At 42.7% G+C, this 55,400-nt stretch carries 67 protein-coding genes, 1 other RNA gene and 1 riboswitch (2 of these 69 only partly in view); of the genes, 50 read left to right on the plus strand and 18 right to left on the minus strand.

The features are described from left to right. The 4 genes from asnS to ACQXR1_RS06945 form a co-directional block, all read left to right on the plus strand. On the plus strand, positions 1-1,158 hold the 3' portion of the coding sequence (gene asnS / locus ACQXR1_RS06930; RefSeq protein ID WP_040083776.1) for an asparagine--tRNA ligase. Its footprint begins 135 nt before the window's first position; 1,158 of the gene's 1,293 nt are visible here — the last part of the coding sequence; its start codon lies off the left edge, out of view; the stop codon is at positions 1,156-1,158. Between the two features lie 92 nt (positions 1,159-1,250). Then, positions 1,251-1,949 (plus strand): DNA replication protein DnaD, encoded by a 699-nt coding sequence (dnaD, locus tag ACQXR1_RS06935; RefSeq protein WP_014664378.1) that lies wholly within the window; start codon positions 1,251-1,253, stop codon positions 1,947-1,949. A gap of 18 nt (positions 1,950-1,967) precedes the next feature. After that, entirely contained in the window at positions 1,968-2,627 is a 660-nt protein-coding gene (gene nth / locus ACQXR1_RS06940) for an endonuclease III (protein ID WP_014664377.1), read from the plus strand. Next, entirely contained in the window at positions 2,624-3,118 is a 495-nt protein-coding gene (locus tag ACQXR1_RS06945; RefSeq protein ID WP_071580481.1) for a YpoC family protein, read from the plus strand. The genes nth and ACQXR1_RS06945 overlap by 4 nt, the downstream gene beginning before the upstream one ends. 73 nt (positions 3,119-3,191) lie before the next feature. Here ACQXR1_RS06945 and ACQXR1_RS06950 read toward each other — a convergent pair whose 3' ends face one another. Both ACQXR1_RS06950 and recU read right to left on the minus strand, forming a co-directional pair. Then, positions 3,192-5,936, minus strand: a complete 2,745-nt coding sequence (locus tag ACQXR1_RS06950) for a PBP1A family penicillin-binding protein (protein ID WP_430771893.1) — start codon at positions 5,934-5,936, stop codon at positions 3,192-3,194. A 21-nt stretch (positions 5,937-5,957) separates the two neighbouring features. Continuing rightward, positions 5,958-6,578 (minus strand): Holliday junction resolvase RecU, encoded by a 621-nt coding sequence (gene recU, locus ACQXR1_RS06955; protein ID WP_014664374.1) that lies wholly within the window; start codon positions 6,576-6,578, stop codon positions 5,958-5,960. A 40-nt stretch (positions 6,579-6,618) separates the two neighbouring features. On the opposite strand from recU, the gene ACQXR1_RS06960 reads away from it, so the two are divergent. Then, a complete protein-coding gene (locus tag ACQXR1_RS06960) occupies positions 6,619-7,581 on the plus strand; it encodes a DUF2515 domain-containing protein (RefSeq protein WP_103032252.1) in 963 nt (320 codons plus the stop codon). Between the two features lie 24 nt (positions 7,582-7,605). Here the strand turns inward: ACQXR1_RS06960 and sspM are convergent, their stop codons facing one another. Beyond that, a complete protein-coding gene (gene sspM, locus ACQXR1_RS06965) occupies positions 7,606-7,710 on the minus strand; it encodes an acid-soluble spore protein SspM (protein ID WP_003225606.1) in 105 nt (34 codons plus the stop codon). A gap of 197 nt (positions 7,711-7,907) precedes the next feature. Here sspM and ACQXR1_RS06970 point away from each other — a divergent pair, with 197 nt between their 5' ends. Further along, entirely contained in the window at positions 7,908-8,153 is a 246-nt protein-coding gene (locus ACQXR1_RS06970) for a DUF5446 family protein (protein WP_014664372.1), read from the plus strand. Between the two features lie 45 nt (positions 8,154-8,198). After that, the gene (locus ACQXR1_RS06975) at positions 8,199-8,570 is read left to right on the plus strand and encodes a YppE family protein (protein WP_014664371.1); all 372 of its coding nucleotides are present in this window, start codon (positions 8,199-8,201) and stop codon (positions 8,568-8,570) included. Between the two features lie 39 nt (positions 8,571-8,609). Here the strand turns inward: ACQXR1_RS06975 and ACQXR1_RS06980 are convergent, their stop codons facing one another. Further along, on the minus strand, positions 8,610-8,798 hold the full coding sequence (locus ACQXR1_RS06980) for a YppF family protein (protein WP_003230690.1): 189 nt from the start codon (positions 8,796-8,798) through the stop codon (positions 8,610-8,612). Positions 8,799-8,984: 186 nt separating this feature from the next. On the opposite strand from ACQXR1_RS06980, the gene ACQXR1_RS06985 reads away from it, so the two are divergent. Next, positions 8,985-9,359, plus strand: coding sequence for a YppG family protein (locus tag ACQXR1_RS06985; RefSeq protein WP_430771894.1), 375 nt, complete (start codon positions 8,985-8,987; stop codon positions 9,357-9,359). A gap of 20 nt (positions 9,360-9,379) precedes the next feature. Here the strand turns inward: ACQXR1_RS06985 and ACQXR1_RS06990 are convergent, their stop codons facing one another. Next, positions 9,380-9,799: an Hsp20/alpha crystallin family protein gene (locus tag ACQXR1_RS06990; RefSeq protein WP_148343696.1), complete on the minus strand. Its 420-nt coding sequence runs from the start codon at positions 9,797-9,799 to the stop codon at positions 9,380-9,382. A gap of 138 nt (positions 9,800-9,937) precedes the next feature. On the opposite strand from ACQXR1_RS06990, the gene ACQXR1_RS06995 reads away from it, so the two are divergent. From ACQXR1_RS06995 to ACQXR1_RS07035, 9 genes are all read left to right on the plus strand, one after another. Beyond that, entirely contained in the window at positions 9,938-10,444 is a 507-nt protein-coding gene (locus ACQXR1_RS06995) for a PTS sugar transporter subunit IIA (protein ID WP_071578116.1), read from the plus strand. A 102-nt stretch (positions 10,445-10,546) separates the two neighbouring features. After that, positions 10,547-12,796 (plus strand): ATP-dependent helicase MrfA, encoded by a 2,250-nt coding sequence (gene mrfA / locus ACQXR1_RS07000; protein ID WP_430771895.1) that lies wholly within the window; start codon positions 10,547-10,549, stop codon positions 12,794-12,796. A 15-nt stretch (positions 12,797-12,811) separates the two neighbouring features. Further along, entirely contained in the window at positions 12,812-14,053 is a 1,242-nt protein-coding gene (gene mrfB, locus ACQXR1_RS07005) for a metal-dependent exonucleaseMrfB (RefSeq protein WP_430771896.1), read from the plus strand. A gap of 100 nt (positions 14,054-14,153) precedes the next feature. After that, positions 14,154-14,282 (plus strand): hypothetical protein, encoded by a 129-nt coding sequence (locus ACQXR1_RS07010; protein ID WP_003230707.1) that lies wholly within the window; start codon positions 14,154-14,156, stop codon positions 14,280-14,282. A gap of 82 nt (positions 14,283-14,364) precedes the next feature. Next, complete coding sequence (cotD, locus tag ACQXR1_RS07015) at positions 14,365-14,589, plus strand: spore coat protein CotD (RefSeq protein WP_040082809.1); 225 nt, start codon at positions 14,365-14,367, stop codon at positions 14,587-14,589. Positions 14,590-14,678: 89 nt separating this feature from the next. Continuing rightward, on the plus strand, positions 14,679-15,221 hold the full coding sequence (locus ACQXR1_RS07020) for a DUF1273 domain-containing protein (RefSeq protein ID WP_430771897.1): 543 nt from the start codon (positions 14,679-14,681) through the stop codon (positions 15,219-15,221). A 77-nt stretch (positions 15,222-15,298) separates the two neighbouring features. After that, positions 15,299-15,595: a cell division regulator GpsB gene (gene gpsB / locus ACQXR1_RS07025; protein ID WP_003225629.1), complete on the plus strand. Its 297-nt coding sequence runs from the start codon at positions 15,299-15,301 to the stop codon at positions 15,593-15,595. A gap of 65 nt (positions 15,596-15,660) precedes the next feature. Beyond that, an RNA gene (rnpB, locus tag ACQXR1_RS07030) (RNase P RNA component class B) lies at positions 15,661-16,043 on the plus strand. 100 nt (positions 16,044-16,143) lie between these two features. Then, positions 16,144-17,301: a THUMP domain-containing class I SAM-dependent RNA methyltransferase gene (locus ACQXR1_RS07035; protein WP_014664363.1), complete on the plus strand. Its 1,158-nt coding sequence runs from the start codon at positions 16,144-16,146 to the stop codon at positions 17,299-17,301. A gap of 52 nt (positions 17,302-17,353) precedes the next feature. Here the strand turns inward: ACQXR1_RS07035 and ACQXR1_RS07040 are convergent, their stop codons facing one another. Further along, complete coding sequence (locus ACQXR1_RS07040; protein ID WP_010327933.1) at positions 17,354-17,506, minus strand: YpzG family protein; 153 nt, start codon at positions 17,504-17,506, stop codon at positions 17,354-17,356. Positions 17,507-17,670: 164 nt separating this feature from the next. On the opposite strand from ACQXR1_RS07040, the gene ACQXR1_RS07045 reads away from it, so the two are divergent. Both ACQXR1_RS07045 and ACQXR1_RS07050 read left to right on the plus strand, forming a co-directional pair. Beyond that, positions 17,671-17,862, plus strand: coding sequence for a hypothetical protein (locus ACQXR1_RS07045; RefSeq protein ID WP_014664362.1), 192 nt, complete (start codon positions 17,671-17,673; stop codon positions 17,860-17,862). 102 nt (positions 17,863-17,964) lie between these two features. Continuing rightward, the gene (locus ACQXR1_RS07050; protein ID WP_304592573.1) at positions 17,965-19,890 is read left to right on the plus strand and encodes an ATP-dependent DNA helicase; all 1,926 of its coding nucleotides are present in this window, start codon (positions 17,965-17,967) and stop codon (positions 19,888-19,890) included. Positions 19,891-19,931: 41 nt separating this feature from the next. Here ACQXR1_RS07050 and kduD read toward each other — a convergent pair whose 3' ends face one another. Next, positions 19,932-20,696 (minus strand): 2-dehydro-3-deoxy-D-gluconate 5-dehydrogenase KduD, encoded by a 765-nt coding sequence (gene kduD, locus ACQXR1_RS07055; RefSeq protein ID WP_430771898.1) that lies wholly within the window; start codon positions 20,694-20,696, stop codon positions 19,932-19,934. Position 20,697: 1 nt separating this feature from the next. After that, complete coding sequence (gene kduI, locus ACQXR1_RS07060) at positions 20,698-21,525, minus strand: 5-dehydro-4-deoxy-D-glucuronate isomerase (protein WP_304592574.1); 828 nt, start codon at positions 21,523-21,525, stop codon at positions 20,698-20,700. Positions 21,526-21,746: 221 nt separating this feature from the next. Between kduI and kdgR the strand changes: the two genes are divergently transcribed. From kdgR to exnP, 14 genes are all read left to right on the plus strand, one after another. Beyond that, positions 21,747-22,766: a pectin utilization transcriptional regulator KdgR gene (gene kdgR, locus ACQXR1_RS07065; protein ID WP_430771899.1), complete on the plus strand. Its 1,020-nt coding sequence runs from the start codon at positions 21,747-21,749 to the stop codon at positions 22,764-22,766. 37 nt (positions 22,767-22,803) lie between these two features. Next, complete coding sequence (gene kdgK / locus ACQXR1_RS07070) at positions 22,804-23,778, plus strand: 2-dehydro-3-deoxygluconokinase (RefSeq protein ID WP_430771900.1); 975 nt, start codon at positions 22,804-22,806, stop codon at positions 23,776-23,778. Position 23,779: 1 nt separating this feature from the next. Continuing rightward, positions 23,780-24,370: a bifunctional 4-hydroxy-2-oxoglutarate aldolase/2-dehydro-3-deoxy-phosphogluconate aldolase gene (eda, locus tag ACQXR1_RS07075; RefSeq protein ID WP_243572310.1), complete on the plus strand. Its 591-nt coding sequence runs from the start codon at positions 23,780-23,782 to the stop codon at positions 24,368-24,370. A 44-nt stretch (positions 24,371-24,414) separates the two neighbouring features. Continuing rightward, entirely contained in the window at positions 24,415-25,407 is a 993-nt protein-coding gene (gene kdgT, locus ACQXR1_RS07080; protein ID WP_040082818.1) for a 2-keto-3-deoxygluconate transporter, read from the plus strand. A 110-nt stretch (positions 25,408-25,517) separates the two neighbouring features. Continuing rightward, positions 25,518-27,023 (plus strand): carboxypeptidase, encoded by a 1,506-nt coding sequence (ypwA, locus tag ACQXR1_RS07085; protein WP_430771901.1) that lies wholly within the window; start codon positions 25,518-25,520, stop codon positions 27,021-27,023. A 141-nt stretch (positions 27,024-27,164) separates the two neighbouring features. Further along, positions 27,165-27,264: riboswitch (purine riboswitch) on the plus strand. Between the two features lie 90 nt (positions 27,265-27,354). Further along, on the plus strand, positions 27,355-27,939 hold the full coding sequence (xpt, locus tag ACQXR1_RS07090; protein WP_095431541.1) for a xanthine phosphoribosyltransferase: 585 nt from the start codon (positions 27,355-27,357) through the stop codon (positions 27,937-27,939). After that, positions 27,936-29,252 carry a xanthine permease PbuX gene (gene pbuX / locus ACQXR1_RS07095; RefSeq protein ID WP_430771902.1) on the plus strand — a complete coding sequence of 439 codons (1,317 nt, stop codon included), beginning with the start codon at positions 27,936-27,938 and terminating at the stop codon, positions 29,250-29,252. The genes xpt and pbuX overlap by 4 nt, the downstream gene beginning before the upstream one ends. A 72-nt stretch (positions 29,253-29,324) precedes the next feature. Beyond that, a complete protein-coding gene (bpsA, locus tag ACQXR1_RS07100) occupies positions 29,325-30,422 on the plus strand; it encodes a type III polyketide synthase BpsA (RefSeq protein ID WP_252400773.1) in 1,098 nt (365 codons plus the stop codon). Positions 30,423-30,425: 3 nt separating this feature from the next. After that, a complete protein-coding gene (gene bpsB / locus ACQXR1_RS07105; protein WP_069839255.1) occupies positions 30,426-30,932 on the plus strand; it encodes an alkylpyrone methyltransferase in 507 nt (168 codons plus the stop codon). 70 nt (positions 30,933-31,002) lie between these two features. Further along, entirely contained in the window at positions 31,003-31,092 is a 90-nt protein-coding gene (gene fbpC, locus ACQXR1_RS07110; protein WP_100069434.1) for a Fur-regulated basic protein FbpC, read from the plus strand. A gap of 175 nt (positions 31,093-31,267) precedes the next feature. Beyond that, the gene (locus tag ACQXR1_RS07115; RefSeq protein WP_430771903.1) at positions 31,268-34,849 is read left to right on the plus strand and encodes a dynamin family protein; all 3,582 of its coding nucleotides are present in this window, start codon (positions 31,268-31,270) and stop codon (positions 34,847-34,849) included. Positions 34,850-34,913: 64 nt separating this feature from the next. Next, a complete protein-coding gene (locus ACQXR1_RS07120; RefSeq protein WP_430771904.1) occupies positions 34,914-35,171 on the plus strand; it encodes a YpbS family protein in 258 nt (85 codons plus the stop codon). Positions 35,172-35,245: 74 nt separating this feature from the next. After that, positions 35,246-35,392 (plus strand): hypothetical protein, encoded by a 147-nt coding sequence (locus ACQXR1_RS07125; protein ID WP_003230761.1) that lies wholly within the window; start codon positions 35,246-35,248, stop codon positions 35,390-35,392. 97 nt (positions 35,393-35,489) lie between these two features. Next, complete coding sequence (gene exnP, locus ACQXR1_RS07130) at positions 35,490-36,380, plus strand: 5'-3' exonuclease ExnP (protein WP_430771905.1); 891 nt, start codon at positions 35,490-35,492, stop codon at positions 36,378-36,380. A gap of 7 nt (positions 36,381-36,387) precedes the next feature. Here the strand turns inward: exnP and sspL are convergent, their stop codons facing one another. Genes sspL through ACQXR1_RS07145 form a run of 3 tightly spaced genes read right to left on the minus strand, consistent with a single transcriptional unit; the run spans position 36,388 to position 37,645 of the window. Continuing rightward, entirely contained in the window at positions 36,388-36,516 is a 129-nt protein-coding gene (gene sspL / locus ACQXR1_RS07135; RefSeq protein WP_003218255.1) for a small, acid-soluble spore protein L, read from the minus strand. A gap of 41 nt (positions 36,517-36,557) precedes the next feature. Then, the gene (locus ACQXR1_RS07140) at positions 36,558-36,956 is read right to left on the minus strand and encodes a reverse transcriptase-like protein (RefSeq protein WP_040082829.1); all 399 of its coding nucleotides are present in this window, start codon (positions 36,954-36,956) and stop codon (positions 36,558-36,560) included. Next, on the minus strand, positions 36,956-37,645 hold the full coding sequence (locus ACQXR1_RS07145) for a queuosine precursor transporter (protein ID WP_069149757.1): 690 nt from the start codon (positions 37,643-37,645) through the stop codon (positions 36,956-36,958). The genes ACQXR1_RS07140 and ACQXR1_RS07145 overlap by 1 nt, the downstream gene beginning before the upstream one ends. An 82-nt stretch (positions 37,646-37,727) precedes the next feature. On the opposite strand from ACQXR1_RS07145, the gene ACQXR1_RS07150 reads away from it, so the two are divergent. Together ACQXR1_RS07150 and ACQXR1_RS07155 are read left to right on the plus strand one after the other, a co-directional pair. After that, positions 37,728-38,408: a ribonuclease H family protein gene (locus tag ACQXR1_RS07150; protein WP_040082831.1), complete on the plus strand. Its 681-nt coding sequence runs from the start codon at positions 37,728-37,730 to the stop codon at positions 38,406-38,408. Then, complete coding sequence (locus tag ACQXR1_RS07155) at positions 38,401-38,583, plus strand: zinc-finger domain-containing protein (RefSeq protein ID WP_004397944.1); 183 nt, start codon at positions 38,401-38,403, stop codon at positions 38,581-38,583. The genes ACQXR1_RS07150 and ACQXR1_RS07155 overlap by 8 nt, the downstream gene beginning before the upstream one ends. A gap of 27 nt (positions 38,584-38,610) precedes the next feature. On the opposite strand, the gene ACQXR1_RS07160 is transcribed toward ACQXR1_RS07155, so the two are convergent. Continuing rightward, on the minus strand, positions 38,611-38,880 hold the full coding sequence (locus tag ACQXR1_RS07160) for a DUF2564 family protein (protein WP_069149756.1): 270 nt from the start codon (positions 38,878-38,880) through the stop codon (positions 38,611-38,613). Positions 38,881-39,035: 155 nt separating this feature from the next. On the opposite strand from ACQXR1_RS07160, the gene degR reads away from it, so the two are divergent. Then, positions 39,036-39,218 carry a transcriptional regulator DegR gene (gene degR, locus ACQXR1_RS07165; RefSeq protein ID WP_014664342.1) on the plus strand — a complete coding sequence of 61 codons (183 nt, stop codon included), beginning with the start codon at positions 39,036-39,038 and terminating at the stop codon, positions 39,216-39,218. Between the two features lie 51 nt (positions 39,219-39,269). On the opposite strand, the gene cspD is transcribed toward degR, so the two are convergent. The 4 genes from cspD to metA form a co-directional block, all read right to left on the minus strand. Further along, a complete protein-coding gene (gene cspD, locus ACQXR1_RS07170) occupies positions 39,270-39,470 on the minus strand; it encodes a cold-shock protein CspD (protein ID WP_003153604.1) in 201 nt (66 codons plus the stop codon). Between the two features lie 15 nt (positions 39,471-39,485). Then, positions 39,486-39,632: a hypothetical protein gene (locus ACQXR1_RS07175; protein WP_151257433.1), complete on the minus strand. Its 147-nt coding sequence runs from the start codon at positions 39,630-39,632 to the stop codon at positions 39,486-39,488. An 80-nt stretch (positions 39,633-39,712) separates the two neighbouring features. Beyond that, positions 39,713-40,861, minus strand: a complete 1,149-nt coding sequence (locus ACQXR1_RS07180; protein WP_430771906.1) for a diglucosyl diacylglycerol synthase — start codon at positions 40,859-40,861, stop codon at positions 39,713-39,715. A 230-nt stretch (positions 40,862-41,091) separates the two neighbouring features. Beyond that, the gene (gene metA, locus ACQXR1_RS07185; protein ID WP_014664339.1) at positions 41,092-41,997 is read right to left on the minus strand and encodes a homoserine O-acetyltransferase MetA; all 906 of its coding nucleotides are present in this window, start codon (positions 41,995-41,997) and stop codon (positions 41,092-41,094) included. Between the two features lie 328 nt (positions 41,998-42,325). On the opposite strand from metA, the gene ACQXR1_RS07190 reads away from it, so the two are divergent. The 10 genes from ACQXR1_RS07190 (at position 42,326) to ACQXR1_RS07235 (ending at position 50,656) form a co-directional block, all read left to right on the plus strand. Beyond that, positions 42,326-42,808, plus strand: coding sequence for a glutathione peroxidase (locus tag ACQXR1_RS07190; protein WP_040082835.1), 483 nt, complete (start codon positions 42,326-42,328; stop codon positions 42,806-42,808). Positions 42,809-42,821: 13 nt separating this feature from the next. Further along, positions 42,822-43,439, plus strand: a complete 618-nt coding sequence (hdhQ, locus tag ACQXR1_RS07195) for an Mn(2+)-dependent (deoxy)ribonucleoside pyrophosphohydrolase (RefSeq protein ID WP_014664337.1) — start codon at positions 42,822-42,824, stop codon at positions 43,437-43,439. A gap of 59 nt (positions 43,440-43,498) precedes the next feature. Continuing rightward, a complete protein-coding gene (locus ACQXR1_RS07200) occupies positions 43,499-44,632 on the plus strand; it encodes a conserved virulence factor C family protein (RefSeq protein ID WP_069149754.1) in 1,134 nt (377 codons plus the stop codon). A gap of 288 nt (positions 44,633-44,920) precedes the next feature. Continuing rightward, complete coding sequence (ilvD, locus tag ACQXR1_RS07205) at positions 44,921-46,597, plus strand: dihydroxy-acid dehydratase (RefSeq protein WP_040082837.1); 1,677 nt, start codon at positions 44,921-44,923, stop codon at positions 46,595-46,597. Positions 46,598-46,704: 107 nt separating this feature from the next. Next, positions 46,705-47,139, plus strand: coding sequence for a bacilliredoxin BrxA (gene brxA, locus ACQXR1_RS07210; RefSeq protein WP_003230794.1), 435 nt, complete (start codon positions 46,705-46,707; stop codon positions 47,137-47,139). Between the two features lie 41 nt (positions 47,140-47,180). Then, a complete protein-coding gene (locus ACQXR1_RS07215; RefSeq protein WP_430771907.1) occupies positions 47,181-47,963 on the plus strand; it encodes a class I SAM-dependent methyltransferase in 783 nt (260 codons plus the stop codon). 260 nt (positions 47,964-48,223) lie between these two features. Further along, a complete protein-coding gene (locus ACQXR1_RS07220; protein ID WP_009967559.1) occupies positions 48,224-48,835 on the plus strand; it encodes a YpjP family protein in 612 nt (203 codons plus the stop codon). 17 nt (positions 48,836-48,852) lie between these two features. Then, positions 48,853-49,386 (plus strand): phosphatidylglycerophosphatase A family protein, encoded by a 534-nt coding sequence (locus ACQXR1_RS07225; protein ID WP_040082840.1) that lies wholly within the window; start codon positions 48,853-48,855, stop codon positions 49,384-49,386. A gap of 142 nt (positions 49,387-49,528) precedes the next feature. Further along, positions 49,529-50,035, plus strand: a complete 507-nt coding sequence (gene dfrA / locus ACQXR1_RS07230; protein ID WP_069149752.1) for a dihydrofolate reductase DfrA — start codon at positions 49,529-49,531, stop codon at positions 50,033-50,035. Then, positions 50,036-50,656, plus strand: a complete 621-nt coding sequence (locus tag ACQXR1_RS07235; RefSeq protein ID WP_095431551.1) for a lysophospholipid acyltransferase family protein — start codon at positions 50,036-50,038, stop codon at positions 50,654-50,656. A 32-nt stretch (positions 50,657-50,688) separates the two neighbouring features. On the opposite strand, the gene trhA is transcribed toward ACQXR1_RS07235, so the two are convergent. Next, positions 50,689-51,330 (minus strand): PAQR family membrane homeostasis protein TrhA, encoded by a 642-nt coding sequence (gene trhA, locus ACQXR1_RS07240; RefSeq protein WP_014664329.1) that lies wholly within the window; start codon positions 51,328-51,330, stop codon positions 50,689-50,691. Positions 51,331-51,350: 20 nt separating this feature from the next. Then, the gene (locus ACQXR1_RS07245; RefSeq protein ID WP_430771908.1) at positions 51,351-52,346 is read right to left on the minus strand and encodes a sigma 54-interacting transcriptional regulator; all 996 of its coding nucleotides are present in this window, start codon (positions 52,344-52,346) and stop codon (positions 51,351-51,353) included. A gap of 248 nt (positions 52,347-52,594) precedes the next feature. Here ACQXR1_RS07245 and ilvA point away from each other — a divergent pair, with 248 nt between their 5' ends. From ilvA to ACQXR1_RS07265, 4 genes are all read left to right on the plus strand, one after another. Continuing rightward, positions 52,595-53,863 (plus strand): threonine ammonia-lyase IlvA, encoded by a 1,269-nt coding sequence (gene ilvA / locus ACQXR1_RS07250; protein WP_243572318.1) that lies wholly within the window; start codon positions 52,595-52,597, stop codon positions 53,861-53,863. Positions 53,864-53,948: 85 nt separating this feature from the next. Continuing rightward, positions 53,949-54,200, plus strand: coding sequence for a YpmP family protein (locus tag ACQXR1_RS07255; protein WP_151257380.1), 252 nt, complete (start codon positions 53,949-53,951; stop codon positions 54,198-54,200). 144 nt (positions 54,201-54,344) lie between these two features. Further along, positions 54,345-54,926, plus strand: coding sequence for an SCO family protein (locus tag ACQXR1_RS07260; protein ID WP_151257381.1), 582 nt, complete (start codon positions 54,345-54,347; stop codon positions 54,924-54,926). A 77-nt stretch (positions 54,927-55,003) separates the two neighbouring features. Continuing rightward, positions 55,004-55,400, plus strand: the 5' portion of a protein-coding gene (locus tag ACQXR1_RS07265; protein ID WP_151257382.1) for an SGNH/GDSL hydrolase family protein. The gene runs 371 nt beyond the window's last position; 397 of the gene's 768 nt are visible here — the first part of the coding sequence; the start codon lies at positions 55,004-55,006; its stop codon lies beyond the right edge, outside the window.

Below are 55,400 nucleotides of genomic sequence, written 5' to 3' on the forward strand. Positions count from 1 at the left end.
GTCGTAGTAAAAGCGGAAGTGGAAGAAAGCATTTTCCAAACAGCTAAATCAGTGACTCAAGAAACGTCACTCTATATAAAAGGGATTGTCAAAGAGGACGAGCGTTCCCCGCTTGGATATGAACTAGCTGTGACAGATATTGAAGTCATTCACGAAGCGACTGATTATCCAATTACACCAAAAGAACATGGTACGGAATTTTTGATGGATCACAGACATTTATGGCTACGTTCAAAGCGCCAGCATGCGATCATGAAAATCCGTAATGAAATCATTCGCGCGACTTACGAATTCTTTAATAACGAAGGCTTTGTAAAAGTGGATCCGCCGATTCTGACTGGAAGTGCACCTGAAGGAACAACAGAGCTCTTTGCGACAAAGTACTTTGATGAAGATGCGTATCTGTCTCAAAGCGGCCAGCTTTACATGGAAGCTGCAGCAATGGCTTTAGGAAAAGTATTCTCTTTCGGACCGACATTCAGAGCGGAAAAGTCTAAAACAAAACGCCACTTAATCGAATTCTGGATGATTGAACCGGAAATGGCGTTTGTAGAGTTTGAAGAAAACCTTCAAGTACAAGAAAATTACGTTTCTTTCATCGTGCAATCCGTTCTTAAGAATTGCAAAATTGAATTAAACACATTGGGAAGAGACACGTCAAAACTTGAGCAAATCAAAGCTCCTTTCCCAAGAATCACGTATGATGAAGCGATTGAATTTCTGAAAGAAAAAGGCTTTGACGATATCGAGTGGGGAGATGATTTCGGAGCGCCTCATGAAACAGCAATTGCTGAACACTATGACAAACCGGTATTCATCACTCGCTATCCGACGTCTTTAAAACCGTTCTATATGCAGCCGGCTTCTGACCGTGAGGACGTCGTGCTTTGCGCTGACTTGATTGCACCGGAAGGCTATGGAGAAATCATTGGCGGATCTGAACGGATTCACGATATGGAACTTTTGGAATCGCGTCTTACAGAACATGGACTGGATTCTGACGCATATAAATGGTATGCTGAACTTAGAAAATATGGATCAGTTCCTCATTCAGGCTTCGGCCTTGGATTAGAGCGGACAGTAGCTTGGATTAGCGGAGCGCCTCACGTTCGTGAAACGATCCCGTTCCCAAGACTGTTAAACCGTCTGTATCCGTAATACATTCAAATGAAACAAAAAAGAGTCTCCTGCAAGGGAGACTTTTTACAGTAAAGGGGAAATCACAATCCTTTACAGTAAGAGGTGTGACGATGAAAAAACAGCAATTTATTGATATGCAGGAGCATGGAACATCAACAATCCCCAATCTTCTGCTCACGCATTATAAACAGCTTGGGCTTAATGAAACAGAACTTATTCTGCTGTTAAAAATTAAAATGCATTTAGAAAAAGGATCATATTTTCCTACACCGAATCAGCTGCAGGAAGGTATGTCAATTTCTGTCGAGGAATGTACAAACAGATTGCGTATGTTTATTCAAAAAGGCTTTCTGTTTATTGAAGAATGCGAGGATCAAAACGGCATCAAATTTGAGAAGTATTCTCTCCAGCCTTTATGGGGCAAGCTGTACGAGTATATCCAGCTTGTACAGAATCAAACACAGGAAAGAAAAGCAGAAGGGGAACAAAAAAGCCTTTATACCATTTTTGAGGAAGAATTCGCAAGGCCCTTATCACCTTTAGAGTGTGAAACGCTGGCGATCTGGCAGGACCAGGATCAGCATGACGCACAACTGATCAAACACGCGTTAAAAGAAGCTGTACTGTCAGGAAAACTCAGTTTCCGCTACATTGACCGGATTTTGTTTGAATGGAAGAAAAACGGGCTGAAAACTGTGGAGCAGGCAAAAATACACAGCCAAAAATTCCGGCGGGTACAAGCAAAGCAGAATGAACCGCAAAAAGAGTATAAAAGGCAGGTTCCTTTTTACAATTGGCTTGAACAATAAAGTGAAAAGGTGACAATCGTGTTAAATCTAAAACAAATTGAATTCTGTTTGGACAAGATAGGTGACATGTTTCCTCATGCGGAGTGTGAACTGGTTCATTCCAATCCTTTTGAATTAGTGGTGGCTGTCGCTTTATCTGCTCAATGTACAGATGCACTTGTAAACAGAGTGACCAAAACATTATTTCAAAAATATAAACGGCCGGAAGACTATTTGGCTGTCCCGCTGGAAGAGCTTCAGCAAGATATTAAATCAATCGGTTTATATCGTAATAAAGCGAAAAATATTCAAAAACTGAGTAAAATGATTATTGAAGAGTACGGCGGAGAAGTGCCGAGGGACCGCGATGAGCTTGTTAAACTGCCAGGGGTCGGAAGAAAGACTGCTAACGTAGTGGTATCGGTTGCCTTTGGCGTGCCGGCCATCGCCGTAGATACCCATGTGGAGAGGGTCAGCAAACGGTTGGGCATCTGCCGGTGGAAGGACTCAGTGCTGGAAGTTGAAAAGACGCTGATGCGCAAGGTTCCAAAAGAAGACTGGTCCGTTACGCATCACCGCCTTATTTTCTTCGGCAGATATCACTGTAAAGCCCAATCTCCGCGCTGTGCGGAATGTCCGCTGCTTTCTTTATGCAGAGAAGGGCAGAAGAGAGATAAAAAAGGACTGGTGAAACGATGACGCAAGCGAAAGAAGTGTTGGCTTCCTATGAGCAATACTTGCGCAGTCTTGGTCCGGTGATCTCCTCGGATATGAAAGATGTCTTGCTGGTTAACCCTGTGTATTTTGATTTCAGCACGGAATCTCAAGGTGTTTTGCCATGGGAGGACAGAGGCAAGTATGTTCCGCTTTTATTTAATGTGTGGGAAGACATTAAAGAATCACTTCTGCCTGTCTTTCAAACAAGAAAATCGAGATGCGATCAAAATGACATGCTGAAGGGCATTGTGTGTTTGCTTGCTTCGTTTCATTGGACAGCAGGTGAGCGGGTGAAATCTTTTGATTGGGCAGAACTGACGGAAAAATCATTTCCCGCAATGCCGATCAATTGGGCCGAACGAGTGGAATTTATCCTCCTCAAGCCGACTCAATATCATTGCTTTATTCAGCTGGATGAGCTGTTTACTGAAATGAAAAAGCATTTTTATAAATATCATGCGATGAATCGATAAAACCTTCTCTTAAAAGGGGAGGTTTTTTTATGAACAAAAAAAGCCATCACCCGAAGGGTGACGGCTTTTTTGTTTAATTTGTTTTTTCAGTTGATGATGAGTTTGTTTGTGCTTTATTAGATGTGTCTGTTTTATTTTTATTCGTGTCAGAACCTGATGAATCATTTTTACCAGAGTTCGAATCACCATCCGACGTATCCTGGTTGTTACTGTTGTCGTTATCGTTTGATTGGTCTTGGTTATTGTTGTCGGACGGATTTGTGTTCGTGTTGTCTTGTTTATTGTCTTGATCGTTTGTTGAATCATCTGTCTGATCTTGATCCGTCTGACCGTCATCTTTTTGAGAATCATCAGTTTGTGTATCATCTTGGGTCTTCTCATCATCTTGTTTTTCATCATCCGTTTGTTGCTGGTCTTTTTTATCTTCATCATCTTCAGCTTTTGGCACCTCATAGGATGTGGAAGCTGTGCTTTTGCCATCATCACTGACGGCTGTTACTTCAAATTTGTACACAGATCCTGGCTGCACACCCGAAATGACTGCTTCTTTTGCAGAGCTGTTTTGAATTTCCGAGTAGCTGCCGCCATCAACAGATTGCTTAACAGCAAAGGTCGCATCTCCGTCGTAATTCCAGCTTAACGTTAAAGATTGATTGTCTTTATCGTATTTCACGTTTAAACCAGACAGTTTAGCTGTTTCCTCTTTTTCTTCTTTCTCATATGTTTTAGAAACAGTAGAAGGAGCTGTGCCTTTAACAAAGTACTCTGTGAGCTTCTTATCGCTTGGCGTATTTGGCCCTGCCAGTTTTGCCGGATTAGAGCCTTTTTCTACAGTGGCTTCCACTACGCTGTCAGGCTTCTCAAATGATCCGCTTCCGTCATCGACATCGGCGATGAGTTGGGCGAATAGACGTTTTGCGACTTGCTGCTCTGTTTTATTTAAAGATTTTTTCCCTATCTTGTTCCCTGAGTCTACACCTGTCCACACGGCAGCGGTATATTGAGGAGTATATCCCACAAACCATGAATCAGGTACACCACCTTGTACGATATTGTATTTTTGCATTGTCGCATCGTCAAAGTTTGTTGTACCTGTTTTACCTGCGACTTCCACTCCTGGTACTTGAGCGAGCTGACCAGTACCTGTCTTCACAGCTGTTTTCAGCATATCTGTAATCATAAACGCAGTATAATCGCTCATGGCTGACTTTGATTTTGGCGTTAAATCAAGCTTAGTGCCATCGTTAAATTCGATAGATTTTACAAAATGCGGTTCATTATACGTTCCGTTATTTCCGAATGCACTGTATGCTCCGGCCATAGTTAAAGAAGAGACACCCTTATTGCTATCACCAAAGCCACCTATTGAATATGCTTCAGTAACATCATCTTTGACTAAACCAAGCCCTAAATCATTGGCGAAGTCTACAGCAGTATCTTTTCCTACAGCTTGGAATGCTTTTAAAGCCGGGATGTTACGAGATTGTGCCAATGCTTGGCGCATAGACATGAGTCCTTTATATCTGCGGTCAAAGTCACGGATAGGTGTTCCATTTGAGTACGTGTAAGCCGAGTCGTCTATTTGCTCATAGGTAGACCATTTTTTGTTTTCAATAACTGGACCATAGTCTAAAATCGGTTTAATAGTAGAACCAGGCTGAGTTTTTCCTTGAGTAGCATAGTTGAAACCACCAACCGTAGAATTTCTTCCCGCACCAATCGCGCGGACTTCTCCGGTTTTTGTATCGAGAAGCGTCACGCCGCCCTGCATACCTTCAGTAAATCCGACAGTGTCTCCGTCCATTAATTCATCTAGCTTATCTTGTGCTTTTGTATCTAATGTCGTATAGATCTTTAATCCGTCAGCAGATGGATCGACATCAGATTTTTCATCAATTTCTTTCATGACTTCTTCAACAAACGCGCTGTATTTATTTGAGTTTGTTTTTTCATATTCCTTCTGTGACACAATGCCTTCGTCTTTCACCGCAACTTTTTTCGCTTTGTTGTATTGAGAATCAGAAATAAATCCTTGTTTTTTCATCAGACTGAGGACGATGTTCCGTCTTTTTTCCGCTTTATCCGGGTTTTTAACCGGGTTGTACGCTGTTGGGCTCTGCGGCATGCCCGCCAGTGTGGCAGCCTGTTCGACAGTCAATTTGCTTAAATCTGTGACGCCGAAAAACTCTTCCGCCGCTTTTCCGATTCCGTATGCTCTAGGAGAAAAATAAATCCGGTTTAAATACATTTCTAAAATTTCATCTTTAGAGTAATTGCGCTCCAGCTGAATTGAAAGCCAAACTTCCTGCACCTTCCGTTTTAACGTCTTCTGATGTGAAAGAAGGGAGTTTTTAACGACCTGCTGGGTGATCGTACTTCCGCCTTCAGCTCCGAAGCCGTCTGTAAAGTTGGCAACTAAGGCGCCGCCGATACGGACAGGGTCAATCCCGTGGTGCTCATAAAAACGAGCGTCTTCTGTCGCGATAAAGGCTTCTTTCACAACATCGGGTATTTGATCTATCGGCACGTAGGTCCGTTTTTCAGCGCCGACTTCAGCGATTTCTTTTCCGTTTTTATCGTATATTGTTGATGAATAAGGCGTCTTCAATTTACTTTCATCCAGTTTTGGCGCATCTGAAACCATGACGGCAAATGTAACGGCACCGCCGACAACGCCTAAAACAAACAGAATGAGTAAAGTGAGAAGGGTCTTTTTAAACAATCCGCCCTTTTTTCGTTTCTTTCCTTTTTTTGGTGAAGGACTCGACTTGCTGTTCGCTTTTCGTCGAGCTTCACGGCTGTTAAATTGATCTGACATAACATCTCAACCTTTCGTTAATCAACCTTTCGCACCAGATGATGGCGAAAAATAAAGCTGTTCAATAATACTAATATAATCAATTCTAGGTGCGTATCCAAGAGAAATCGGATAAGCCGCTTCTTCCAACTCATCTTTTCGAATTGATTTTCTGCCGTTTTTTTCTTTTCTGTCCCAGAAATAAAACAGCTTATCGGCTTCCAAAAAATAAACCTGGTCGAAAGCGGATATAATAACAAAACAAATACCGTCTTGAGCCTTTACCTGCTTCATATGTTCGATTTGATGGTCATGGAAATTCTGCAGGGGGAAAGAGGTCTTGTTTTTCGTTTCTTTCGCCTCAAAATCAATATACCGTCCTTTGTAAATCCCATTGTAGTCTGTTGTCGATGATTGTTTAAAATAAGCTTCTTTAATCACTGCGGCACTTCTTTTTGGATAATGGACATTTACAATTTGAACAGGTGTCGGCTTTTTGTGTATAACGGCAATTTGGTTTGTCAGATAATACTTATTCGTTTCGTTTAAGTCATCTTCGAGGGTCATTCCGCGATTACTGTATGACGGGGCCCTTTTCTGACTGCTTTGGGATGAAACCGAATGTTTCGGCTGAAATGTTTTTCCATTAGGATACCGAATCACTTTCTCATCCTCCTTATTAAACTATTCATGACGGAAGTGAATGAACGTGCAAGAACAACAGACCATCAGAAAGCTTCTGAGCCGGATTGAGCGGCAAACAAAAACAAAAAACGCAGATAACATTTCAAGAACAAATGCATATAAAGCATTTTATGACCGTCATCCGGAAATCAAATGGTCACTCTTGGCTTCTTTCGTTTCTCGTAATGCCGGCTGGTCAATGACTGACTTAAAAGGCAGTCTGTTTCAGCTTGGACTCCGTGAGAGACAGCAAAAATGGTTCTTTTTAGCCTACGAAAGAGCGAACTGGCTTATTTTTTCGGATGCCTATCCGCAGCTTCTTTTGTACCACTGGTCAAAAAAAGTCGGGAAACCGCTGTTTCATCTTCTGCATGTGTTTGGCGTCTCACAATTTATGTCGGAAGAATGGGCCCGTTTTTGGCATGAGCGAAACACAGAGCGGCTAATGTATGCCCTCATTATAAATGAACAAAACACTATCCAAACACCTATTATACAAAATCCTTCGTTTAAAAAGAATGTTTTTGACACGATTCCTTTTTATTTAAGTGACTGGTTTCATTTTAACACCGTTATTTTTCCTTCCTCAGACGGGTTTCTTTACGGCATTTCAGTGAAACGCTTTTCAAAGGCGGAGGAAAGGATAAGGCTGGGAAAGCAGTTGTCTGAATTGCTGTTCAAGCCAGAATTGTTTTCCGCTTTTTATCACTTTTTGCACACAGTGCCGCACACAGGTTCCCGTTTTGATATGGAAAAGATGATCGGGATTACAAAGAGAACATCTCCTATGCTAAGGACATGCTACCCTGAGGTAATCCACTCATTAGACGGAACGAAAACAGATTGGTTTCATGGAAAGATAAAGAAAACGTTCTTTACGCGCGAGGAATTGCCGAAGCAGATTGAATTGACAGACTGGTATTTACATAAAAAGCGCCAGCTTCATGCGCTTTTTGCGGTGGAACATTGGCTGAAAAAATAAAGAAGCAAGGAAATTCCTTGCTTCTTACGTAGAAGGGCGGTTCGGGCCGCCTAATTTTTTATCTAAAGAATCGATTGCTTTTGATTCAGTCTTTTTTTGTTGGCCGGCTTTTTTCGGTCTAGTTTTCATACGGCACCTCCTCACAAGTATCGTTTGCATTAAGGAGGAGGATCATACAATTTTTGCAGGTGTTTTTGTCGAAAACTTCAGCTTTTCGTGGAATACCTGTTTGTTTGGCGATTTGCTTCTAGTTTTGTCATGAAGAAGGAAAGAGCCTGGGGAGCAAAGAATGTTAACCGGAGAGACGAGGAAAGGGAGGTACACGAATGTCCGGTTATGTAAGCAAGACAGATATTCTCCGTATGCTTTCTGATATAGAAGATGAATTAACGCGAGCTGAGCAAAGCCTGAATCATTCTGTAAATGCATTAGAGGCTGAGATGCGGGAAGCGGAAAACGATCGCCTGAGTGTGCTGGAAGAAGAAATCATAGATCTTCATATTTGTATAAATGAGCTGTATCAATCGCCTGAACACAGGTATGCGTTTGAGAAGGTATACCGCATCGGCTGAATTTACGAGTGAAATTTGGTACGATAGGCATTGAGGTGAAAGGTATTGCTATCACAAACATTGCTGGAAATGACCGAGAAAATGATTGAAGTTGCTGAAAAAGGCGCTGATCGGTATCAGGAAGGAAAAAGCAGTAATCATTCTTATGATTTTTTTGAGACGATAAAGCCTGCAGTTGAAGAGAATGATGAGCTGGCGGCTCGCTGGGCGGAGGGTGCTCTTGAATTGATAAAAGCCCGTCGCCCTAAATATGTGCATAAAGAGCAAATTGAGACCGCAAAAGATAATTTCCTGGAATTGGTCCTTCAATCATATGTTCATCATATTCATAAAAAACGATTCAAGGACATCACTGAGTCAGTCCTTTATACATTGCATGCAGTAAAGGATGAAATTGCAAGAGAAGACAGCCGGTAAAGGCTGTCTTCTTTTAAATTCGTTATAGGGGGCCGGACGTTAATTCATCTCATATGCCGGGCTTTCTGCTCCATTTGCTTCGAGAACCTTCATACTGTTACGAAACTCAGTTATGCTGAGATGTCCTTGAATATAGAGGAACTTGGCAAAGTCCATCAGTTTATTCATACAGTCTGTTTCATATTTCTTCATTTCTGCAAAACGTTTGCTTAAGTATGATACGTTCATTATGGTGCATCCCCTCTCATCTGTATTGAAAATATGGTACCATAATGATTCGACTTTTTTCTGTTTTTAAAAAATTTAAACTTTCGACACAATTTGACAAACACTAATCTTTACTCGTGACACAAACAATAGAAGTCATTCATACATATATAGAAGAGAAATATGTTGAGTTTAGGGGGAATCGCAATGAACAGGAGCTCTCGAAGCTATCCTCGGCAAATGGGCTATTATGATCCTCAGCAAATGCAAGGATATTATCAGCAGGCTGCACCCGGTTATTTGGAGCAACATCTGCCTCAGCAGCATTATGGACAGGATTACTATCAGCCCTATGCTCCGATCCAGCCTATGCCTATGCAGCCGCCTGTATTTTCCAACCCTTATCCTATTCCAAGGCCTAATCAACAGCAGCCTTCGCAATTTCAAAGCATTATGTCGCAGTTCAAAAAAGCCAATGGGCAATTTGATTTTAATAAAATGATGGATACGACAGGTCAAGTGATGAGTGCAATGAATCAGGTCGGATCTTTAATAAAGGGATTTACCAGCTTTTTTAAATGATAGAAGCATGAATGAATCATTCATTCATGCTTATTTTTTGGAAAGAATAGTGTCATTGTCTGCTCGTTCCAAGATGTTTCCATCTCTTCTTGGCGAACTTCATAAGGAAGCTGCACCGTTCTTGTCATGCTTGTAAAAGTAGCTTCATATTGGTGTTTCTGTTTTTCTTGGAGTGTGACATGGAGATACCTCGATTTGACATCAACGACGATTTCGCCATCTCGAAACGTCGCCGGAATGGTAATATCGACATAAAGCCCAGTATCTCTTTCTCTGACATGTATGGTCGTCTGCACATCCTTTAAACTCGAATTGATCAGGTTCTGAAATCCGTTTATAAGGTTGCCGAATGCTGAGGATTGAAAAAGAGTGTCTATTGCCTCCGTTATGATTTCCTCTTTCTTTTGCAGTTCGTTCTTTTTGTCATCATAGAATTCCACTTCAGCCACCGCCTTTTTTTAACCAGATTATGCGTCTATGCCAGATGTTGTTATAAATTGAAGCAAAATTGAAAGTGTGGTTAAATAGTGGTGAATGAAGGGATAACGGTTGAAGTGAATGAGAAGGGAGAAAACACATTGCTGAAAAAATTATTCGGAATGGGCAAAACTCAAGAAAAAGTGACAGAAGAGGTTATTTATTCTCCGGCAGACGGTACAGTAATGGACCTGTCAGATGTGCCGGATCCAGTTTTTTCACAGAAAATGATGGGAGAAGGAATAGCGGTGGAGCCTTCTAACGGTGAAATCGTTTCTCCCGCTGAAGGTGAAGTCATTCAGATTTTCCACACCAAACACGCTGTTGGCATTCGGACTCGCTTGGGAATTGAACTGTTAATTCATGTCGGGCTGGAAACAGTTAATATGAACGGAGAAGGATTTACTGCCCACATTAAAGAAGGGGATAAAGTGAAGGTCGGTGACCCGCTGATTACATGTGATTTGGAATTAATAAAAGAAAAAGCGAGCAGCACCGTCATCCCGATCGTTATAATGAATGGTGAGGCTGTAGGATCAATTGTGCCGGCAGGCGAAAAGGCTGCCCGTAAAGGCGAATCAAAGCTCCTTACAATCAAAGCGAAATAAGCAGGGCGTATGCCTTGCTTTTTTTATTCAACTGTATAAAATTTGCACCTAGCCATGCAAACAAATATTCGGTAAACTGTACTTGACAAAGAGGTGTAAAGAATGAAAAAGAAATCACTGACTGAACTCATTTCTGATTTGAAAGGAAATGAAAACGTTGTGAATTGGCATGAAATTGAGCCTCGTGAAGCAAAAACAAGGCCCATGCCTGAAAGTATAGATGAGAGAATCAAAGCTGCCCTTTCGAAAAGGGGCATTGATGAACTATATACCCACCAATATTCCGCTTTTCAATATGTGCAAAAAGGAGAAAGCATTGTTACCGTTACGCCAACCGCGTCAGGAAAAACGTTATGCTACAACCTCCCAGTCCTGCAGTCCATCGCCCAAGATGAAACAAACCGGGCGTTATATTTATTTCCGACTAAAGCGCTGGCACAAGACCAAAAGAGCGAGCTAAATGAAATCATCGATGAAATGGGAATTGACATTAAAAGCTTTACATATGACGGGGATACGTCTCCGGCAATCAGGCAAAAGGTGAGAAAAGCAGGTCACATTGTCATTACAAATCCCGATATGCTGCATTCTGCCATTCTTCCGCATCATACGAAATGGGTCAGTTTGTTTGAAAACCTTAAGTATATCGTCATTGATGAGCTTCATACGTATCGGGGGGTGTTCGGCAGCCATGTGGCAAATGTGATCCGTCGGCTGAAGCGGATCTGCCGATTTTATGGAAGTGATCCGGTTTTTATTTGCACTTCTGCAACGATTGCCAACCCGAAGGAATTGGGAGAGCAGCTGACAGGCAAACCGATGCGGCTGGTCGATGACAACGGTGCCCCGAGCGGACGCAAGCATTTCGTATTTTATAATCCGCCAATTGTAAACAAACCGCTGAATATTAGAAAGAGCGCAACTGCAGAAGTGAATGAACTGGCGAAAGAGTTTCTTAAAAACAAAGTGCAGACCATTGTTTTTGCCAGAAGCAGAGTCCGGGTGGAAATTATTTTAAGCCATATTCAGGAGCTCGTGAAAAAAGAAATTGGAACAAAATCAATCAGAGGCTATCGGGGAGGCTATCTGCCTAAAGAGCGAAGAGAAATCGAAAGAGGCTTGAGAGAAGGCGACATTTTAGGAGTGGTCAGTACAAATGCCTTAGAGCTTGGTGTTGATATCGGCCAGCTGCAGGTGTGCGTGATGACGGGTTATCCCGGAAGTGTCGCAAGTGCTTGGCAGCAGGCGGGACGAGCCGGCAGAAGACACGGTGAATCTTTAATTATCATGGTAGCCAATTCGACGCCGATCGACCAGTATATTGTACGGCATCCTGAATACTTCTTTAATCGTTCGCCGGAATCTGCAAGAATCAATCCGGAGAATTTGATTATTTTAGTAGACCACTTAAAGTGTGCTGCTTATGAGCTTCCATTTAGAGCTGATGAAGAATTTGGGCCCATGGATGTAAGTGATATTCTTGAGTATCTTCAGGAAGAGGCCGTTCTTCACCGCAACGGCGAACGGTATCATTGGGCAAGTGAGTCGTTCCCTGCTTCAAACATCAGTTTGCGTTCCGCATCACAGGAAAATGTCGTCATAGTTGATCAGTCGGATATTGCAAATGTCAGGATTATCGGTGAAATGGACCGTTTTAGTGCGATGACGCTTTTACATGATGAAGCCATTTATTTGCATGAAGGCGTTCAGTATCAAGTAGAGAAGCTCGATTGGGACCATAAAAAGGCTTATGTCAGAAAAGTTGATGTCGAATATTATACAGATGCAAACCTAGCAGTTCAGCTGAAGGTGTTAGAAATCGATCAAACGAAAGAAAAAAGCCGTACATCATTGCACTACGGAGATGTCACTGTCAATGCTTTGCCGACTATTTTTAAAAAAATAAAAATGACTACGTTTGAAAATATTGGGTCTGGACCTATTCATTTGCCGGAAGAAGAACTGCATACAAGCGCAGCTTGGCTCGAAATCAAAACAGCGGACGAAGACATCGGGGAAAAGACACTGGAACAGCTGCTTCTTGGCATCACGAATGTGCTTCAGCATATTGTCCCTGTATATATCATGTGTGATCGAAATGATGTTCATGTCGTTTCTCAAATTAAAGCAGCCCATACCGGATTGCCAACCATATTTTTATACGATCATTATCCGGGCGGTATCGGTTTGGCGGAGGAAGTCTTTAAACGTTTTTCAGACATTAATGAAGCGGCGAAACAGCTGATTACATATTGTCCTTGTGTTGACGGCTGTCCGTCTTGTATAGGTACCGAAATAGAAGGGGTAAAAGCAAAAGAAAGAATTTTGCGCATGTTGGATCAGATGTCGTAAGGAGGGAGGTTGGATATGTCATTAAAAGGGAAACTCCAGCGTATGAAAAAGCACATGGTGCTCGACGAAGGGGAACAAAAAATAGAAGCAGGCAAACAAGAAAACCACTTTGATGACATCCCGTTTTTAGAAGAGTGGGAGGCTTTTGGCATGAAGCCTTTCTTTTTCGAAGATGAATACTGCCTTATCAGAGAAGTAGAATATCCGCTTTCTCACCGGCATGGGTTATACCATTTTTCTGAACTTGAGGAAGTGATCACATTGTGGAATCAAAGCGGCCTGTCGCATACGTTGTCAGCAAAAGGGTATAACAAAAACAATCTCTTTTTCTTTGATACAGAAACAACCGGTCTTGGAGGCGGAGCTGGGAATACCATTTTTTTGCTTGGCCATGCGAGAGTGTATGAAGACCGAGTGACAGTCAAACAGCATCTTTTGCCTAAGCCGGGGAATGAAGTCGCCTTGTACCAAAGCTTTTTAAGCGAGGTTGACATTACATCACTTGTGACCTACAACGGCAAAGCCTTTGATTGGCCTCAGGTGAAAACAAGGCATACCTTGATCCGTGACAGACTTCCGAAGCTTCCGGAATTCGGCCACTTTGACCTTTTACATGGAGCTAGACGCCTGTGGAAACACAAAATGGACCGTGTATCCCTTGGCACGGTTGAAAAAGAAGAGCTCGGCATCCGCAGACTAGAAGACACACCGGGCTACTTGGCGCCGATGCTTTATTTTCATTTTATCAAGGCGCAAGAGCCGGATCTTCTAAAAGGTGTCCTGCAGCATAATGAAATGGATGTGCTATCGCTTATTTCATTGTATATTCATATGTCTAAAAAAATCCTTTCAGAATCACATGCGCCAAAAGAACACAGTGAAGCTTATGCCATGGCCAAATGGTTTATGGCTCATAAAGAGACGGATCAAGCGATCAAACAGCTGGAAAGGCTTATAGAAAAAACGTTTGAGGATCAGGACAGTGCACGACTGGATTTATCGCTCCTGTACAAAAAACAAAACCGCTTGGAAGAAGCAGTGCCGCTTTGGGAAAAACTGTCCCGCTCGCAAAATCAGAAGTGCAGATACGCTGCTGCAATAGAGCTCGCGAAATATTTTGAGCATAAGAAAAAAGAATTTGGAAAAGCATTGCAGATAGCAGAACAACTGCTTAGCGATGCGGCATTTTTATCAGAAAAAGAAACAGAAAAACTGCATATGAGAATCGCCCGGCTGAAGAGGAAATATTCCTCTTAAATATTCCCCGGGAAAGCGCAAAAGACGACTTGTTTCGCTATGAATTTTTTTTGCTGAATTCACAGTGATTTTGTTGTAGAATAGCGGCGAATCCTGTAAAATGACGTTAGTTATTTTTAAAGGGAGAGTTGGTATGTATAAGGGTGTTTTTTACTTGTTCTTTGTTGTGGTATTTTTGATTGCTTTTGTGTTTTCAAACTTTAAAGACAGCTTAATTGCACACTTTTAAAATAGGTTTTTGTATTAGAACATGTACCCCTTATGTTTCATAACCTAATATTGTAATAAAGTTATGGAAAGGGGATCTTATTATGTACCACTGCAGACCGCACGTGATGGCGCCGATTGTCCATCCTACGCATTGCTGTGAGCACCATACGTTTTCCAATACTGTCGTGCCGCATATTCATCCACAGCATACGACAAATGTAAATCACCATCATTTTGAGCATGTTCACTACTATCCACACACATACTCTAGCTATGATCCGACAACACATCAGCATTTTCAGGCAGGAAAACCTTGCTGCGATTAGTATTGAATCGTGCAGACTGATTGGTGTAACACGCAACATTAAAAATGGGGCCCTGAAGGGGACCCCATTTTTTAAAAGCAGGTGAAAACATGAAAGTATTGGCTATTACGGGATATAAACCGTTTGAATTGGGGATTTTTAAGAAGGATGATAAGGCGCTGTATTACATAAAAAAAGCGATCAAAAACCGGCTGATCGGATTTTTAGATGAGGGCTTAGAATGGATTTTAATTTCGGGACAGCTTGGAGCGGAGCTGTGGGCTGCTGAAGCTGCATATGATTTGCAGGAGGAATACCCTGATTTAAAGGTAGCTGTAATTACCCCTTTCTACGATCAGGACAAGAACTGGAAAGAGCCTAATAAAGAGCTCTACGAAGCTGTCCTGGCACAGGCTGACTACGAAGAAAGCCTGACTCACAGGCCGTATGAAAGCCCGCTTCAGTTTAAACAAAAAAATCAGTTTTTTATAGAAAAATCAGACGCCTTAATGCTGTTATATGATCCTGAAAAGGAAGGATCTCCAAAGTATATGCTTGAGGCGGCTGAAAAGAGACGCGAACGGGACGGGTATCCCATCTATTTTATCACGATGGATGACTTGAGAGTGACAGTGGAGGAAGACAGCTACTAACAAAGAGAGAGAAATTTGACAACCGTACAGATTTCTGAAAAAATATATGTGATGATTCACGATACGAGGTGAAAAAGATGCTTGCTGATAAAGTAAAGCTTTCTGCGAAAGAAATTTTGGAAAAAGAATTTAAAACAGGCGTTAGAGGCTACAAGCAAGAAGACGTTGACAAATTTTTAGATATGATTATTAAGGATTATGAAACCTTCCATCAAGAGATTGAAGAACTGCAGCAGGAAAATCTGCAGCTGAAAAAGCAGCTTGAAGAAGCTAGCAAGAAACAGCCTGTGCAATCTAACACAACAAATTTTGATATTTTAAAACGGCTGTCTAACTTAGAAAAACACGTTTTTGGCAGCAAGCTTTATGATTGATCGCGCTTGAAAAAAATGGCGCTTGTAAATTGTAATCAGTTGTTATATAATAATTCATGTTCTTAACGTTCGGGTAATCGCTGCAGATCTTGAATCTGTAGAGGAAAGTCCATGCTCGCACGGTGCTGAGATGCCCGTAGTGTTCGTGCCTAGCGAAGTCATAAGCTAGGGCAGCCTTTTAGGGGCTGACGGCAGGAAAAAAGCCTACGTCCTCTGGATATGGCTGAGTATCCTTGAAAGTGCCACAGTGACGAAGTCTCACTAGAAATGGTGAGAGTGGAACGCGGTAAACCCCTCGAGCGAGAAACCCAAATTTTGGTAGGGGAACCTTCTTAACGGAATTCAACGGAGAGAAGGACAGAATGCTTTCTGTAGATAGATGATTGCCGCCTGAGTACGAGGTGATAAGCCGTATGCAGTACGACGGAACAAAACATGGCTTACAGAACGTTAGACCACTTACATTTAAAATGATGAAAACAAGCTCTCCCGTATAAGGAGAGCTTTTATCTTGAAATGAGAAAAGTTTTAAAAGACAGGGTGATACGATGAAGAAGTATACACTAATTGCAACGGCACCGATGGGTATTGAAGCTGTTGTCGCAAAGGAAGTACGAGATTTAGGATACGAATGCAAGGTTGATAACGGGAAAGTTATTTTTGAAGGTGATGCGCTCGCGATCTGCCGTGCAAACCTTTGGCTTAGAACAGCCGACCGCATAAAGGTTCAGGTTGCTTCTTTTAAAGCGAAAACATTTGATGAACTGTTTGAAAAAACGAAAGCGATTAACTGGCGCTCATTTATACCTGAAAACGGGAAATTCCCTGTCATCGGAAAATCGGTAAAATCAACACTCGCAAGCGTTCCCGACTGTCAGCGGATTGTCAAAAAAGCAATTGTAGAAAAGCTAAAGCTGCAGTCCGGCAAAGCCAATGATTGGATTGAAGAAACAGGTGCCGAGTATAAAGTGGAAATTTCTTTATTGAAAGATCAGGCTCTTATTACACTGGACTCATCAGGGACAGGCCTTCACAAACGAGGATACCGTGTCGATCAGGGCGGTGCGCCGATTAAAGAAACACTTGCAGCCGCTTTGGTGCAATTAACCAATTGGACGCCGGACCGTCCGTTTGCCGATCCTTTCTGCGGTTCCGGAACAATCGCGATTGAAGCGGCATTAATCGGCCAAAACATCGCTCCGGGATTCAACCGCGATTTTGTCTCAGAGGATTGGGAATGGATCGGCAAAGACCTGTGGGACAAAGCGCGGCTTGAAGTCGAAGAAAAGGCAAACTATGACCAGCCGCTTACGATTTTCGCAAGCGATATAGACCACCGCATGGTTCAAATCGCTAAAGAAAATGCAGAGGAAGCAGGACTGGGAGATTTCATCCAATTTAAGCAGATGCAGGTCAAAGACTTCACAACGAATCTGGAGTTTGGCGTAATTGTCGGCAATCCGCCATATGGAGAGCGTCTCGGCGAGAAAAAAGCTGTTGAACAGATGTACAAAGAAATGGGGCAGGCGTTCGAGCCGCTTGATACTTGGTCTGTGTATATGCTGACATCAAATGAAAACTTTGAGGAAGCATATGGAAGAAAAGCAACGAAGAAACGCAAGCTCTTTAACGGGTTTATTAAAACGGATTATTATCAATATTGGTCAAAAGTAAGACCGCAGCGCAAGAAAACAGAAAACGAATAAAAAGAAGACGCTCTGCATGCGTCTTCTTTCATCTTTCAGCCATATTCTATCGTTACCAACGGTGAGCTTTCGCATTGCTTCTCAATATAATGTTGGTTTGGGACATTTCAGTGTGACCGTTTACTTGAGACTTAGAACGTTTAGGCCGCGTCCAATTGTGATGAAACAGTTCAGAATGCTGATCTAATCGGTTTCTATAACTCATGTCAACATCACTCCCCTGATAGAATATTGTTGATAAGACGGATAATCCAAAGACGGAATATCAAGTGTAGTTTGTGCAAGTTTCGGGGATAACATGCGGTAAAGCATGTATATAAAATGAAAAGTTCGCATACAATGATGATTATTTCTATCAGAGGTGATCTCATGCTGAACAGCGAACATTTTAATCTTATTCAAAGGGCGCTTGACGCAACAGCAAACGAGCTGAAGGAGCTCGGGACTGATTCGTCTCCGTCTGTGATGTCGCATGCGCAAAATGATTTAGAAAAAGCGGTAGAACATATTTATTCAACAGACCATCCTTTTTTATCGTCGCATGTGATCAATCGCAAGTAAACTGCAAAAAACTTGGCAATGCCAAGTTTTTTTATTGTATTCATAAGCGGAAAATGATATTATTGGTGGTCTGAATGTCGAATAGTTGGGGGTTGGAACTAGGTGACAACATCACGTTTGCCTTTTTCTTTAACGAAAACAAAGAATTTTTATGAAGAATTGAACAATTGGATTGGTGACGTGTTTTACGATATCCTTCCCGAAAAAGGGTTTGATCTTCGGGATGAACAAGTATTTATGGCTTTTCAGCTGGAGCGGGCGTTTAAAGAGAAAAAAGTCATGTTCGCCGAAGCTGGAGTGGGAACGGGGAAAACGCTGGTTTATCTTCTGTTTGCGATCAGCTATGCAAGGTATGTCGGCAAACCGGCCATCATTGCTTGTGCCGATGAAACATTAATCGAACAGCTGGTGAAAAAAGAGGGCGATATTTCAAAGCTGGCTGAGCATCTTGATCTGAAAATTGATACAAGGCTGTCAAAATCACATGAGCAATATTTATGCTTGAAGAAGCTTGAAAAAACAATGCAGCGTTCTGATGATGATAAATGGCTGGATCTTTATGAGTCGTTGCCGTCATTTGTCCATGAGTCACAGGCGATGCAGCGCTTTTATCCGTATGGCGACCGTAAGCAGTACGCAAATCTATCAAATGAAGAATGGTCTGACGTAAGCTACGACTCGTTTCAGGACTGTCTGACTTGTGATATGAGACACAGATGCGGCCTGACGCTTTCCAGAGATTACTACCGCAAGTCAACGGACTTAATCATATGTTCTCATGATTTTTATATGGAGCATGTATGGACGGAAGAATCACGCAAACGAGAAGGCCAGCTGCCGCTTTTGCCTGATCATAGTGCAGTTGTATTTGATGAAGGGCATTTGCTAGAGTTTGCTGCACAAAAAGCGCTTACCTACAGAGTGAAGCAGTCTACACTTGAATTGTTTTTAGAACGTTTGCTGCAAAATGACATCAGAGAAGAGTTTGCAGAATTGATTGAAGATGCACTTGCTGCAAACGACGAATTTTTCTATGTTCTTTCTGAAGAATCAAAAGAAGTAGCCGGTTCACACCGTTTAGAAATAAAAAATGACCAGCGTGTCAAAAAGGCGGCGGACGAGCTTTGCCGTTTACTTGATAAAATCGGTGAGGCACTTGTATTCGAGTCTGAAATGTACACGATTGATCAATACGAGCTGTCAGTTGTAGAAGAGTATGTTGAACAAATGGCGTATTCATTATCTCTATATCAAAAGGACGCGATCAGCTGGCTGGAGAAAAAGGAAGCAGAATCCACTTTTGTCGTGATGCCGAGAACGGTAGCAGAAGTACTTGGCGAAAAGGTGTTTTCTAAGAAAATCCCTTATATCTTCTCGTCTGCTACGTTGTCAGAAGGCGGTTCATTTGATTATATTGCCGACAGTCTCGGGATTCATGATTATTTGTCATTAACTGTTGATTCCCCTTATGATTATGACGAGCAAATGACTGTTAATCTATACACAAAAACAGACATGGCGGCTGAACAAAAAGCGGCTGAGACGATTGAAACAATCAAACGTTACAAAGGGAGAACCCTTGTGCTATTCCCTTCTTTTGAAGAATTAAACGAGTTTAAAGAGCTGTCGGCTGCATGGGAGCTGCCGTATCCGATTTTCTTTGAAGGTGATGAAGAAATCAGCAGCTTAGTGGAGAAATTCCAAGAGGAAGAGGAAACAGTACTTTGTTCGGTTCACTTATGGGAAGGACTCGATATTCCTGGTGACGCATTGAGGAATGTTACAATTTGGTCATTGCCATTCCCGCCTCATGACCCTGTATTTACTGCGAAACGCAACGGAGCGAAAAAAGATCCGTTCGAAGAAGTGGATCTGCCATATATGTTGTTACGCGTACGGCAGGGCATCGGGCGTCTGATTCGCTCGAATCAAGACAGCGGCTCGATTCACATTTACGCTGGCGGAGAAAATGAACGCATCATTGATGAGGTCAAAAAGGTCTTGCCTGTTGAACCGCATATGATGTAATAGGAAAAGCTGACGATCTTGTTCGTCAGCTTTTTTTATTGTCAGCGGGATAGCCAGCCTCCATCAACAGCTAAGATATGTCCATTCACATAATCTGAAGCACGTGACGCCAAAAAGACTGCTGTCCCTCCGATATCATCCGCATGGCCCCAGCGGCCGGCAGGAATTCTTTTTAAAATCTCCTCATTTCGCTTTTCATCATCCCGAATAGGCTTTGTATTCGCAGTAGAAATATAGCCTGGGGCGATTGCATTGACCTGAATGCTCGATGCTGCCCACTCATTTGCAAAGGATTTTGTCAAACCGGCAACAGCGTGTTTGCTCGCGGTGTAAGCAGGAACGAGTATCCCGCCTTGAAAAGACAGGAGAGAGGCGATATTAATTATCTTTCCATAACCTCTTTTCAGCATGTGTCTGCCTGCCAGCTGTGTCAGAATAAACAAGCTGTTTAGATTGACATTCAGTACGTGCTGCCAGTTCTCTTCTGCAAAATGTTCCGCTTTTTCTCGATGAATAATACCCGCATTATTGACAAGGATGTCGATCTGCCTGTTTTCAAACAGCTCAGCTGCAGAATTCTTGATCGCTTCCGGCTTGCTCATGTCCAATGTAAAAGATGTAAATGTCCGGCCTTCCTGTTCCACAAGCTGCTGTGTTTCAGACAGACTGCTTGTATGTGATGTGCCGATAATATCAGCGCCAGCCCCGGCCAGCGCTTTGGCAATTCCTTGACCGATCCCTGTTCCCGGGCCTGTCACCAGCGCTGTTTTTCCTTCTAGTGAAAAGGCGTCATGCAGATAACCCATCTTATTTCAGCCCATCCATCGGAATGAGATCCATGTCCGTAAAAGTATAATTTTCTCCAGCCATTGCCCACACGAAGCTGTAATTTGATGTTCCTGCGCCAGAATGAATAGACCAGGCGGGGGAAAGGACAGCCTGCTCATTACCAACCACAAGGTGGCGTGTTTCGTCCGGCTGGCCCATGAAATGAAACACCTTTGAGTCCTTTTCAAGATCCAGGTAAAGATAAGCCTCCATCCGACGGTCATGAACGTGTGCCGGCATGGTATTCCAGTTGTTGTTTTGATCTAACATCGTTATTCCCATCATCAGCTGGCAGCTTTTAATGCCATCCTGATGTATGACTTTGTACAGGCTTCTGACATTAGACGCTGCATCATCACCAAGGCGGTCCGGTGTCAGTTCAGATAGGGCGGCTTTTTGTGTCGGATAGCTTTTGTGGGCGCAAGCGGAGACGAAGTAAAACTTCGCTTTTTCCCCGTTCAGGCTTGAAAACGATACATCCTGATTGCCCATTCCAATATAGAGAAAATCCTTTGTTTGAAGCACATATTCATCATCGCCAACCCTGACAGCACCAGGCTGGCCGACATTAATAATCCCGATTTCACGCCGTTCCAAAAAGAAGTCTGTTTTTAGAAAATCACCTGCATCAAGCTTCAGTTCACTTTGCCCTGGAGCCGCTCCGCCGATGACAACCCGGTCTTCGTGTGAGTAATACATCGTAAGCTTGTTTTCCGTAAATAAAGGATCCATTAAGAAATGACTGCGAAGTTCCTCTGTTGTAAAGCGTTTTACTTGTTCAGGGTGTACAGAATAACGATTTTCCATTATATTTCCCCCTTGGTTAGGATTTCAGCATCACTTGAATGAAAACATTTTGGTAACGGTTTCAAAGAAAATTTTAGGATAAATAGTGAAAAGAGTCAACGGAAAAATAATGAATTGACACATTATTAAAAAAACTCTTTCCAAATGTTAAAATTATGGTATTCTTTTGTTGTAACGGTTTTGAAATCGATTTCAAATATATGAGATACAGGAGCACTTGAATGAAAAAGAAAACAACAGGCCATATGACCATCAAAGATGTAGCTGAATATGCAGGAGTTTCGAAATCGACAGTTTCCCGCTATATTAACGGAAAAATTGACGCGATTTCTCCTGAAAAAGTGAAAAACATTAAAAAGGCAATCGCAGAACTGAATTATCGGCCGAGTAAAATGGCCCAAGGTTTGAAAATAAAAAAAAGCAAGTTAATTGGATTTGTTGTAGCGGATATTACAAACCCTTTTTCGGTCGCTGCTTTCAGGGGAGTCGAAGAGGTTTGTGATCAATATGGCTACAGCATTATGGTGTGCAACACAGATAACAGTCCTGAAAAAGAGCGGGAAATGCTCTTAAAGCTAGAAGCCCATTCGGTTGAGGGCCTGATTTTAAACGCAACAGGGGAAAACAAGGATTTGCTGCGCGCTTTTGCTGAACAGCACATTCCGACGATCTTAATTGACCGGAAACTGCCGGATCTGAAACTGGATACCGTAACGACTGACAACAGGTGGATCACTAAAGAGATTCTTCAGAAGATTTACAGCAAAGGGTATACTGATGTCGCGCTGTTTACCGAACCAATTTCCTCTATCAGCCCTCGTGCAGAAAGAGCAGCGGTGTATCAGGAAATGGCTGCGGTTCAAAATGTGAACGGGCTTGTCAGAATGTATGAAATTGACGTAAAGGACAAGGAGCAGCTTAAGGCGGCGCTACGTTATTTTCACAAGGAGATGCCGGAGCAAAAAAAAGCGATTCTGGCTTTGAATGGCTTGATTATGCTGAAAATCATCAGCTGTATGGAAGAGCTTGGCCTGCGCATCCCTCAAGATATAGGGATTGCAGGGTTCGATGACACGGAATGGTACAAACTGATCGGTCCAGGCATTACAACGATCGCTCAGCCGTCACATGATATGGGCAGGACGGCGATGGAACGTGTATTAAAAAGGATTGAAGGTGACAAAGGAGCGCCTCAAACCATTGAATTGGAGGCAAAAGTCATCATGAGAAAGTCACTTTAATCCTAGGTGCCCTCAACTAAGAGGAGGTTGGGAAGAGATGAAGCTTGATGCGGTGACATTCGGTGAATCAATGGCCATGTTTTACGCAAATGAGTATGGAGGCCTTCATGAAGTATCCACTTTTTCTAAAGGGCTTGCCGGAGCAGAAAGCAATGTCGCCTGCGGCCTTGCCAGACTCGGATTCCGAATGGGATGGATGAGCAAGGTCGGCAATGATCAGCTCGGCACGTTTATTGTACAGGAACTTAAAAAAGAGGGAGTGGATGTGTCCCGCGTGATCCGCTCGCAGGACGAAAATCCCACCGGGCTGCTGCTGAAGTCAAAAGTGAAAGAAGGTGACCCGCAAGTTACCTACTATAGGAAAAACTCAGCTGCAAGCACATTAACTTCTGTTGAATATCCGAAAGACTATTTTCAATGCGCAGGCCATTTGCATGTGACAGGCATTCCGCCTGCCTTATCAGCCGATATGAAAGACTTCACGTATCATGTCATGAACGATATGAGAAACGCCGGGAAAACCATTTCATTCGACCCTAATTTAAGGCCTTCGCTTTGGCCTGATCAAGCAACAATGATACACACAATTAATGATCTGGCTGGGCTTGCAGACTGGTTTTTTCCGGGGATCACAGAGGGAGAGCTATTGACCGGAGAAAAAACACCTGAAGGCATTGCTGATTATTATCTGAAAAAAGGAGTCAGCTTTGTTGCTATTAAACTCGGAAAAGAAGGCGCTTACTTTAAAACGGGGACAGGTGAAGGATTTCTAGAAGGCTGCAGGGTCGATCAGGTGGTTGATACAGTTGGCGCCGGAGACGGATTTGCAGTCGGTGTAATCAGCGGTATCCTAGATGGTTTGTCGTACAAGGATGCGGTGCAAAGGGGAAATGCGATTGGCGCTTTGCAAGTGCAGGCACCGGGGGATATGGACGGTTTGCCGACCAGGGAGAAATTAGCTTCGTTTTTATCTGCTCAAAGAACGGTTTACCAAAAGAAAGGGGATTATTAATATGGATTCCAAAATCGTTGAAAACCGTCTGCAAGAAGCCAGGCTGATTGCAGTCATTCGCTCAAAGGATAAACAGGATGCCTGTCAGCAGATTGAGAGTTTATTAGATAAAGGGATTCGTGCAGTTGAAGTGACGTATACGACGCCCGGGGCATCAGATATTATCGAAACCTTCCGTAATAGAGACGATATTTTAATTGGCGCGGGCACGGTCATCACCGCGCAGCAAGCTGGGGAAGCTGCTGAGGCTGGCGCACAGTTTATTGTCAGTCCGGGTTTTTCAGCTGATCTTGCTGAACACCTTTCTTTTGTAAAGACACATTATATCCCCGGCGTCTTGACTCCGAGCGAAATTATGGAAGCGCTGACATTCGGTTTTACGACATTAAAGCTGTTCCCAAGCGGTGTGTTTGGCATTCCGTTTATGAAAAATTTAGCGGGCCCTTTCCCGCAGGTGACCTTTATTCCGACAGGCGGGATACATCCGTCTGAAGTGCCGGATTGGCTTAGAGCCGGAGCTGGCGCCGTCGGAGTCGGCAGCCAGCTGGGCAGCTGTTCAAAAGAGGATTTGCAGGCTGTTTTCCAAGTGTAAGTGGAATTGTTTTTTCATAACCGGAGGATGGGAGAATCCACAATATGAAAATCAAGGCGACAATTGAACGGGTACCTGGCGGAATGATGATTATTCCGCTATTTCTTGGAGCGGCGCTCAACACGTTTGCTCCTGGAACAGCGGAGTTCTTTGGAGGTTTTACGGGTGCTTTGATTACTGGAACGCTGCCGATACTGGGTGTTTTTATCTTTTGCGTAGGAGCAACGATTGATTTTCGTTCTTCAGGCTACATCGCAAGAAAAGGAATCACGTTATTATTGGGGAAAGTCGGATTTGCGGCGCTGCTCGGCGTGATCGCAGCGCAATTTATACCTGACGAAGGCATACAATCCGGCTTTTTTGCAGGCCTTTCTGTTTTAGCAATTGTCGCGGTAATGAATGAAACGAACGGCGGACTGTATTTGGCGCTTATGAACCATATGGGAAGAAAAGAGGATGCGGGCGCTTTCGCTTTTATTAGTACAGAATCAGGTCCTTTTATGACCATGGTGACGTTTGGTGTGACGGGACTTGCCGCATTCCCATGGGAAACGCTGGCAGCGACAGTCATCCCGTTTTTGCTCGGATGTATACTTGGAAATCTGGATCATGATCTCAGGGACTTATTCAGCAAGGTTGTGCCAGCGATCATTCCATTTTTCGCCTTTTCGCTCGGCAATACCTTGAATTTTGGAATGCTGATCCAATCAGGGCTGCTCGGCATTTTTATCGGAGTTTCTGTCGTCATTTTATCGGGCAGCTCCTTGTTTTTGCTTGATCGTTTTGTCGCGCGGGGGGACGGTGTCGCGGGTGTGGCGGCTTCTTCTACGGCGGGGGCGGCTGTAGCTGTCCCATACGCATTAGCGGAAGCGAATGCCTCATTTGCCCCAGTTGCTGAATCGGCAACTGCAATTATAGCGACGAGCGTAATTGTCACCTCGCTCTTAACCCCGCTGGCAACAGTGTGGGTGGATAAAAAAATCAAACAGAAAAAGAGGAGAACACCTCCGCCAAAAAATCAAATGACGATCAACTGAATAAAAGGCTGCCGCCAAACGTACCGGCAGCCTTTTATACAAACAATTTGACTTTCATTCCCCCTTCCATTAGCCTGTAATGGAACGGCTAGAATAGGGAGGGAATGGATATGGAGATACATACATATGAAAAGGAATTTTTTGATCTTTTAAAACGAATTTCACATTACAGCGAAGCAGTCGCGTTAATGCACTGGGACTCCAGAACTGGCGCGCCGAAAAACGGCTCAGAGGACCGGGCTGAAAGCATCGGCCAGCTTTCAACAGATATATTCAATATCCAGACATCCGATCGAATGAAAGAGCTAATCGATGCCTTGTATGAACGATTTGATGACTTGTCAGAAGATACGAAAAAAGCGGTGGAACTGGCAAAAAAAGAGTATGAAGAGAATAAGAAAATCCCTGAGGCTGAATACAAAGAATACGTAATTCTGTGTTCAAAGGCAGAAACAGCATGGGAGGAAGCGAAAGGAAAATCTGATTTCAGCTTGTTTTCTCCTTATTTAGAACAGCTGATTGAATGTAATAAACGTTTTATTACGTATTGGGGATATCAAGAGCATCCTTATGATGCATTGCTTGATTTGTTTGAGCCCGGTGTTACGGTAAAGGTGCTTGATCAGCTGTTTGCTGAGCTGAAGGAAGCGATTATCCCTCTTGTTAAACAGGTGACAGCTTCCGGAAATAAACCAAATACAAGCTTTATTACAAAAGCGTTCCCGAAAAAAAAGCAAAAAGAGCTCAGTCTGTATTTTTTACAGGAGCTTGGCTACGATTTTGATGGCGGAAGACTTGATGAAACCGTTCATCCGTTTGCAACTACGCTGAACCGGGGAGACGTTCGAGTCACGACGAGATATGATGAAAAAGATTTTCGGACGGCAATCTTTGGCACCATTCATGAGTGCGGGCACGCGATATACGAGCAAAATATTGATGAAGCACTGAGCTGCACGAACTTGTCAGACGGTGCATCAATGGGAATTCATGAATCTCAATCATTATTTTACGAGAATTTTATCGGCCGCAACAAGCATTTTTGGACACCGTACTATAAGAAAATTCAAGAGGCATCACCTGAACAGTTCAAGGACATCTCCCTGGATGATTTTGTCCGTGCAATCAATGAATCAAAACCTTCATTTATCAGGGTTGAAGCGGATGAATTGACGTATCCTCTTCATATCATCATTCGTTATGAAATTGAAAAAGCGATTTTCAGCAATGAAGTGTCTGTAGAAGAACTGCCGTCGCTTTGGAATCAAAAATACCAGGATTATTTAGGGATTACACCGCAGACGGATGCAGAGGGGATTTTACAGGACGTCCATTGGGCAGGAGGAGATTTCGGTTACTTCCCATCCTATGCGCTCGGCTACATGTATGCGGCTCAGCTGAAACAAAAAATGCTTGAGGATCTCCCTGAATTTGACGCTCTCTTAGAAAGAGGGGAATTTCATCCGATAAAGCAATGGCTGACGGAAAAGGTGCATATTCATGGAAAACGGAAAAAGCCGTTAGACATTATTAAAGATGCGACAGGAGAAGAACTGAACGTTCGCTATTTAATTGACTATTTATCAACCAAATATTCAAATCTCTATTTGGCATAATCAAAGCCTGGCGGCGCGGCCGCCAGGCTTTTTATGATCGGATTCCTTTTAAATACGAATGATATCTAAAAAAAAGAAAATAAGGTTCGGAAATTTTCACTTTCAGCCTATGCAAGAGATTAGAATCTTGATATAATTTTATTACAATATCATAGGAACACTCATATAATAGCGTGGATATGGCACGCAAGTTTCTACCGGGCACCGTAAATGTCCGACTATGGGTGAGCAATGAAACCGCACGTGTACGGTTTTTTGTTATATCAGCATTGCTTGCTCTTTATTTGAGCGGGTAATGCTTTTTTTATTCTCATAACGGAGGTAAGACAAGATGGAAGCACTGAAACTGAAAATAGAGGAAGAAGGCGTCGTATTATCTGATCAGGTATTGAAAGTGGATTCTTTTTTGAATCACCAAATTGATCCGCTGCTTATGCAGAGAATTGGTGACGAATTTGCGTCCAGGTTTGCAAAAGACGGTATTACCAAAATTGTGACAATCGAATCATCAGGTATCGCTCCCGCTGTAATGACTGGCTTGAAGCTGGGTGTACCTGTTGTCTTCGCAAGAAAGCATCAATCGTTAACACTTACTGACAACTTGCTGACAGCGTCTGTTTATTCCTTTACGAAGCAAACAGAAAGCCAAATCGCGGTGTCTGGGACCCACCTGTCGGATCAGGACCATGTGCTGATTATCGATGATTTTTTGGCAAATGGACAGGCAGCACACGGGCTCGCGTCAATTGTGAAGCAAGCGGGTGCTTCTATTGCAGGAATTGGCATTGTGATTGAAAAGTCATTTCAGCCGGGAAGAGATGAACTTGTAAAACTGGGCTACCGAGTGGAATCTTTGGCAAGAATTCGGTCTTTAGAAGAAGGGAAAGTGTCCTTCGTACAGGAGGTTCATTCATGAAAAATGGATTCGGCAAAACGCTGTCATTAGGGATTCAGCATGTTCTCGCCATGTATGCCGGTGCCATTGTCGTTCCTCTGATTGTCGGAAAAGCAATGGGACTGACTGTCGAACAGCTGACCTACTTAGTATCGATTGATATTTTTATGTGCGGTGTGGCTACACTTTTGCAAGTATGGAGCAACCGCTTTTTCGGGATCGGACTTCCGGTAGTGCTTGGCTGTACATTTACAGCTGTATCGCCGATGATTGCGATTGGATCTGAATACGGGGTTTCGACGGTTTACGGAAGCATTATTGCTTCAGGCATTCTAGTCATACTTATTTCATTTTTCTTTGGAAAGCTCGTCTCGTTTTTTCCGCCGGTTGTGACAGGCTCTGTTGTTACGATTATCGGTATTACTTTGATGCCGGTTGCCATGAATAACATGGCCGGCGGAGAAGGAAGTGCAGATTTCGGAGATCTCTCCAACCTTGCACTTGCTTTTATCGTTTTGAGTATCATTGTGCTTCTATACCGTTTTACAAAAGGCTTTATCAAGTCCGTCTCGATTTTGATCGGTATTTTGATTGGGACCTTCATCGCTTATTTTATGGGGAAAGTTCAATTTGATAATGTGTCGGATGCGGCAGTTGTACAAATGATTCAGCCATTTTACTTCGGAGCGCCGTCTTTTCATGCAGCGCCTATCATTACGATGTCCATCGTTGCAATTGTCAGTCTTGTGGAGTCTACGGGTGTTTACTTCGCCTTAGGTGACCTGACAAACCGCCGTTTGACAGAGAGAGATTTGTCTAAAGGCTATCGCGCTGAGGGGCTGGCTGTGCTTCTGGGCGGTATTTTTAACGCTTTTCCTTACACGGCATTCTCTCAAAATGTCGGGCTTGTTCAGCTCACAGAAATCAAAAAAAATGCTGTCATTGTGGTCACAGGTGTGATCTTAATGGCATTCGGGCTGTTTCCAAAGATCGCTGCTTTCACGACGATTATTCCATCTGCCGTTTTGGGCGGTGCAATGGTGGCGATGTTTGGAATGGTGATCGCTTACGGAATTAAAATGCTTAGCCGCATTGATTTTGCGAAACAGGAAAATCTGCTGATTGTTGCCTGCTCAGTGGGTTTGGGACTCGGTGTGACCGTTGTGCCGGATATTTTCAAACAGCTTCCGAGTGCACTTACGCTTCTTACAACGAATGGCATTGTGGCGGGCAGCTTCACTGCAGTTGTCTTAAATATTGTATATAACGTATTTTCTAAAGCCAAAAAAACAGAACAAGAAGCTGACCTTACGGAACAAAAAACAGCAGTCTAACTCCGCCGCGGCGGAGTTTTTTTGCATATAAAAAAGATCGTTGCGGCACAATGTATGCAAAGAGGTGATTGCATGGCGTTTATTTTATCCATTGGAACAAGTCTTCCTGTATATGATGTAAATCAAGAGAAAGCGGCTGAGTTCGCCCGCTATATGTTTCAGCATTCCTTTAAGGATATTGACCGGCTGTTATCCTCCTTTAAAAACGGGCAAATCCATTCGAGACAGTTTGTTAAGCCGATTGAATGGTATAAAGAGGAGCACAGCTTTGAAGAAAAAAATCAAATATACATAGAAGAAACACTTAAGCACAGCAGGGAGGCTGTTCGTGAGTGCCTCTCTCACCCTGAATTTGTTCAAGAAGCCATTCCTTATGAGAAAGTGGAAGCGGTTTTTTTCGTCTCCAGCACAGGTCTTTCCACACCGAGTATCGAGGCGCGGCTTATGAATGAACTTCCGTTTTCTCCATATACGAAGCGGATTCCGATTTGGGGCTTAGGCTGTGCAGGAGGGGCCAGCGGGCTTGCGCGCGCAGCCGAATACTGCAAAGCGTATCCGGAGGCTTTTGTGCTTGTCATTGCTGCTGAGCTGTGCAGCCTGACATTTCAGCCGGAAGATAAAACGAAAAGCAATCTGATCGGCACCTCGCTATTTGGTGACGGCGTTGCCGCAGCATTATTATGCGGAGAGAAGGCAGACCGCACGGTGTCAAAACTGAAGCTTGCCCCGAAGATAACAGACTCCCAATCTGTTTTGATGAAACAATCAGAAGATGTCATGGGCTGGGACTTTACCGATCAAGGATTCAAAGTCATTTTCTCACGAGACATACCAACTTTGGTAGAAAATTGGCTCAAAACAAATGTACAGATTTTTTTGGACAAACATCGGCTGTCATTCTGTGATATAAGTGTTTTTTTGGCGCATCCAGGCGGAAAAAAAGTGATCGACGCATACATCAAAAGTCTTGGGCTGTCGTCAGAAAAGCTTTCATCAGCGCAAAACATATTGCGAAAACACGGAAATATGTCTTCAGCCACAATCTTGTATGTGGTCAAAGACCATCTGCAGAACGGACATAAAAAGGAAGCTGAACGGGGACTGATTGGCGCATTAGGGCCGGGTTTCTCATCAGAACTGCTATTATTCAGCTGGGAAAAGGGGGCTTGACTTATGTTTTGGTTGTTGATCGCCATTCTCATTGTTCAAAGAGCAGCAGAAATGGCAGTAGCCAGACAAAATGAACAAAAGGTAAAGAAGCAAGGAGCAATTGAATTTGGCGAGAGCCACTATCCGTATATCATTACGATGCATATCCTTTTCTTTATGTCTTTAATTGCTGAAGTGCTGCTAATGAATAAACAGCCGTCAAGCTGGTGGATCGGTATCGCCGCAGTTATTTTAAGTGTACAGGCAGTGCGATATTGGGCGCTCTGTTCCTTGGGAGCATATTGGAATACGAAAATCCTTGTCGTTCCAGGTGCAGAGCTTGTAAAAAAAGGTCCTTATAAATGGATGAAACATCCAAACTATGCTGTTGTTATACTTGAAATTTTGCTGATTCCGCTGCTTTATCAAGCGTATGTCACCATGTGTCTGTTTTCCATTTTAAATGCCGTGTTGTTAACCGTCAGAATTCGCGCAGAAGACAAGGCATTACAGGAATACAGTGTAAAATAGCGATTGAAAATCATTCTCACTCATGTTAAAATGAATATGAAAAAGATTCTCAATCAGGATGGTGAATCAAATGACAATGCTGTTTTTGCTCGGAGCGGTTTGTACATATAGTGTTTTGATTGGTTTTGTATTAAAAGGAATCTCTAATAAATCTGTTTGATGAATCTGGAACTTGTAAAAGTTGCAGATTTTCTTTTATAGAGGCTGCCGTAATGGCAGCTTTTTTCTATTCTCCTAAAGAAATTTGGTTTATTCTTGTGTAAAATGAAAAGGGAATGAATTCAGACCTTTCGAAAAAGGTTCACAATTGAAACGGCACAAAGGGGTACAGGCTTATGACAGAACATAACAGAAACGAGCTTTTGCACAAAACTGGGGAACTTTATCAGCAATTTATTGAGAATCAAGATGGACAAAGGGCTGCTAAACTGGCTGCGGTCATGAAAAAAGCGGCAGATGAAGAGGTTTATATCGCGTTTACGGGGCATTATTCAGCGGGGAAATCATCACTGCTGAACTGCCTGTTAATGGAGAATATTTTGCCGACAAGCCCGATCCCAACGAGCGCTAACCTTGTTGTGATCAGAAACGGGGAAAAGCGAGTTCGGCTTCATACAACAGACGGAGCGTGTGCTGAGCTGGAAGGGGCTTACCAGAAAGACAAGGTACAGCAATATTGCAAAGACGGTGAACAGATTGAAAGCGTCGAAATTTTTGACAGGTATACTGAGATCGATTCCGGAGTTGCGTATATTGATACTCCAGGGATCGATTCAACGGATGATGCTCATTTTCTATCGGCTGCTTCTATTCTTCACCAGGCGGATGCGCTGTTTTACGTTGTTCACTATAATCACGTACACGCTGAGGAAAATGTAAAGTTTCTCAGATCAATTAAAGAAAACATTCCGAATGTGTATTTTATCGTTAATCAAATTGACCGCCATGACGAGACGGAGACAAACTTTGGAGACTATAAAAAACAGGTAGAGGAGATGCTTTGCAATGAAGGGATTTCAAAGGAAGCGCTCTATTTTACGTCAGTAACAGAACCGGATCACCCGTTTAATCAGATTGGGGCTTTGAGACAAGAGTTAAAAAGAATAGAAAAGCAATCAAAAAACAATTTGCAGGCTTTAACCGAACAAAAGATCCATAATCTGCTGAAGGAACATACGGAAATGCTGAAGAAAGACGAAACAGACGGCCCGAGTTTCGCTGCACAGCTTAACATCCAAACTGGACTGGTCCAATCGCTGCGTGATCAATTGGATGAGGCTGCAAATCAAGCGGCTGAGGCAGAGAAGAGGATGCAGGAAGAAATCAATCGTATTTTAAAAAACGCCAACCTGACGCCTTTTGAAATGCGTGAATTGGCGGCTGCATTTTTAGAGTCACAAAAGCCTTCTTTTAAAACCGGCTTTTTCTTTTCTAAAGCGAAAACTGCACAAGAAAGAGATAAAAGGCGGAATGTTTTTTTCTCTGATGTGACCAAACGAACAGAGGCCGAAGCGGATTGGCACATAATAGACACGCTCCATAAACTCGCCAAAGCATTTGATGTCCATAACGTTGAGAGTGAAAAGCTGATTCAGTCCTATCGCACTCCGCTTGATATAAGCATCATTGAACGCGCGGTCAAGCAAGGTGCAGCCTTTTCTTCTGAATATGTATTGCAATATACAAAAGACTTGGCAGAGCTGGTCCGGAAAGAGGCGAAAAGAGAGGCCGCAGACATCATAAAGGTACTCTCCGCTATGGTGAAAGAGCGTGTTTCCAAAGACGTGCAAACAATTAACGACCGGCTCGCCCAAGAATCAGAAAAACTTGTCCTTCTTCAAGAACAGGCTCGTTTAGAGAATCATGCCCGCGAGAAAATCAATCGCCTGTGGGCCATTTGGGAAGAAGAGTCCGAATGCCCGATGCATATAGACACAGAATGGTTTAAATTGAAGAAAAAAAGAGTGGCGGCTCCAGAACAGAAACAAGGCCGAGGCCAGCTGGCGGAGCAGCAGATGCCGAATCCAGAAATCAATATAGAACAAGAACTGCCGCTTCAAGACCAAATCAAACGCTTTTACACTTTGTCTGATGTTTTAGGCGAAAGCAGCATGTTGTCAAAGCATATTTCAGCGTTTCGTGATAGGATTAAACGGCTTGAGGAACGGAAATTTACACTTGCTCTTTTTGGGGGCTTCAGTTCGGGGAAATCATCTTTTGCCAATGCGCTTGTTGGCGAAAGAGTGCTGCCATCCTCACCAACGCCAACCACAGCAACAATTAACAAAATCACAAAGCCAATCAATGGCAGCCTAAACAAAACAGCGGATGTAGTATTTAAGACGGAGGATGACATAACGGCTGAAATTTTGCAGCTCACCGGAATATCAAAAGAACCGGCAGGCCGTTCCTTCGCAGAGAAGTGGGAAAAGGCAGTCAAAAAAAACAGGCTGCAAGAAGAGCACGTGAAATTGATAAGAAATTTCCTGCTTGCATACGAGAGGTATCAGCAGTATATACAGGAACAGAAGATATTAACGATTCCGCTGTCTGAATTAAAGCCGTATGTAGCAGAGGAAACAACGGCCTGTGCTGTGAAAGAGGTAACGGTCTACTATACATGCCCGCTCACTGAAAAAGGGATTACGATTGTTGATACACCCGGCGCGAGCAGCATGAATAAACGGCATACAGAGCTGGCATTCCAATATATCAAAGATGCGGATGCATTTTTTTATATGACCTATTATCAACACTCCTTTTCAAAAGGAGATCGTTCATTTTTACGGAAGCTCGGACTTGTGAAAGAATCGCTCAGCATGGATAAAATGTTTTTCGTTATTAATGCCGCAGACCTTGCAAAAGATAAAACAGAGCTTGAAACAGTGACCGATTATGTCAGCGCGGAGCTTGTAAAAGAAGGGGTTTATGAGCCGCAGCTCTTTACCGTTTCAAGTAAGGAGGAGCTGCTGGGAAAACCGGAATCATTTTATAACCAGTTCCCGAAAGTAAGAAAACACTTAGATCGGTTTATCGAAGTGGACGTAAAAAAAGCGTCCGCTGCACAGCTCAGTTTGGAAGCAGACAAACTATGCGAAACTGTTTTCCAGCTTCACAAATCCCAGCATCAGTCCATAGAAGAGAAGGAAGCGCAGAAACAGCGTCTCATGCTGTCATTTGAGCAGGCAGTTGCCGATATCGAGAAACGGCGGAACTCAGAAACCATCATTGAGAAAGTGAAAAAAGATACAAGAGAGCAGCTTTATCACATTACACAGCGATTATCGTATTTTGCAAATGATTTATTAAAATCGGCATTTCATCCCGGGCTGCAAAACGGGGATTGGAAGAAGAATGTGAGTAAGGCGATGACAACAGCCTTGCATGAATACCAGTTTGAATATATTCAGGAAATCAAAACGCTTGATGTTCGCATGAGCGGTTTCATCGAACGGCATATCACAGAAGAATGGCTGGATAACTTTCAAAAAACATTAAACGCAGACGGTTATTTTTCCATTTATGCGGGTGATCAGCATTTGAGCGGCATACAGCTGAAGGAAGTTGAACCAGAAATGGAAGAACGTGTTTTTGAAAAGGAACTAAAAGAGGTCAAATCACCGAAGCAGTTTTTTGAGCAAAAAGGAAAATCGGCCTTTATCGAAGCTGTACGGTTGAAACTTACGAAAATCACAGAGGCATGGATAAAAAATGAAGAAGAGAGCCTGATCTCTCATTACACAGCTCACCTCAGACGCTTACAGGAAGATATGGCTGAAAAGGCAATCACGCAAATAACGGATCAAAAAGAGACGTATTTCAAAGGATATGCAGAAGGGGAACATGCGAAAGAGATTGAAATGGCGTACCAAGCGTGCATCTCCTGGAAAAGTTCAGAGAATACAATAAAAATGTAAAATTCAGTTGGCTTGTATGTCAAGGCATGATAGACTAAATAGAAAAAAGCGAGATGAACGATTAATGTCAGAGGTACATAAAGCAATTTCAGCACATTCATCAAAACAGCACGAGCATATCAAAGCATTTATGCGTCTTGAAAATATGCGTGAAATGGCCATATCTGAAGCTGTTGCTAAATGCAAAAACGATGAGCCTTTTACTACAGACGCTATTAATGACATCACCGAGCAAATGAATCAGCTCGCTAAAAAAGGCATCGTCCCGACAAGACGGCTTGTATCAAAAGAAATGGTCAGAGAATACGCAAGCCGAGTGTAAGCTGGATGATCCTGCCGCGATTGAACCTCCTGCCGGATGCATATACTATGGACATCCGACGTAAGGGGGGATTCATGTTGGGCAGAACAAAGCTGGGAAACAGAAATGCACAGGCGAATAACAATGCCAAAAAGAAAAACGGATTTCAAACCCATTTTGACTCTTACGCAGGACGCGAAGCTGAGAAGCTGATCGCCAGCAACAAAAGACACAACGACTGATGATACCCAAACAGTATCTCTTTATTAGAGATACTGTTTTTTATTTTGGGCCGCTTTATGCTAAAATAGAAGGAATGAAAGAAAAGGGAGTTATCAGATGAATAATAATAAACTATTGCTGGTTGACGGCATGGCTCTTTTATTTCGGGCTTTTTTTGCCACGGCCGTACATCGCAACTTTATGATAAATGACAGCGGGGTGCCGACGAACGGCGTCAACGGCTTTTTAAAGCATTTGATTACAGCCGTGGAAACATTCCAGCCGACACACGTCGTCTGCTGCTGGGACATGGGGAGCAAAACGTATCGTAATGACTTGTTTCAAGATTATAAGGCAAACCGCAGCGCACCGCCTGTGGAACTGATCCCGCAGTTTGATTTGGCAAAGGAAGCAGCCGCTGAGCTTGGGATCATGAATATTGGCTTTGCCGGTTATGAAGCAGATGATTGTATTGGAACTCTTGCCGATTTATTTACAAATGAAGCAGACATTACGGTCGTAACAGGGGACAGAGACTTACTCCAGCTGCTAACGGATAAAGTAAGCGTTGCTCTGCTTCAAAAAGGAATCGGAAATTATAAAGTCTATACAAAAGAGACTTTTTATGAAGAAACAGGGGTAATGCCGAAAGCTTTGATTGATATTAAAGCGCTTATGGGTGATTCCAGTGATAACTATCCCGGCGTCAAAGGGATTGGAGAAAAAACAGCCTACAAACTGATTCGTGAATATGAAACGATTGACCGTTTATTGGAAAATCTTTCTCTTCTTCCAAAGGGACAGCAGGGAAAAATTCAGCAAGGTTTAAGTGATTTGGAGATGTCGAGGAAGCTTGCGGAAATTCATTGCTCTGTGCCGCTGGTCTGCACACTGAAAGACGCTTTATTTACTTTGCAAATGGAGCAGGCGGCTCAAATGCTTCGCCGCCACCAAATTAAAGGAATTGAGCGCATGCTTGAAAAGCTGAACGCTAGAGAGATCGTATAGATCTTCTCTAGCGTTTTGTATTGCTTTTTTTTGCCCTTTCCTCAAGCTCTGTTTTAGGGTCATTATGTGTATTGCCTTCCAGGTCGCCTTGCGGAGTAACGCCGCCAGTCAGCCGGCCTTTATCTTTCTTTTTCATGTTAGTTCACCTCGCCATTAGGATGAACCAATGACTAAGATTTAATTCTTTTCATTCAGCCGAATTGCTTCTTTTGCCAGGAGATCGGCTTTTTGGTTTTGCTTGCCCGGTATCCATTTGATGAAAAAAAGAGGGAAGGCTGCTTTTAAACGGATGATTTCCTCTACAAACGGCTGAAACGTTTTATTTTTAACCATTTCAAGCTCAGCGGCGCGCTCCACAATATCTGAATCCGTTCGAAAGGAAACCGATTGATACCCGCGCGTTGCGCATAGCTTCATCCCTTCAATTAATGCAAGAAATTCCGCTTCCTGGTTTGTATGCACTCCGATTGGAATAGAGAAAGATTCTGCTTTCCCCTCATGTTTGATAAAAATGCCGATACCGGAAGGCCCGGGATTACCAGCGCTTGCGCCGTCTACATATATTTCTGTAGGCATTATGAACTCCTTTCATCATTAGGTATCATTTTTTTGGCTGCATAAGCATAAGGCAATGAAATCAAAGATACCGCAAACTTAATCAAATATGTAGAAATAAAAATATGAAGCCAAACGTCTGCCGGATAAATGCCGAAAAAAGCGACAGCAGTGAATATGAATGTATCAAACAACTGGCTGACTGCTGTACTGCCGCCATTTCTGATCCATAAAAGCCGATCAGAAGGAAATATCCTTCTAATTGCCGAATATACATAAACATCCAGCGTTTGGCTGAAGATAAAGGCAAGCAGACTTCCTAACGCAACTCGCGGAAGGAATCCAAAAATCGTTTCCAGCGCTGTTTGTGATATGTCGCTGGAAGCCGGTTCGAAAAGCAGCACGCCCTGCATGACAAATGTCAGCGTCAGGAGCGTTGAGAATCCGAGCCATACCGCTTTTCTGGCTTCAGCCGGCCCGTATTTTTCATTCAGTACATCTGTCGCAAAAAAGATTGTGCCATACATCACATTCCCGAGTGTCGCTGTTAAGCCAAACAGTTCCACTGTTTTGACGACTTGGAGGTTGGCGCAGACTGTCGCAAAACCGATCCAAACAAACAGTCCCATTTTGCCAAATCCTTTATAAAATAAAAGAACAATGATAAAATGAATGATCGCAAAAAAGATCCAAAACGAATTATTAAACAAGATGAAAAAGCTTCCTTTCCGGGGTAAGATTGGTTTGATTATAGCATAAGCCCGGCAACTAATGAATGGTAAGGTGATCGTAATGAAGCTCAGACCGCATTTAAAAATAGAAGCAAAAGGAACGGGATCCGTCTCATTTTTCAGCGAAGACTGGCTGACAGCACAGCAGGCACGTATGCTCGCCAGAGAGCTTGGACGTTTTCCATACATGAAAGAGCTAGAGTTCGAAGACGAGAAAGGCGGCAGCTGGACGCTGAAGGAATTGGAAAAGCTGACCGAGGAGCTTGCTCAAGAGCCTGATAACATCACTGTTTATTTTGATGGCAGTTTCGATAAGGAGAGCGAACTTGCGGGTCTAGGGATTGTCATCTATTATTCGTTGGGAGGAGTCCGGCATCGTTTGAGAAAAAATAAAAGCTTCCGGCTGAAAACCAATAATGAAGCTGAATACGCGGCACTTTATGAAGCAATAAGAGAAGTAAGAGAGCTTGGGGCAAGCAGAAATTCAATTACGATCAAAGGGGACTCGCTTGTTGTACTGAATCAGCTTGACGGCAGCTGGCCTTGCTATGATCCATCTCATAATGAATGGCTGGACAAAATAGAAGCACTCCTTGAATCACTGAAGCTTACTCCAACCTACGAAACGATACAGCGGAAAGACAACCAGGAAGCTGACGGCCTCGCTAAAAAAATTCTATCCCATCAATTCGTAGAAAGCCACACGAAATTAGACCGTAACGGAGATGACGATATTGGATAAGAAAATGATCTTTAAAGAACTGACAGAACTGCACGATGAATATTGCAAAGACTGTTTTATTAAGAAGCAATTTCGCAAAGAATTTGGCAAAACTTATGCACATTCTTTTTGTATCAATAAATGTACGGTTGGTGAAAAATTGAAAGCATACGGAGATGTCTTAACCAATCACTAAAAATAAAAACCGCAGAAGCTGCGGTTTTTATTCTTTGAATTCATCGAGCTGATGCTCGCTGTCATCCAGCAGCTGCTGTTGCTGCTTTACAAATTCAGGATCGTCGAGAGCTGCCAGCTCTTCAGAGTGTGACAGTTCTTTAGCATCCTCAATGGCTTGGTATGCTGAGTCGACTAATGTTTTGCTTTGGCCTCTCGTCGCGGCTCCTGTTGTTTTCTGCGCTGTTTCCACTGCTAGTTCCAGCTGCCGCTTATCCGTAAAGCCAGTCTGATCCTCATTATGGAATTTTGAAGTCAACAAAAACACCTCCACAATTATTTTGCAGAGTTTTTTTGAAATTTATGTACCAAAATAGCAAATAAAATAAAAATAAGCCGATATAACTATTGAACCAGAAATAATAGGACTGTTTTACTATTTGAGGTATCTTGATAGAGAAGGGGAACGCAGCTATGGATGATAAAGATTTGAAGTCGATCCTTCACAAAACATTTATAGAAATATACAGTGATTTAGAAGAACTGGCGGATATCGCGAAAAAAGGAAAACCGTCAATGGAAAAGTATGTTGAAGAGATTGAACAGAGGTGTAAACAAAACATTTTGGCGATTGAAATCCAGATGAAAATCAAATAGGAGAGGCGAATGCCTCTCCTCTATTTGTCATCTCATCATCATGTATTGAGTTTAGAGTTTTACAACATTAGAAGCTTGAGGTCCACGATTACCTTCGACAATTTCAAAAGAAACTTCTTGTCCTTCTTCTAATGATTTGTATCCTTCTCCTTCGATTGCTGTGAAGTGAACAAATACATCGTCTCCGCCTTCAACTTCAATGAAGCCGAATCCTTTTTCGTTGTTGAACCATTTTACTTTACCGTTTTGCATATTGCTTAATTCCTCCTAGTACTGTAGCACCCATGTGCTAAAAAAAATTTTGTCATCATTTAACTTTGATTCATTGTTAAATGATGGTTCAACTATACACCATCTGGGAGCACCCGTCAAGTTGCGAATCGGCTTATTTTTTAAAAGAAAGGCGAGTTTTATAAAAAAATGTAACCGCTTTTATTAATGGCTGAATATAAATAAAAAGAGCACACGGTTTTCGTATGCTCTCAAGTACGCCATTAAGATAGCGCTTTGGTCTTTTGTTTGGCTGTCATCATTTCTGATTCTTTCAGGATATCCTCTAAAATGACTTCAGAGGAGTTTGCTAAATGAAGGCCTTTAATGTTTTTCTTCATGCGCTGCAAGGTATCTTCATCTGCAAGAAGGGAAGTGACTGACTCGAGAATCTCTTCATGACGGTTCACGACGATGGCAGCTCCGCGGTCTTCAAAGAAGTTTGCATTTTCTTTTTCCTGGCCAGGCACAGGTTTGTACAGAATGACAGGCACACCAATGGCAGTTGCTTCAGTCAAAGTAATGCCGCCTGGTTTGGTAATCATGCAATCTGTGACCCGGAATAGCTCATCAATGCGCTCCACATAGCCCAGAACTTTTAATTTGTCACCGTTTTCCGCCTCAAGCGCACTCAAAGATTCTTTTAAAGCCGTATTTTTCCCGCACACGACAACCACTTGCACTTGCTCATCTTTGACAAGGTTTTCGCACAGCTCTTTTACGTTCTTTAATACACCGTGGGCACCTGCCATGATCAGAAGCACTTTTTTGTTTGGCGAAAGATTGTACTTTTTATATATCGGTCCAACCGGCATGGATTCTTCAAATTGCGGTCTGATTGGAATTCCTGTGATTTTTACGTTGCTTGGATGAGTGCCGATCTCCAGCAGTTTTTCCTTCACGTAATCTGTCGCTACATAATATTTATCCACGTTCTCGTGAACCCAAATTTTATGAAGGCAAAAATCAGTCATAACATTGAAGGTAGGAATGACTCTTCCTGTTCGGCGTCTGTACTCCGGCACGACAATCATCGGAAATGTATTAATAATAATATCGGGCTGATGTTCATCAACAAGTTCGCCCAATCTTTTATTACCCATTTTAAAGTAAATATTGAATTTACGTTTATTATAGATTTTGTCAACTCCGTAATAAAACAAACGATAAAACTGTTTCCCGATTGAGAAGCTTTTTAAATAAAGGTATTGAGTTACCTCTGAAACAATCGGATTTGACTCTTGGTACAAATTAGAAACTGTTACATGCTGAAAGCCGAGCCTTACACATTGTTCATAAAGTGTTTTGGCTACCTGCACATGTCCATTTCCGTAATTTGCAGTCAAAATTAATACTCTTTTATTGGTATTCAAGTAAATTCACCTCAATGTAATCAACAACAAGCAAGCTTCATGCATCGTAAGGAGTTATTGTCTATACATAAACATAACACAAATACATAATCGAATTATTAATGCAGTGAAAAAGTTAAGCTAATTTTAAATGATTTGGATTCCAGTATTTTAAATTTTTGTTATAGGCAGACTGAATCAGATGTATTTTATCATATTTTTTGCTCAGCGTATCACTAAAATAAGAAAAATTAGTCCCATTCATAAGGAGTTTCTTGGTAAACGTAATAATTCAGCCAGTTCATAAACAATAATGTGGCATGCGCTTTCCAGCGATTCACTGGCTCGTTGCTGCCTTTTGCAAAATAATGTTTAGGCGCCTCGACAGTAGAAAGGTTTCGTTCCAAATCTCTTTCATACTCTTGAAGAAGCGTATTTGTATCATATTCAGGGTGCCCTGTCAAAAAGACTTGTTTTTCGTCTTTAGACACAATTAAGCAAACCCCGGCTTCCTTTGATGCGGTAAGAATGTTTAACTCGGACACTGCTTGAAGCTGTTCCATATTTATATCTGTATGCCGGGAATGCGGCACGTAGTATAGCTCGTCAAAACCTCTTACCAATCTTTCGTGTTTTGAAAGAACGGTATGCTCGAACACACCGAAGATTTTTTTCGGCATTTGAATTTTTTCCACACCATAATGGTAATACAAACCTGCTTGAGCGCCCCAGCAAATATGCATGGTTGAAGTAACATTTGTTTTGCTCCACTCCATGATTTCCTTGAGCTCTTCCCAATATGAAACCTCTTCAAACGCCAAATGCTCGATCGGCGCACCGGTGATAATCATTCCGTCAAACTTCTTGTGACGGATATTGGAAAAAGTCGTGTAAAATTCGTCAAGGTGTTCTCTTGCAGTGTTTTTCGGCGTGTGTGTGCTTGGGATTAAAAATGTGAAATGAACCTGTAAAGGCGAATTTCCAAGCAATCTGAGAAGCTGAGTCTCTGTTTGGATTTTTTTCGGCATCAAATTTAAGATAATAATTTTTTGCGGCCGGATATCCTGATGAAATGCTCTGCTTTCATCCATTACAAATATATGTTCACTTTCAAGCACCTGTTTTGCCGGCAGGTGTGTTGGTATATTAATAGGCAACGTGCCACCTCCATTATTTCCCCGTTTAATTTTCTTCATTATAGGAATTTTCACGCCAATTTTCAATCTATCTATACGTGTTGAGGGGGGAAACAACAGAAAACTCTTTATATAAAACGCACTGACACATCTTTTGGTTTCACAGAAAATGATTTTCCATGATGTCGGAGGGAATTGAAATGTTTTATAGAATGATAAGATAAAAACGAACCCTATGAATTGAAAATAAACGACTGCTCATGTCGTCAAGTTTCTTAATTGATGTTTACATTTTGAATTGAAATTTAAAAAAGATAAAATATTCACCAGGGACATAGGAGGGAATTACATGTCTATATATCATATGAAGGTACGTACAATAACAGGGAAAGACATGACACTTCAGCCTTTCACGGGAAAGGTACTGATGATCGTGAATACTGCAAGCAGGTGCGGTTTTACTCCCCAATTGAAGCAGCTGCAGGAATTATATGATACATATCAGCAGGAGGGGCTTGAGATCTTAGGGTTTCCCTGCAATCAATTTATGAACCAAGAGCCTGGAGAAGAGGCTGACATACAGGAATTTTGTGAAACAAATTACGGTGTTACGTTTCCCATGTTTTCAAAAGTGGATGTAAACGGAAAAAACGCCCATCCGCTGTTTGTGTATTTGACAGAGCATGCAAAAGGAATGCTGGGAACTAAGGCAATTAAGTGGAACTTCACGAAATTTATAGTGGATAGAAATGGAGAAATCGTTGGCCGTTATTCACCAAATACAAATCCGAAAGAGCTGGAAGATGCTATCGTGAAGCTATTAGGGCAATGAAGAGGGTGTTTTTGTGAAGAAATTGAAGCAGGCAGAGCAAATCAGGACATGGGTTCAATCTATCCTGACTGGCGAAAGCTCTGGACATGATTATCATCATGTATCAAGAGTTGCAGATCTTGCTGTGTATATTGGAGAAAAGGAAAAAGCGGATTTGTTCATTGTTGAAACGGCGGCTTTGGTTCATGATTTAATTGATGTGAAGCTGCCTGACACGGTCAGGCTTTCTGTGAGCGAAGTGTATGATCAGCTCGTTTTTTTCGGGGTAGGAAAAGAGGCTGCTGACAGAGTGATTCATATTATAACAAGGATGTCCTTTCGGGACAGGGGGAAATTGGCGAAGGAGCCGCTCTCAATTGAAGGAAAAGCTGTACAGGATGCTGACAGACTTGATGCGATTGGTGCTGTCGGCATTGCGAGAGCTTTCATGTTTGCGGGCGCAAAAGGGCATGGCCTATATGGAGATGAGCAAAGCGCCTACGCTCATTTTTTTCATAAGCTGCTGCGGCTGAAAGATATGATGAATACAGACACTGCACGGGAATTGGCAGAAGAAAGACACGATTTTATGCTTCAGTTTGTCCGCCAATTAGAAAAAGACATACCCGGGATTGATGCCAAAACGTCGTAATAGAAGGCTTGGAACGACTGTGATAGAATAAGTCACAGATATGCTATAGGAGGACGATCATGAAGATAAAATCAATTGAACCTACACCAAGCCCGAATACAATGAAAGTCATCTTAACGGAAGAGCTTCCGGCGGGCAAAAGCAATAACTATAAACCTGAGCAAGCAGAAGGCGCACCGCCCGTTATAGCGGAAATCCTTAAAATAGATGGAGTTAAAGGGGTATATCACGTCGCAGATTTTCTAGCTGTTGAACGGAATGCAAGATACGACTGGAAAGACATTTTACCGCAAGTCCGCACTGCATTTGGGATGGAAAGTGCTGAAAGCGCAGAAGAAAACCGCTCTGAACAAGAATCTTTTGGAGAGGTAAAAGTTTTTGTGCAGATGTTCAGCGGCATTCCTATGCAAGTTAAATTGACGGATGGGGAGCGGGAAGAGCGCTTCGGCTTACCTGAGCGCTTTCAGCAGGCGATCTTAAAACTCAGATCTGAGGCTTCAAATGTTGTATTTGAACGGGCCTGGAAAGAACAAGGTGTCAGATTCGGCGACTTTAATGAAATCGGCCATGACGTGACAGAAGAGCTTCAGGCGGCATACAGTGATGAACGGCTGAAACGACTGACAGAAGCAGCTGCTCAAGGAAAGAGCGAAGCAAAACAAGCAGTACAGCGCAAAGCGTATAAAGTAACGCTCGACATGCTTGATGATGAGGACTGGAAAAAGCGTTATGCGCATCTGGAACAGATGGATCCAAAAGAAGAGGATATCCCGGTTTTACAGAAGGCATTGGATGATCCAAAGGTGTCTATCAGAAGACAGGCTGTTGTGTACTTAGGAATGATTGAAACACCTGATGTTCTTCCTCTATTGTATAAAGCACTTGAGGACAAAGCGGTCTCAGTCAGAAGAACGGCCGGAGACTGCCTGTCTGATATCGGCGATCCTCAAGCCATTCCTGCTATGATCAAGTCGTTAAGCGACTCCAGCAAGCTTGTTCGTTGGCGTGCGGCTATGTTCCTGTACGAAGTCGGCGATGAAAGTGCAATTGAAGCTTTGCGCGCTGCCGAAGATGATCCCGAATTTGAGGTCAGCCTTCAAGTGAAAATGGCGCTTGAGCGTATTGAACATGGAGAAGAAGCAAAAGGGTCTGTTTGGAAACAAATGACAGAGAGCAGAAAAAAAGGTGAATAGAGGTGAAAAAGGTGCAGATCATGCACCTTTTTTATGTGAATTCACTTTTTATAAAAATTATTTCGAATATTGTTGAAAAATATTCGAAAACTATTTATAGTAAGTAACAATATTAATAGTTGGAGGGTTCAAATCGAAAGAAAGCTATATAAATATAAAAACACAAAAGAACAAACCAAGGCGAGGGCGGCCTGAAATTATCTTTTTCGCAAAAACAGTCCATAAATAAACTGAAAATTGTTAAAATAAAATCCAATCTAACAATTGAAAGAATTTAGGGGGATCACCATGGCAGAATTACGCAGTAACATGATCACACAAGGAATCGATAGAGCTCCGCACCGCAGTTTGCTTCGTGCAGCTGGTGTAAAAGAAGAGGATTTCGGCAAGCCGTTTATCGCGGTGTGTAATTCATACATTGATATCGTTCCCGGTCATGTTCACTTGCAGGAATTTGGAAAAATTGTAAAAGAAGCAATCAGAGAAGCAGGAGGCGTGCCATTTGAATTTAATACCATTGGAGTAGATGATGGCATCGCGATGGGGCATATTGGTATGAGATATTCGCTGCCAAGCCGTGAAATCATCGCTGACTCTGTGGAAACGGTTGTATCCGCACACTGGTTTGACGGAATGGTCTGTATTCCGAACTGCGACAAAATCACGCCGGGAATGCTTATGGCGGCAATGCGCATCAACATTCCGACGATTTTTGTCAGCGGCGGGCCGATGGCGGCAGGAAGAACAAGTGACGGGCGAAAAATCTCCCTTTCCTCAGTATTCGAAGGGGTAGGCGCCTACCAAGCAGGGAAAATCAATGAAAACGAGCTTCAAGAACTAGAGCAGTTCGGATGTCCAACGTGCGGGTCTTGCTCAGGCATGTTTACGGCGAACTCAATGAACTGTCTGTCAGAAGCACTTGGTCTTGCTTTGCCGGGTAATGGAACCATTCTGGCGACATCTCCGGAACGCAAAGAGTTTGTCAGAAAATCGGCTGCGCAATTAATGGAAACGATTCGCAAAGATATCAAACCGCGTGATATCGTTACTGTAAAAGCGATTGATAACGCGTTTGCACTCGATATGGCGCTCGGAGGTTCTACAAATACCGTTCTTCATACGCTTGCTCTTGCAAACGAAGCCGGCGTTGAATATTCTTTAGAACGCATTAACGAAGTCGCTGAGCGCGTGCCGCACTTGGCCAAGCTGGCGCCTGCTTCGGATGTGTTTATTGAAGATCTTCATGAAGCGGGCGGCGTGTCAGCGGCTCTGAATGAGCTTTCCAAGAAAGAAGGAGCGCTTCATTTAGATGCGCTGACTGTTACAGGAAAAACTCTTGGAGAAACCATTGCGGGACATGAAATAAAGGATTATGACGTTATTCATCCATTGGATCAGCCATTTACTGAAAAGGGCGGTCTGGCTGTTTTATTTGGTAATCTGGCTCCGGACGGCGCAATCATTAAAACGGGCGGCGTACAGAATGGGATTACAAGACACGAAGGGCCGGCTGTCGTATTCGATTCTCAGGACGAGGCACTTGACGGCATTATCAACCGAAAAGTAAAAGAAGGCGACGTTGTCATCATCAGATACGAAGGGCCAAAAGGGGGACCTGGCATGCCGGAAATGCTGGCGCCAACATCTCAAATCGTTGGAATGGGACTCGGACCAAAAGTGGCATTGATTACGGACGGACGTTTTTCCGGAGCCTCCCGTGGGCTCTCCATCGGTCACGTATCCCCTGAGGCCGCTGAGGGCGGACCGCTTGCCTTTGTTGAAAACGGAGACCATATTATCGTTGATATTGAAAAACGCATCTTGGATGTACAAGTGCCAGAAGAAGAGTGGGAAAAACGGAAAGCAAACTGGAAAGGTTTTGAACCGAAAGTGAAAACCGGCTACCTGGCACGTTATTCTAAGCTTGTGACAAGTGCCAACACTGGCGGTATCATGAAAATCTAGCAGGTGAGGACACTTACTTCTGTATTTTAAGGCGTGAACATTTGAAATCCGGCCCTCTCTATAGTATCCTTTACTTCAGATGAAGGATACTAGAGGGGGCTTTTTTTATGTCAATGGCTTATGAAGAATACATGCGTCAGCTTGTCGTACCGATGCGCCGCGAGCTGACTGGAGCAGGTTTTGAAGAGTTAACAACAGCGGAAGAAGTAGAAAACTTTATGGAAAAGGCAGAGGGCACAACTCTTGTAGTCGTTAACTCTGTATGCGGCTGCGCCGCAGGCCTTGCACGTCCTGCAGCAACACAGGCAGTTCTCCAGAATGACAAAACGCCTGACAATACGGTGACTGTATTTGCGGGCCAAGATAAAGAAGCTACTGCAAAAATGCGTGAGTATTTTACTGGCCAAGAGCCTTCTTCACCGTCAATGGCTCTTTTGAAAGGCAAAGAAGTTGTACATTTTATTCCGCGTCATGAAATTGAAGGACACGACATGGAAGAAATTATGAAAAATCTGACTGCTGCCTTTGATGCACACTGCTAAATGCCCGTTTTCCGGGCATTTTCTTTTTGGGAGTACAGAAGATGATAACAACAAGCTATAGACCGTCTGAACACACCATAAAAACTGCAAAGCAGCTATCTAAAGAGCTAAATATGCCATACTGCGGCCGAAATAAACAAACGGTTGAAAACCTGCTGAAGTCAGCTGAACGTGATTTGCTTGTGGTCGGCAAAGAGCGATTTGAGCTATTTACGAAACAAGGTGCCAAATTCTTTTTTCATCCGAATACCGCGATGTTCAGAGCCAAACGCTTCTTACGCGGTGAGCAAGAGCCGATGCTTCGGGCTGCCGGTTTATCGGAAGGGGATACGTTTTTAGATTGCACACTCGGGCTGGGGTCAGATGCCATTATCGCAAGTATGGCGGTAGGCGAAACGGGGTCTGTGGTTGGGGTGGAAAAAAACCATCTTGTATCCGTTTTAGTGAGGACGGGGCTGCATTCATGGGAAACAGGTATAGAAGGGCTTCAAGCAGCGATGAGAAGAATCCAGGTAAAGAATGGTGATTGCTTAGAATACATCAAGCAGCTTCCTGACGGCTCTGTTGATGTGGTTTACTTCGATCCAATGTTTCATGAACCTGTAGAGACCTCTGACGGTATTGCGCCTTTACGCGATTTGGCTGAGGATTCCGTTTTGCACGAAGAGTGTATCAAGGAAGCGGTACGCATTTCCAGAAAAAGTGTTGTGCTAAAAGACCATTGGAAAAGCCCGCGGTTTGAACAGTTTGGTTTTCATGTCATAAAAAGAAAAACAGCACTGTTCCATTATGGTGTCATTCAGGCAAGTAAAGAAATCCCGTGATTCATACCACGGGATTTTCTGTTAATCGGTGACTTCCATGACGACAAAGTATAACAATGTTAAGAGTGAAACTGTGGCAAACAGAGCGTCAATCATGCGGAAAGCCTCCTTTCACAGAATATTGTAAGCGTTTTTACACAAAGTGCATAGCAACGAATCTCCTAATTTGTGTATCAGTTTCATATAGTACATGACTTGAATGTTTTGGTTGTGCTAAAATAAGAGAAACATGACAATAAAATAGAGAGGAATAAGCAGTCATGAAATTGTGGATGAGAAAGACCCTTGTGGTTTTATTTACCATTGTGACGTTCGGGCTCGTATCTCCTCCGGCTGCTCTTATGGCGGACAAGCCTTCCGGACAGCCGAGCAGTCTTGAGCAGAATGATTACACCGCTTTTTATGATGAGCATGACCTGTACGATGATGAGTCGGATGACAGGCGAGATCCTGAACTGCTTTTTCAATCGTACAAGGAACAGCTCCTTGACAGCGCTGAGGATCAGTCCTTTTTAAAATTCGGCAGCAGAATCGCTCCGGTCATTGAAGATGATTATCGGAAAGAGATCCTGCCAAAAATCGAAAATGTGATTAGTGATTATTTAGCGACATTGCAAGATGATGAGGCGTATCAAGATGTTGTGATCTCAAGCATGCCTTCAGCAGGCAAAACGGAAAAAATATTCAACGTCTACAATCGGACAACTGGAGAAGATCTTCTGAGATTCCATGTGCGCAGAGACCATCCGCCTCATGACGGCTACTGGTTTAATTTTCATTATCATACAGCAGAAGATGGATTTCAATCACATCATGAGCTTGGGAGCATTTACTGGGACCGCAACACTCCTCCCAACTGGATGAGTGCTTAAAGGAGATGCCATTAGACATGAAAAAGTACACAATGAATGAAATGGTCAATATAACAAAAGATATGCTGAATAAACGGGGCGTTATGATAGAAGATATTGCACGCATTGTTCAAAAACTTCAGGAAAAATACAATCCAAACCTGCCGCTCAGTGTTTGCATGGAGAATGTAGAAAAAGTCTTGAACAAACGTGAAATTATTCATGCTGTTTTGACAGGACTTGCACTCGATCAGCTTGCAGAACAAAAGCTTCTCCCCGAACCGTTACAGCATCTTGTTGAAACAGATGAACCGCTTTACGGCATAGATGAAATCATCCCGCTTTCAATCGTTAATGTGTATGGGTCGATCGGCTTGACCAATTTCGGTTATTTGGATAAAGAGAAGATTGGTATTATTAAGGAACTTGATGAAAGTCCAGACGGTATTCACACCTTTTTGGATGATATTGTGGCAGCTCTTGCTGCAGCAGCGGCGAGCAGAATTGCGCATACGCATCAGGATCTGCAAGATGAAGAAAAAGAACAGGATGAAAAGCCTGTCGTCAGCTGACTATAAAAAAATCATTTCTGAACCCAGGAATGATTTTTTATTGTGTTACACTACAAGAAGACTACTTTTAAAGGATGAAAAAAATGAAACAGTATAAGGATTTATGCAGACATGTTTTAAAGCAAAAAGGGGCGGTCAGCGTATGATTTCATTCATTTTTGCGATGGATGCCAACAGGCTTATCGGCAAAGACAATGATTTGCCGTGGCATTTGCCCAATGATCTTGCATACTTTAAGAAAGTAACATCGGGCCATTCAATCATTATGGGCAGGAAAACATTTGAATCGATCGGACGTCCGCTTCCAAATCGGAAAAATATTGTCGTCACATCAGCGCCGGCTTCAGAATTTCCGGGATGCACGGTTGTCAGTTCGTTACAGGATGTACTGGATATTTGTTCAGGCTCTGAAGAATGCTTTGTGATCGGAGGGGCTCAGCTCTATACGGACCTGTTCCCTTATGCGGACAGACTGTATATGACGAAAATTCATCACGAGTTTGAAGGTGACCGTCACTTTCCTGAATTTGATGAAGGCGATTGGGAACTGGTTTCTTCTGAGCAGGGGATCAAGGACGAAAAAAACCCGTATGATTACGAATTTCTCGTGTATGAAAAAAAGAATTCTTCTAAAGCGGGAGGATTTTAATTGGTTCGCTACAGCTTTCTAGTGGTTTATATTGTGTATATGCTGTTGAAAAATATGAAACAATTATTTAATCAAACAATGCTCGACCCTCGTCTGTCATATAAAAAACAGATGACTCTTGTGTACGAACAGCCAAAGGCATTTTTGGAAGGCTGTATCGGCATCTCCGGTTCAGTTGTGACAATCCATCAGCCAGAGCCAATCCCACAAGGTCCTGTTTTGTATGTGCACTCTCGTTTGCGCTTGGCTGAACTGGCCTTAATTGCTGGATATATTGAGGAACCGGCCGGCTTTATCGCCAACCCAAAAGTGTTCCGCTTGCCTTTTATCGGGCAATGGCTGGATCGGATGGATGTGATTTCAGACGGTCATTCAGAGAAGGTATATGAAAATGTGACAAAACAGCTGGAAAAGGGGCAAAGCTTGATTCTTTCACTAGATGGTTCTATTGATCCTGTAGAACTTGCAGCTCGCTATCAACTTCCGTTAGTGATGGTGGAAACGAAAGGAACAGAGCACCTGCAAAAGGGGTCGCTTTTTAAACGCTTAAAACCAGCCGACATTGAATTGTCCTTTTCAAAAGCTTATATACCTGCCAATGAAAAACAATTACGTGCATAAAAAAGCGCAGTCGTTAAGACTGCGCTTTTTTGTTACGAAAGGAACGGCACCTTTACACAATAGAAAAGCACGCAGAAAAACATAGCAGCGCTCCCGCCCAATACGAAGCTGTGCCAAATGGCGTGATGGAAGGGAATCTTTTTCCAAATGTAAAAGATGGTTCCGACAGAGTATAGAATGCCGCCGAGAAAAAGAAGGCTGAATCCCGCTCCGCTCAGCGAAGCATATAAAGGTTTAACCGCAATAATCATCAGCCAGCCCATGATCAAGTACACTATGGTTGACAGTAGGATAAAGCGTTTCACGAAGAAAATTTTAAAGACAATTCCACCCAGGGCAAGTGACCATACGATAACCAGCAGGGTAAAGCCGAGTGTGCCTTTCAGCGGTCCGAGTAAAAAAGGCGTGTAGGTTCCTGCGATGAGTACGTAAATCGCGCTATGATCGATAATCTCCAAAATGTCCTTCGTCTTTTTATGTGTGATGCTGTGAAGCAGTGTAGAGCTCAAATATAACAGCAGCATAGAGACACCGAAAATCGTAAAGCTGACAATATCCCAGGCAGACCCGTAATTAGCCGCGAATATGATTAAAAACACTAAAGCAGGGATGGATAAGAGTACACCAATGCCGTGTGTAATGGCATTGGCGATCTCTTCTTTCATTGTAAACAAGTGCATTCTCCTTTCGATCGCTAAATCATTTGATTTTTTAACGTCTCTATAAAGCGCAAGCCCTCAAAGGTAATTTTTGTGCCGGCGCGTCCGCGGCTTTTGGTGACATAGTCTTTTTTCTCCAAATAGTCGAGGCGGCTTCTGACCTGCTGCGGCGTTAACGAGGTTTGGGTATTTTTGCTGTGTTCAGAAATGATCCGTCTGCTGGCAGGTTCTCCTTTTTCATTCAATACTTTTATTGTTTCCAAAATAAACAAAAACTCAGCTTTTTCCATTAAAGTCAGCAGCTTTGCTTTTTTCTTTGAGGTTTTTCCGTCTATCGCGCCTCTAATATATGGCGGCAGGTCATGTGGATGAATCGTTCCCCCGCTTGATACTGCCGCCATATAATCTGCCGCGTTTTTTAATTCCCTGACATTGCCTTCAAATGTATGCTGCTCAAGCACCGGAAAGACAGAGGGGTCGATTAACAATTGCTGCCCGGAATTTGAGAGGAAATATTGTGTCAAAAGCGGTATATCGCTTTTTCGTTCAGATAATTCGGGCAGTGTGAGCGTTAAAATGTTCAGCCTGTAAAATAAGTCTTGCCTGAAGGAATGTTCCACGGATCCGTCTGCAGAAGCACAGATCATTCGCGGCTTCTCCATGTCTGAATCAAACGCTTTTAACAGCTGAGCTTGTACAGAAGCCGGCATGCGCCATACTTCATCAAGAAAAAGGGTTCCTCGTGCCGTTTTGTGAAAAGCACCTGAGTTTCCGTTAGGACCAAAAAGCTCATGCATAAGGCTTTCTTCAGAATGCGTGCTGCAATTGACGCTTATAAACGGTTCATTGCTTCTCGAAGATTCCAAGTGTATGGCATATGCGAAATGATTTTTGCCTGTTCCGATTTTTCCTGTTATTAAGACAGGAAGCTCCGATAACGAGAATTGCTTGGCGATTCGCTTCGCTTCCAGGAAAGTTTGATGTTCTCCGATTAGATGTTGAAATGTGTTGAGTTTTGGTGCGCTATTCATCAATTGGCTCCTTTTGGTTCTAATTGGTTTCATTATATCATGCCTTTTGGCTGAAAACACCCTTTATTTTACGATCGTCTTTTTTCTTGAGTCTGCAGGATAATGGTTAAACAGAAGTTACCACTTGATGTGTTGGACATATTCTGTATTTTTTTAATTATTAAATAAAAATAATTGTCTTATTTTTTGAATATTCGTGTTATAATGGCATATTAAATAGGGATTTAAAACAAGAAAGGAATCTGTACATGAAACCGTTGTTGAAAGAAAACTCTCTCATCCAAGTGAAAGACATTTTGAAGGCTCACCAAAACGTAAAGGACGTTGTCATTCACACACCTTTGCAGAGGAATGACAGACTTTCTGAGAGATATGAATGCAATATCTATTTAAAACGTGAAGACTTGCAAGTTGTTAGATCTTTTAAGCTCAGAGGGGCTTATCATAAAATAAAACAGCTTTCCAGCGAGCAGACAGAAAACGGAGTGGTGTGTGCAAGCGCCGGAAACCACGCGCAAGGCGTGGCATTCTCGTGTAAACATCTTGGCATTCACGGGAAAATTTTTATGCCGTCTACTACACCGAGACAAAAAGTATCTCAAGTTGAACTATTCGGAAAAGGATTTATCGATATTATTTTGACAGGCGATACGTTTGATGACGCGTATAAAAGTGCCGTAGAGTGCTGTGAGGCGGAATCTCGGACGTTTATCCATCCGTTCGATGATCCGGATGTGATGGCCGGACAAGGGACGCTCGCAGTCGAGATTTTAAACGACATTGATGCAGAACCGCATTTTCTTTTTGCAGGTGTCGGAGGTGGCGGTCTTCTCTCAGGGGTAGGTACATATTTGAAAAATGTGTCTCCTGATACAAAGGTAATTGCTGTTGAGCCGGCGGGAGCGGCATCCTATTTTGAATCAAACAAAGCTGGGCATGTCGTCACACTTGATAAAATTGATAAGTTTGTAGATGGGGCAGCAGTTAAAAAAATTGGAGAGGAAACCTTTCGGACGCTGGAATCTGTTGTTGATGACATTCTCCTTGTCCCTGAAGGAAAAGTATGTACATCCATTCTTGAATTGTATAACGAATGTGCGATTGTTGCTGAACCGGCCGGAGCTCTTTCTGTCTCAGCGCTTGATTTGTACAAGGATGAAATCAAAGGAAAAAATGTGGTGTGTGTGGTCAGCGGGGGGAATAACGATATAGGAAGAATGCAGGAAATGAAGGAGCGTTCCTTGATTTTTGAAGGTCTTCAGCATTATTTTATCGTCAACTTTCCGCAAAGAGCGGGGGCGCTCCGCGAATTTCTTGACGAAGTCCTCGGGCCGAATGATGACATTACAAGGTTTGAATATACGAAGAAAAATAACAAAAGCAACGGACCTGCTCTTGTCGGCATCGAGCTGCAGAACAAAGCCGATTATGGGCCGCTGATTGAACGGATGAACAAAAAACCGTTTCATTATGTAGAGGTCAATAAGGATGAGGACTTATTCCATCTGCTGATCTAATTTTTTTCGCAACCGCGCAAAATGACAGACAGCCAGGCTGGCATCATATATAATAGAAGAAAAACAAAAAAAGAGGATTGATAGCTTGTTACTCAAAAGCCTAGAGTTCAAACGCGGTGACGGGATTCAGGTGAAAGTGACAGAAATACCTGTATTAAAGGAAGATGAGCACTATTATTTTATGTTACATCACCATTTGCAATTCTACTTAAAAGAAGTGTTTTCATCAAACAGCAGGACAAAAGTGTATTCTTTCCGACATTATATGAAGCGCCGGATGAAGTGGGCAGATTATCAGGCTGTTTTTCATCAAGAGGTGTTAAAGCACAACGCATAACATGCCGTTTTTTACCTGTATGTCCTCCTTTGAATCGTTAATGGGGAGGCATGCAGGATTTTTTTTGCTCAGTATCGAATACAAATATGGGACAGTAAGGACAGGTTAGAAAGCGTTTTTATGCTGGCTGAAAGGATGAATGTCATGAAGGTTATCAAAGGTTTAATGGCTGGGCTGTTTTTTCTGCTTTTGTGTGCCTGTGGAGGACAGCAGATTAAAAATCCGCTCAATTACGAAGTGGAGCCTTTTACATTTCAAAACCAAGACGGCAAGAACGTTTCATTAGAGAGTTTAAAAGGAGAAGTATGGCTGGCGGATTTTATTTTTACTAATTGTGAAACTGTATGTCCGCCGATGACTGCTCATATGACCGATCTGCAAAAAAAACTGAAAGCCGAGAATATAGATGTCCGCATCGTATCATTTAGTGTTGATCCAGAAAACGATAAGCCGAAACAGCTGAAGAAATTTGCCGCAAATTATCCATTATCGTTTGATAACTGGGATTTTCTCACCGGATACAGCCAGAGTGAGATTGAAGAGTTCGCACTTAAGAGCTTTAAGGCGATTGTGAAGAAACCTGAGGGACAGGACCAAGTCATTCATCAATCTTCTTTTTGGTTAGTAGGCCCGAACGGCAAGGTGCTGAAAGATTATAATGGAGTGGAAAATACACCGTACGATGAAATTATCGCCGATGTAAAATCAGCAGGCGCACTCAAGTAAGCTAGAAGACTAGGCATTTGCAAATCTTCTAAAACATGATACACTTTCCACTAGTAGAATGGGAAGGAGCAACAAGATTGAAGCTGCGCATTTTTTCAATCATGGCTGGTTTGATTTTGCTTCTTACTGCTTGTACGAGCATACGTACAGCATCTGAGGGAAAACAAAAAGATCATGAAACGAAAACGAAAGAGCACATTGTCATAGCGGCTGTCGGAGATTCGCTGACAGAAGGAGTCGGAGATCCCGATGGAAAGGGATATGTCGGCAAGGTGGCGGATTCTATCCGGTCAGATAAACAAGTCAAAACGGTTGACGTGAAAAATTATGCCGTAAAAGGGAACCGTTCGGATGATTTATTAGAAAAACTAAAAGATAAAAAGGTTCAAAAAGGCATAAAGGACGCAGATTATGTCTTTTTTACAATTGGCGGTAATGATTTGATGAAAGTCCTTCGCCAAAACTTCCTGCAAT

Source organism: Bacillus sp. ATD, from assembly GCF_050585765.1.
In the GTDB taxonomy this organism is placed as follows: domain Bacteria; phylum Bacillota; class Bacilli; order Bacillales; family Bacillaceae; genus Bacillus; species Bacillus stercoris.

Bases quoted from the DNA above. Each gene is read 5' to 3' on its own strand.
- dnaD (WP_014664378.1), top strand. From the start codon at position 1,251: ATGAAAAAACAGCAATTTATTGATATGCAGGAGCATGGAACATCAACA.
- ACQXR1_RS06945 (WP_071580481.1), top strand. From the start codon at position 2,624: ATGACGCAAGCGAAAGAAGTGTTGGCTTCCTATGAGCAATACTTGCGC.
- ACQXR1_RS06950 (WP_430771893.1), bottom strand. From the start codon at position 5,936: ATGTCAGATCAATTTAACAGCCGTGAAGCTCGACGAAAAGCGAACAGC.
- ACQXR1_RS06960 (WP_103032252.1), top strand. From the start codon at position 6,619: ATGAACGTGCAAGAACAACAGACCATCAGAAAGCTTCTGAGCCGGATT.
- sspM (WP_003225606.1), bottom strand. From the start codon at position 7,710: ATGAAAACTAGACCGAAAAAAGCCGGCCAACAAAAAAAGACTGAATCA.
- ACQXR1_RS06970 (WP_014664372.1), top strand. From the start codon at position 7,908: ATGTCCGGTTATGTAAGCAAGACAGATATTCTCCGTATGCTTTCTGAT.
- ACQXR1_RS06980 (WP_003230690.1), bottom strand. From the start codon at position 8,798: ATGAACGTATCATACTTAAGCAAACGTTTTGCAGAAATGAAGAAATAT.
- ACQXR1_RS06985 (WP_430771894.1), top strand. From the start codon at position 8,985: ATGAACAGGAGCTCTCGAAGCTATCCTCGGCAAATGGGCTATTATGAT.
- mrfA (WP_430771895.1), top strand. From the start codon at position 10,547: ATGAAAAAGAAATCACTGACTGAACTCATTTCTGATTTGAAAGGAAAT.
- mrfB (WP_430771896.1), top strand. From the start codon at position 12,812: ATGTCATTAAAAGGGAAACTCCAGCGTATGAAAAAGCACATGGTGCTC.
- ACQXR1_RS07010 (WP_003230707.1), top strand. From the start codon at position 14,154: ATGACGTTAGTTATTTTTAAAGGGAGAGTTGGTATGTATAAGGGTGTT.
- cotD (WP_040082809.1), top strand. From the start codon at position 14,365: ATGTACCACTGCAGACCGCACGTGATGGCGCCGATTGTCCATCCTACG.
- ACQXR1_RS07020 (WP_430771897.1), top strand. From the start codon at position 14,679: ATGAAAGTATTGGCTATTACGGGATATAAACCGTTTGAATTGGGGATT.
- gpsB (WP_003225629.1), top strand. From the start codon at position 15,299: ATGCTTGCTGATAAAGTAAAGCTTTCTGCGAAAGAAATTTTGGAAAAA.
- ACQXR1_RS07035 (WP_014664363.1), top strand. From the start codon at position 16,144: ATGAAGAAGTATACACTAATTGCAACGGCACCGATGGGTATTGAAGCT.
- ACQXR1_RS07040 (WP_010327933.1), bottom strand. From the start codon at position 17,506: ATGAGTTATAGAAACCGATTAGATCAGCATTCTGAACTGTTTCATCAC.
- ACQXR1_RS07045 (WP_014664362.1), top strand. From the start codon at position 17,671: ATGCTGAACAGCGAACATTTTAATCTTATTCAAAGGGCGCTTGACGCA.
- kduD (WP_430771898.1), bottom strand. From the start codon at position 20,696: ATGGGTTATCTGCATGACGCCTTTTCACTAGAAGGAAAAACAGCGCTG.
- kduI (WP_304592574.1), bottom strand. From the start codon at position 21,525: ATGGAAAATCGTTATTCTGTACACCCTGAACAAGTAAAACGCTTTACA.
- kdgR (WP_430771899.1), top strand. From the start codon at position 21,747: ATGAAAAAGAAAACAACAGGCCATATGACCATCAAAGATGTAGCTGAA.
- kdgK (WP_430771900.1), top strand. From the start codon at position 22,804: ATGAAGCTTGATGCGGTGACATTCGGTGAATCAATGGCCATGTTTTAC.
- eda (WP_243572310.1), top strand. From the start codon at position 23,780: ATGGATTCCAAAATCGTTGAAAACCGTCTGCAAGAAGCCAGGCTGATT.
- kdgT (WP_040082818.1), top strand. From the start codon at position 24,415: ATGAAAATCAAGGCGACAATTGAACGGGTACCTGGCGGAATGATGATT.
- ypwA (WP_430771901.1), top strand. From the start codon at position 25,518: ATGGAGATACATACATATGAAAAGGAATTTTTTGATCTTTTAAAACGA.
- xpt (WP_095431541.1), top strand. From the start codon at position 27,355: ATGGAAGCACTGAAACTGAAAATAGAGGAAGAAGGCGTCGTATTATCT.
- pbuX (WP_430771902.1), top strand. From the start codon at position 27,936: ATGAAAAATGGATTCGGCAAAACGCTGTCATTAGGGATTCAGCATGTT.
- bpsA (WP_252400773.1), top strand. From the start codon at position 29,325: ATGGCGTTTATTTTATCCATTGGAACAAGTCTTCCTGTATATGATGTA.
- bpsB (WP_069839255.1), top strand. From the start codon at position 30,426: ATGTTTTGGTTGTTGATCGCCATTCTCATTGTTCAAAGAGCAGCAGAA.
- fbpC (WP_100069434.1), top strand. From the start codon at position 31,003: ATGACAATGCTGTTTTTGCTCGGAGCGGTTTGTACATATAGTGTTTTG.
- ACQXR1_RS07115 (WP_430771903.1), top strand. From the start codon at position 31,268: ATGACAGAACATAACAGAAACGAGCTTTTGCACAAAACTGGGGAACTT.
- ACQXR1_RS07120 (WP_430771904.1), top strand. From the start codon at position 34,914: ATGTCAGAGGTACATAAAGCAATTTCAGCACATTCATCAAAACAGCAC.
- ACQXR1_RS07125 (WP_003230761.1), top strand. From the start codon at position 35,246: ATGTTGGGCAGAACAAAGCTGGGAAACAGAAATGCACAGGCGAATAAC.
- exnP (WP_430771905.1), top strand. From the start codon at position 35,490: ATGAATAATAATAAACTATTGCTGGTTGACGGCATGGCTCTTTTATTT.
- sspL (WP_003218255.1), bottom strand. From the start codon at position 36,516: ATGAAAAAGAAAGATAAAGGCCGGCTGACTGGCGGCGTTACTCCGCAA.
- ACQXR1_RS07140 (WP_040082829.1), bottom strand. From the start codon at position 36,956: ATGCCTACAGAAATATATGTAGACGGCGCAAGCGCTGGTAATCCCGGG.
- ACQXR1_RS07150 (WP_040082831.1), top strand. From the start codon at position 37,728: ATGAAGCTCAGACCGCATTTAAAAATAGAAGCAAAAGGAACGGGATCC.
- degR (WP_014664342.1), top strand. From the start codon at position 39,036: ATGGATGATAAAGATTTGAAGTCGATCCTTCACAAAACATTTATAGAA.
- cspD (WP_003153604.1), bottom strand. From the start codon at position 39,470: ATGCAAAACGGTAAAGTAAAATGGTTCAACAACGAAAAAGGATTCGGC.
- ACQXR1_RS07190 (WP_040082835.1), top strand. From the start codon at position 42,326: ATGTCTATATATCATATGAAGGTACGTACAATAACAGGGAAAGACATG.
- ACQXR1_RS07200 (WP_069149754.1), top strand. From the start codon at position 43,499: ATGAAGATAAAATCAATTGAACCTACACCAAGCCCGAATACAATGAAA.
- ilvD (WP_040082837.1), top strand. From the start codon at position 44,921: ATGGCAGAATTACGCAGTAACATGATCACACAAGGAATCGATAGAGCT.
- brxA (WP_003230794.1), top strand. From the start codon at position 46,705: ATGTCAATGGCTTATGAAGAATACATGCGTCAGCTTGTCGTACCGATG.
- ACQXR1_RS07215 (WP_430771907.1), top strand. From the start codon at position 47,181: ATGATAACAACAAGCTATAGACCGTCTGAACACACCATAAAAACTGCA.
- ACQXR1_RS07220 (WP_009967559.1), top strand. From the start codon at position 48,224: ATGAAATTGTGGATGAGAAAGACCCTTGTGGTTTTATTTACCATTGTG.
- ACQXR1_RS07225 (WP_040082840.1), top strand. From the start codon at position 48,853: ATGAAAAAGTACACAATGAATGAAATGGTCAATATAACAAAAGATATG.
- dfrA (WP_069149752.1), top strand. From the start codon at position 49,529: ATGATTTCATTCATTTTTGCGATGGATGCCAACAGGCTTATCGGCAAA.
- ACQXR1_RS07245 (WP_430771908.1), bottom strand. From the start codon at position 52,346: ATGAATAGCGCACCAAAACTCAACACATTTCAACATCTAATCGGAGAA.
- ilvA (WP_243572318.1), top strand. From the start codon at position 52,595: ATGAAACCGTTGTTGAAAGAAAACTCTCTCATCCAAGTGAAAGACATT.
- ACQXR1_RS07260 (WP_151257381.1), top strand. From the start codon at position 54,345: ATGAAGGTTATCAAAGGTTTAATGGCTGGGCTGTTTTTTCTGCTTTTG.